Source organism: Anaerococcus sp. Marseille-P9784, from assembly GCF_902500265.1.
Classification (GTDB): domain Bacteria; phylum Bacillota; class Clostridia; order Tissierellales; family Peptoniphilaceae; genus Anaerococcus.
The window spans coordinates 519,044-576,714 of record NZ_CABVOZ010000001.1 but is presented as its reverse complement, the minus strand read 5'-3'; the positions used below and the strand labels follow the sequence as shown (position 1 = coordinate 576,714).

The window sequence follows — 57,671 nt, the reverse complement described above, 5'->3', positions numbered from 1 at the left end:
ATGCTAACATCTATGATGTGGTTGAGGTATCAAAAGATAAGCTCATCGGCGAAATTATTGAGATGAGAGGAGATGTTGCTAGTATTCAGGTTTATGAAGAAACAACTGGTATAGGCCCTGGAGATCCAGTAACAAGTACAGGCTACCCTCTATCAGTAGAACTTGGCCCTGGTATGCTAGAACATATGTACGATGGTATCCAAAGACCTCTAAAAAAACTAGAAGATCTTGCAGGAGATTTTCTAAAAAGAGGAGTTACAGCAAAACCTCTAGATCGTGATAAAAAATGGGAATTTACCCCAGCAAAAAATATAGGCGATGAGGTAGAAGCTGGAGATATACTTGGTAGCGTTGAAGAAACAAGTGTAATAACTCACAAAATCATGGTACCAATCGGTATAAAAGGCAAAATCAAAGATATAAAAGAAGGCGAATTTACAGTTGACTCTACAATTGCCACAATCCAAACAGAAGATGGCGACAAAGAAGTCAACATGATTCAAAAATGGCCAGTCCGTAAGGCTCGCCCAACAAAAAGAAAACTTGACCCAAATGAACCACTCATAACAGGTCAAAGAGTAATAGATACATTTTTCCCAGTTGCCAAAGGTGGAACATCTGCAATTCCAGGACCATTTGGTTCAGGAAAAACTGTCGTTCAACACCAAATAGCAAAATTTGCCGATGCCGACATAGTAATTTATGTAGGTTGTGGTGAACGTGGCAACGAAATGACCGATGTACTTAACGAATTTCCAGAGCTAATCGATCCAAAAACTGGTCAATCAATAATGAAACGTACAGTTCTTATTGCAAATACATCAAATATGCCAGTAGCAGCTCGTGAAGCAAGTATTTACACGGGAATTACCCTTGGAGAATATTTCCGCGATATGGGCTACAATGTGGCAATGATGGCAGATTCTACCAGCCGTTGGGCAGAGGCTCTTCGTGAAATGAGTTCTCGTCTTGAGGAAATGCCAGGAGATGAAGGATACCCAGCATATCTTGCAAGTAGAATTGCAGATTTTTATGAAAGAAGTGGAAAAGTTGAAGTTTTAGGAAATCGTGATGATAAGGGATCTCTTACAGTTATAGGAGCAGTAAGTCCTCCAGGTGGTGACTTATCAGAGCCAGTAACCCAAGCAACTTTGCGTATAGTAAAAGTTTTCTGGGGTCTTGATTACGATCTTTCTTATCAAAGACACTTCCCAGCAATTAACTGGTTGACATCTTATTCCTTATACCAAGATAAGATGGATAGATATATAGATGAAAATGTAAACGAGAATTTCTCAACTATGAGAAAACGTGCCATGAGCTTACTTGCTCAAGAATCATCCCTCTTAGAAGTAGTAAGACTTGTCGGTCGTGATGCACTTTCTGATGATGATAAGCTTAAACTTGATGTTACCAAGTCTTTAAGAGAAGATTATTTGCAACAAAATGCCTTCCATGATGTAGATACTTATTGTTCACTAAATAAGCAAAATATCATGCTAGATTTAATCTTATACAATTACGATAAATCTCTTGAAGCTTTGACAAATGGCATAGAACTTGAAAAACTAGAAAATCTTCCAGCTAAAGAAAAAATCACCCGTGCAAAATACGTTAGTGAAGAAGAAGTAGGAAGAATTTCTGACATCAAAAAAGATATAGACCAAGAAATTGGCGCACTTTCAAAGGAGGCATAATGTTAAAAGAATATAAAACAGTTACAGAAGTTGTTGGGCCTCTAATGCTTGTAGAAGGCGTTGAAGGTGTAAGCTTTGATGAACTAGTAGATATACAAATGCAAACAGGCGAACGCCGTAGAGGTCGTGTAATAGAAATCGAAGAAGGCCGTGCCATGGTTCAACTTTTTGAAGGTTCAACTGGTATCAACCTTGAAGCTACAAGCGTAAGATTTTTAGGCCGTCCTCTAGAACTTGGCGTAAGCGAAGACATGGTAGGTCGTGCTTTTAACGGACTTGGAGAGCCGATTGATGATGGCCCTGCTATAATTCCAGAAGAAAAAAGAGATGTAAATGGAACAGCCATAAATCCAGTAAGCCGCGATTATCCATCAGAATTTATCCAAACGGGAATTTCTACAATCGATGGACTAAATACCCTAGTTCGTGGACAAAAACTTCCAATATTTTCCGGAAACGGACTTCCACATAACCAAGTAGCAGCACAAATTGCCCGTCAAGCTCGTGTACTAAACGACGATCAAGGTTTCGCTGTAGTTTTTGCAGCTATTGGTATAACCTTTGAGGAAGCACAATTTTTCATGGATGACTTTAGAAAAACTGGAGCCTTGGACCGTTCAGTATTATTTATGAACCTTGCCGATGACCCGGCCATAGAACGTCTTTCAACACCAAAAATGGCCCTAACTGCCGCAGAATATCTAGCTTACGAAAAAGATATGCAAGTTTTGGTAATTATGACAGATATGACCAACTACGCAGAAGCTCTTCGTGAAGTTTCAGCTGCTCGTAAGGAAGTTCCAGGCCGTCGTGGATATCCAGGATATCTTTATACAGACCTTTCTACCATATACGAAAGAGCTGGCAAGCTTCGTGGCAAACCAGGAACAATTACACAAATTCCAATCTTGTCAATGCCAGAAGATGATATCACTCACCCAATACCAGATCTAACAGGCTATATCACAGAAGGACAAATAATCCTAAATCGTGATTTATATAACCAAGGCATAGAACCACCAGTTTCAATCTTGCCATCTCTTTCCCGTCTAAAAGATAAGGGAATAGGAAATGGCAAAACTCGTGAAGACCATGCTGACACAATGAACCAAATTTATTCAGCCTACGCATCAGGAGTAGACGCTAGAGAATTGCAAAAAATTCTAGGAGATTCTGCCCTTTCAGATGCAGATCTAGCTTTTGCAGAATTTGCCAAAGAATTTGAAGAAAAATACATTAATCAAGGATATTACACCAACAGATCTATCGAAGAAACCCTTAATCTTGGTTGGGAATTGCTAAAGATCATTCCAAAATCTGAGCTAAAGAGAATTGACGATAAATTAATAGAAAAATACATGGGTTAGGTGATAAAATGGCTAGACTAAAAGTAACGCCAACAAGGATGAACCTAAACAACTTAAAAAAAAGATTAAGCACCAGCAAGCGTGGCTATAAGCTTTTAAAAGATAAACAAGATGAGCTTATGCGCCAGTTTATGATTCTAATTCGTAAAAACAAAAGCCTAAGAGAAGAAGTGGAAAAAGAACTATCAGATTCTTTTTCTGACTTTCTCATAGCAAGTGCTTTTATGAGTCCAGAATCAATGCAAGCTGCTGTAAGCTTTCCAACCCAAAAAGTTGGCGTTGATATAAGTGTCAAAAATGTCATGAGTGTTAGAATTCCTCAAATGGAGTTTGAAGTGGAAAAAAATGAAAATGCAAGTATGTATCCATATGGTTATGCAGAAACATCCGCAGGCCTTGACCAAGCTATTAGTAAACTAAACTTTGTCATGGAAAAATTACTAAAACTTGCAGAACTTGAAAAAACTACCCAACTTATGGCAGATGAAATCGAATCAACCCGTCGTCGTGTAAACGCTCTTGAATATAGGACAATTCCAGATTTGGAAGAAACTATAAAATATATAAGAGCAAAATTAGAAGAAAACGAAAGAGCTACTATCGCAAGACTAATGAAAGTAAAAGATATCATCTCAGATACCGAAGTTTCAAGAAAGTCAAAAAAGAAAAGTGAAACAAGCGATAGGACCTATATGTGATAAGGAGAAAAAATGGACGTAGGGCCCTATTTTAGCATACAAAGTATTATAACAATAATCTTACTAATGTTTCTAAATTCTCTAATAATAGCAGTCCACACCGGACTTATCTCTCTAAATTCAGAAAAACTTAGAGAATTAGAAGAAGAAGGCAATAGTAAGGCAAAATATCTATTAAAAATAACAAGTGATCAAGATTCCTTAAACCAGGCCTTTGCCATGGTGGATATGGTTTTATCATTTCTTATCGTATCTTATCTAGTAAGAAGAGTAAGAGTTATTGTGGAAAATTCTGACATTTTAAATGGATCATTAAATGCCAGTGGCTATATAATTATAGCAATAATTATTTTTTCAATGATAAGGCTGATTTTTATAGATAAGATTCCCAAAAGATTGGCAGTTAGAAATCCCATGGGCATTGCCATGGCGACAAATTTTCTAATAAGAATAATAATGGCCATAACCTATCCTTTTGTAAAATTTACCAATGCTGTGACAAATTTATTTATGAATATCTTTGGCATCGAAGCAAAGGCTATAGAAAAGGAAGTTACCAGCGAGCAAATCAAATCTATAGTTCAAGTTGGAGAAAATCAAGGAATAATTCGCCCTATGGAATCGAGAATGATCCACTCCATCATGGGCTTTGACGATCTTATAGCAGAAGAGATAATGACTGCACGTACAGATGTCTTTATGATAGATGTAAATGATAGCGAAAAAACTTGGCTTGATGAATTTACTAAGATTAGACATTCAAGAATCCCAGTTTATGAAGATGAAGTCGACAACATTCTTGGAATAATCTACACCAAAGATTATTTACTAGAGGCAACTAGAGTTGGAATCAAAAATGTCCACCTAAGAAGCCTAATAAAACCAGCATATTTTGTGCCAGATAAGATTGAAACGGACAAATTATTTGCCGATATGCAGATAAAGCACATTCACATGGCCATACTAATCGATGAATATGGTGGTTTTGCAGGAGTTGTAACCATTGACGACCTATTAGAAGAAATAGTAGGAGATCTAAATGAGGGAGAAGATTGTGGAGTCGAATTTAGGGAAAATCGCAAGGGAGTTTATGTTGTAAAAGCTTCCATCTCAATTAAAGATCTAAACGAGAAAATACCAATAGAAATTGACGAAGATAACGAAAATTACGATTCTCTTGGTGGCTTTATCATAGATAAGCTAGGCTATATACCAGAAGCTGGCGAAAATGAAAGTCTTGATTACAATGGATATGAAATAAAAATTCTTTATATAGAAGATAATAGGATCAAAGCTTGTAGGATTAGGAAACTAAAAGAGGACAAGTAAGATCAACAAAAGCTCTGATTTAATCAGAGCTTTTTCTATTTTATAAAATCACAAAGATTAACAAAAACTGGCAAGCCGTTTTCATAAGCTATGCTTACTTCTCCTTGGATTAGTGGATAAGTATAGGCTATCATTTTTTCTTCAAGCAAATTTCTATCATCTAGCCATTCTTGAGGGATTTTTCTTTCCTTGTTGGCAATTTCTTCGCTTGCTACAAAAGAGTAATTTATCTTATAATCGTTAGATTCTTCTCTTTTTATTATAGGTAGAAGATTTGTTTTTTCTTTTGAAATACTAGCAGCCCTAAAACCTAATTGGTAGGCCTCAAGAGAATCAGTTTTGCTAATAATACTGTTAGTTCTTTGGCAAATATTTAGCTCGACATTACGAGATTTGATATTAAGTCTATCTCTAACTATATCAGCAAGTCTATTGGCAACTCCTGCTATAACCTTGTGGGAAAAACCATCTGCTGTATTTGAAATGCTTTCTTTTAGAAGAATTTTATCCCTATCCATAAAACCTTCCGCAACAGCAACGATCAAATTGCTTTCTTCTTTCAAGGAAATTTTAATATCATCGAGAACTTCATCTATGGACTTATCATCTTCTGGCAAATACAAGAGATTTACAACTTTTCTATCCCTATTATAATTGGACAATAAAGAAGATCCTGCAAGCCAACCGGCATTTCTTCCCATAATCTCAACAAAAGTTACAGATTTTAGCTGGTAAACATCGACATCAAGACGCATTTGGCTTATAGTTTGGTTGATAAACTTAGCAGCAGAAGCAAAACCAGGAGAATGATCCATTTGGCAAAGGTCGTTGTCTATAGTTTTTGGACAACCAACTATATTAATGCCAGAAATAGAATTTTCCCTCATATAGGAATTTAGCTTAGAAACCGTATCCATGGAATCGTTTCCACCTATGTAAACAAAAGAACTTATATCGTATTCTTCCAAACGGTCAAAAATCTTCTTATAAACTTCATCATTAAAATCATCAGATAATTTAAACCTACAAGAACCCAAAATAGAAGAAGGCCTTGCCATAAGCTTATCTTTGATGTTGTTTTTTATAAATTTATCCTTATCGACACTTACAATTTCGCCTTTGATAAGACCCTCAATACCAAAACGGCTTAAATAAATATTATCAAATTCCTCCAAAATACCAGCATCAATAACCCCGCAAAGGCTTGAATTGATAACGCTAGTAGGACCACCAGATTGAGCAACAATTAAATTCATCTTTCCTCCTAAGAATTTATTAAAAAATCTCACTAATAATATACAAAATTTAGAGATGATTGCAAATAAAATACAAAGATTTTGATTTATTATTGCAAGGGATTTTTTGGAAAAGCTAAAAATCAAATAATCAAAAATCTTTAAACTTATCTTTCCAAAAAATAATTAAAGTAGAGAGGGATAAAAGAATTTTATGCAAGATTTCAATCAATAAATATAAATAAAATAATTCTAATAAAATATTTTACCTTTGAAAAATATTCTGATATAATGTATATAAATAAAACTATATTTTATTAAAATAAAATGTTAAATTTTAATATTATTAACTATTGACATAAAGCTAAAAAAACTTTGGATTTATTAATCCAAAATCACCTTAATTTTTAGATAAATCATAAAGAAGGGAGGTAATAAGACTAGATGAAAAAATTGAATAGAATTCTATCCTTCTTTCTGGCTTTATTTTTTGGGCTAACAAATATTAGTTTAGCTTTTGCTGCAAAAACCGAAAGATCAAGTACGGAAAGTTCACTTTTAACAGCTTACCAAGAAGTTTTTAGCAAAGATAATCTTAGGGGAAATGCGAAAGCTAGAGCAAAACCTTCTGAAAAAATCTACGCAAGAAAAGATTCAACAGAAAATTCTTTAAAATCTCTTAAAGAAAGCAAGGAATTTCCAAAAACAGAAACTCTAAGCATAAGTGATAACGAGAAATTTCAAACCTTAGCTAGAGCAAATCCATCCGATTCAACAATCCCTAAATTTATGGAAACAAAGTTCGTGGTTAAAGTAACATTGCATCACCTAGAGGGCAAAACAACCTTTGATTTTGCTAAAATTTATCCAAGTGGAGCAAAGATTAATGTCGATGGTAAATATTCTGTTCACTATAAGGATCTTGAAAATGGTAGCGCAGTTGTTAAGCCAGGCCAGGGTCAATATAGCAATTCAAAAGATTTTTCAGCAGATAATCTTTCTTTAGATTTTGGTATAGTTTCTCAACTTTATTTTGCAGATGAGGATGATTTTCTACCTGGCCATGAAAATGACGATGCCTATATGGAAGCTTATGTTGATCCTTCATCGACTAAGGTTCTTGAAGATTACGGCAGTAAAGTTATAACTTGGGATGGAGGCTATCCGACAACTACTTTACCAGTTGACATTTACCAAGTGCAAAATACTGAAGTTATATTTAAAACTCAAGATAAAGATGGAAATATTTTACAGACAAACCCGAAAGGGAAATTTACTTATAGCCTAGGAAAAGAGAGTAAATCTGATATTCCAAGTGATTCTTCAAATAAGGACATGATAGAATATTTGGACCCTCATGTAGGAAATTGGGAAAATGATTATAATGGAACCAATACTCCAATTGTAAGTCTTGATGATCCTACTGGCTTTATAGTTGAAGGCGACTTTGCCTACAAAATCATAAATCAGGAGCAAAAAGATAATGACAAGTCAAATCCTTTGGAAGTTACTCTAATTAGAAAACAAAAAGTTATAGTTGGAGGAGACCGTCCAAAAACTACAGATCCTACCACAGGAAATGAAATTGACGATCCTGACTATGTAAAAGTAGATTTTGACAAGGGTGGTGATCATGGAAGTATGGATCCAAATAGAAAAGTTTATTGGGTTTTAAAGGGAATTGACCTAGGTAATAGACTTACTGCTCCAAAAATCACTCCAGAATTTGGATGGAAATTTATTGGTTGGACCAATAATTTCAAAACAGAAAAACAAATCTACAATACTGATACGACCCACACCGCCCAATATGAAATTAATTTATCTGATAAAGATATTATTCCATATATTCCAGAGGACAAAACAAAACCAACCGATCCAAATGATTCTGGCATACCAAAAAAAGATGAAGATGGTAAGGATATAGATAAAAGCAAATACGATATAGTAGCTTTTAAAACTGAGAATCCAGCAAAAGGAACTCTAAGTCATGGGAAAAAGGAAAATCAAGAATATATATCAGTTTTAGTCAAAAATGGCCTTGACCAAAGCAAAAGAACTTTCGCTTTAGTAAAACCACAAGTAAATGAATTAGCAGAAAATAAATTCTGGTATTGGGATAAAAATGGAGTCTTAAAAACAGCAATTGCTGATGATGCGGCTATTACAAATGGCGATATCTACACAGCTCACTTTGCTAAGCATGGCGATACCATAAGTCCAAACACTCCAAATTTCCCAGATAGTTCAAAATTAGTAAAAGTTACTTATGTAGCAGGCGAAGGTGTAAATTTTGCAGTAAATAATGATCAAAAGATTGTGGCAGTAAATAAGGGAACTAGGGAAGAAGATCTTCCAGGAAAACCAGATGCCAAAGCAAAATTCCTCTACAAAGATCCTATAACATGGAGCCCTGTTCCTCAAATCGATAAAGTTGCGGGAATACAGCAAAACACCACGGTTACAGCAAGTGCTGCCAAAAATGTTCCAACAGGACTTTTGATAGAAGATACTGGCAATGGACCACTAAAAATCCTACTTGCTATTGTATTAGCAGGACTTGCCCTCTACAGAATAAGAAAAAACACACAAGTAGATTATGAATAAAAAATCTAAAGAAAAAAAATCTCCCAAAGATCCAGTTGCCAGAGCTTTGCTAAAATTATTAATCAAGATTACAAGTCTTTTGATAATAATTGTAAGCGTATTTAGCTTTATCTTTGGAATTTATAGGGTTGATGACACTTCAATGATTCCAAATATAAGCCCTGGCGATATGATTCTTTATTACAGATTAGAAAATGATTTTATTGTAGGCGAAAGCGTAATCTACACCTACAATAGAGAAAACAAACTTGCAAGAATAGTAGCAAGTCCGGGAGATGAAGTTGATATTGACGAAAATGGTCTAAAAGTAAATGGTTCCTACCAATATGAACCCAAAATTTACAAAGACACACTAGCCTTTACGAATGGGATAAAATTTCCAGTAAAGCTTAAAGACGATGAGTTTTTCCTACTGGCAGATAACAGAGATCAGGCAGTTGATTCCAGACTCTTTGGCCCAGTAAACAAAAAACTTATCCAAGGTAAGATATTTACTCTTCTAAGAAGAAGGGGAATATAATATAAAAAAAAGAAAGGAAAATAATATGAAATCATTAAAAAGTAAAATCGTAGCAAGCGTATTAGCTTTTACCCTAGTTGGTGGAGCATTCGCAATTAATCCAAATGTAGCAGAAGCAGCAAGCAAACCATTAAACATCAAAAAAGTTTTAAACTTACCAGCTGAAGGTGTAACAACACCAGCAGAAACATTCACCTTTACATTTGCTGGTCAAAGTATAGATGGTGATACAGAAAAAGCAGCTGATCTTCCGAAAATTAATCCTGTAACAATAGCATACTCAGATGCAGATAAAGATGATAATAATACTACAAAAGATGGTAAACAACTTATCAAAGAATCAGCTGATGCTCTAACAGCTGTAACGTTTACAGCTGCTGGTCAATATACTTATACTGTAGTAGAAACTAAAGGTAATACAAAAGATATGACCTATTCACAAGCTGAATATTTAGTATCTTTATTTGTTAAAAAAGTTGAAGATAATTACGAAGTAACAGATATCCAAATCAAACAAACAAAAAATGATAAGGGTGAAACAGTTACTAAAGAAAAAACTGAATACCAACCAGGAGACGATACTGATTCTACAAAAGATAAAAACAAATTTGCCTTTGAAAATAATTATGACAAAAAAGATGGTAATGACAACCCTGGCGGTGGAGAAGTAATAACAGAAGACGATAAAAAAGGTTTTGCTCTAAGAAAAACTATCACAGACCAAACTCCAGATACAAATGCAGAATTTACATTTAACCTAACAGTAACAAAACCAGTAGGATCAAACTCTGATACAACAACATTTACATATGTTGTAGCAGATACCAATGGCATTGTTGGTACAGAACAAAGTGGAACTTATGGAGAAGCTTTTGATGTAATTTTAAAACACAATCAAAGAATAGTATTTAAAGAAGTTTTACTAGGATCAAAGGTTGCCTTTGACGAAACAGTTGCTGGTGCATATACAGGCTCTGTAAAATCTGCTACCTTTAATGGAACAGCAGTAACCGATAAAAAAGAAGGCACCATTGGAGATCAAGCAGGTGGAAACTTTGTAGAATACGAAAACAAAACCCAAACCGCAACAGGTTTACTAGTTGACAACCTACCATTTATCGCTCTAGTAGCAGTTGCAGTAGCTGGAATCTTCTTCTTTATGAAAAATAGACAAGACGAGGAAGCTTTAGCATAAGTTTTAAATAAAGTTTTGCTTTATGAACCATAATAAGGAAAATAGCAAAAGAATTTTCCCTAGGAAAAAATCAGAGCCTAAGCCCGGAAATTCCGGATTTAGCTCTGATAAGAAAATAATTCTAACAGATGAACAAAAGAGAAAATTAAAAAAAATTAGATTTGTATCTAGATTTGTGGATTATATAATTTTATTTATTTCCCTATTGTCACTTGTCATAGCAATTTACGCTTTTTGGGATACTCACGAGCTTTTGGAAATTGCCGATAGCCAAAGTTATTCTGCTTATAAGCCGGATAGCGAGGATGATTTAACTTTTTCCGATTTAAAAAAAATCAATTCTGATGTTTTAGGCTGGATAGATGTTTATGGGACAAAAATCGATTATCCCATAGTTCAAGGCAAGGATAATGACGAGTATTTAAACAAAACCGTTCTTGGCAAGTTTTCTACAACAGGTTCGATTTTCCTTGATGCAGCTAATAGCAAAGATTTTTCCGATTTCCAAAATGTTCTTTATGGACATTTTATGGCAGAGCGAAAGATGTTTGGAGATTTGGAACTTTTTAAGGACAAGGAATTTTTTGACAGTCATAAATACGGCAAGATCCACAGATATGGAAAAACTAGCAAGGGAATTGAGTTTTTTGCTTTCCTAAAGACGGTTGGGACGGATAAAATTATCTTATCAACGGCAAAAAGCAAAGATGTTAGGTCAGATTTAATTGATCATATTTATAAAGAAGCGACTTTTTCAAGAAAGCTTGATTTTTCAGACCATGAAAATCTAGTAGTCCTTGACACTTGTGATTTTTCTATTACTAATGGCAGGTCAATTCTTATAGGAAGACTTACCGACAATATAGAAGAAAATATCTACAAGGAAGAAATTCAAAAAGAAAATCAATTTGCAAAACTTCTTTCCAAAGCTTACAAAGTTAATTTTTTACTAATTCTAATTTTAATATGGCTTTTGTTGGTCGCGCTTTTCATAATTTACGATGCAATTAGCCAAAGAAAGAAAAGAGGGGAGGCTAAATAAAATGTACAATAAAATATTAAAAAAAACGAAGACATTTTTGGGCCTTTACTTATCTTTGACCTTTCTCTTTGTGTTATTTCTTTTTTCACCAAAGGCCTATGCCCAAACCGAATCTCTTAGCATTAATATTAGGCAAAATATAAGTATAAATTCGCCATATGCTAAACCAAAAGAAAGCTTTTTCTATGTAATGGAAGCAGCAAGCAAAGATGCTCCACTGCCGGAAAAAGCTACTAAGTCTTATAAGTTTAAGCTTAAAGGCGATAGTGAAAAAAACTTAGATATAAAATTCCATAATCCAGGTGAATACGAATACAAAATCTATCAAGAAGATCCAAAGATGGCAAATGTCAAATACGACAAAGAAGTCTACAAGCTTTATGTAAAAGTTATAAAATCTAACGGAGCTTTAAAAAAAGATGGAGTTTTGATAAGAAATTCTTCTGATAAAAAAATTGAAAATATAAGTTTTGAAAATATTTACAATATCAAGGAAGAAAAAGAAGAGAAAACAACTACAAAAAAACATTTAGTTCAAGTTATTCCAGGAAATGAAGTTGTGGAAAAAAATGGGCAAGTTAGAGTAAATAAAGTAAGCAAAAGAAATGTAAAAACGGGTGTAGAAGAATATATTCTTCCCCTAGCATTGATAGTCTTTATTTTAAGCTTGTTATTGATACTTACACGAAAGAGAAAAAAACTAATAAAATAATAATTAAGTGGTGCAGGAAAAATTCAGCATCACTTTTTTGTTGGGAATTTTTAGGTTGTTGAGATTTTTTATTTTAGGATAAGAAAATGAGATCCCTCGACTACGCTCGGGATGCCAGGAGTTGGGTGTAAGCCTGGGATGTGCTGGGGGTTATTCAAAAATACGGAACATGCGAAAAATGCTAAGCAAAGCTCTGGCATCTTGAGCGGAAAATATCGACAGATGTTTTAAGTCGAAAGATCTCAAAATTATAGCTTTAATATAAAAACCAAGAGATGATTCGACTTACTAGGTTCGCTCAAGGTGCCAGAAATCTTGTGGACTTTAAGTTTTCAATTTTTACCTACAAAACAAATCTGTCCAAATAATAGGCGATTCCATCTTCATCGTTTGACAAAGTTATATAATCTGCTATTTCTTTTAAATCGTCAACTGCATTTGCCATGGCAACACCCACTCCTGCGCTTTCTATCATGGTCAAATCGTTTAATTCATCGCCAAAAGCTATGATATCTTCCCTTTTGATTTGATAAAATTTGGCGATTTCTAAAAGACTTGCTCCTTTTGATAAGCCTTTGGGCATTACTTCGTAATTATAGGGATGGCTTCTAACTTGGCTTGTGATTTCTCCATAATTTTCTTCCAAAAATGGGTAATATTTATCAACTTTTTCTGGCTCTCCTGCAAAAAGAATTTTATTTATCTTAAAAGAAAGATTTTCTCTTACATCTGGAATTATTTTGCTTTGAAGTTTTAAAAGTCTAAGCTCGTGGTCTAAATATTTATGGTTTTTATCAGAAATGAGTATATCTCCATGGGGAAGGACGATTTCCAGGTCGATTTTTAAGCTTTCTTTTAGGATTTTTCTTGCAAGATCCATATCCAAGAAATGATCGGCTATAATTTCTCCGCTGGCAAAATCTGTTATGGTTGAGCCGTTGTTGCTTGATAATAGGCCGTGAAATTTGTCAAATTCTAATTCTTTTGCCAAAGCTTTTAGACCAGGAGCTGGTCTTCCTGATACTATTACGATTTTGTTGCCAATTTTTGCTGCCTTTATCAAGGTATCTTTGGTTTTTTTGCTTATTTGATTTTTGCTATTTATTAGTGTCCCGTCGACATCTACTGCTATTAATTTCATTATCTTCTCCAAACTTTCTTTTCCATATTTATTTTACCCTAAAGTAATTTTTGTAAAGAAATCCCAGCCTAGGCTCTATCCTAAGCTGGGAGAAATTTATTTTGCAATAACTTCCAAAACTGGGTCGGTGTTTGATACTTCTAAGTCACTTTCTAAAACTTTTACATCAAATTCGTCAGTATTTGTTATAATTATTGGTGATTGGAGAGATTTGCCAGCCTCTTTGATTTTTTCTATATCAAAATCCATTAATAAATCACCTTTTTTGACCTCATCATAGATTTCTACATGGCTTGTAAATCCCTCGCCTTTTAATTCTACGGTGTCTATGCCTATATGAATTAGAATTTCTGCTCCAGATTTTGAGCTTATTCCAATGGCATGTAAAGAATCCGCAAGTAGGGAAATTTTTCCATCACAAGGTGAGTAAACTTTGCCCAAACTTGGAACTATTAGGCAGCCTTTGCCCACAATTTCTGTAGAAAATACTTTATCTATACATTCTTTGATGTCTAATTTTTGGCCAAGCATGGGCGAGTAGATGATTTCTTTTGAATTTTTTGTTGGTTTTTCATTTTCTAAATCATCGTCATTTTCATCTTTTTTAAATATATCAAATATTCCCATAATTAATCTCCATTCTTTTCTTGAGTTTTTATATTTATACCCAATGAATATATGATAAATTCTCTTTGGCAAAATTTTACATGGCAATCGTTTACTTGATTTTTAAAATAAGTTATACTATAAATGTGGCTATTTTGGCTAATAATCTTATTGAGGTGATAGATTGAATAGTAAAGAAATTAAAGAAGAACTTATAAATATTGTAAAGGAAGATTCGACAAAGGCCATCGGATGTACAGAGCCTGTTGCAGTTGCTTATGCGGCTAATGTTTGTAGTCAATATTTAGAAAAATCCGATATTTGTAAGATCGATTTAGAAGTTAGTAGAAATATTTATAAAAATGGCAAGGCTGTAAAAATCCCGACAACCAAAGCGGCTGGTTTGGATTTGGCAGCAAGTCTTGGAGCTTTTTCCAAAAAATGCGACCAACCACTTTTGGTTTTTTCTAATTTGACAGAAGAAGAAATAAAAAAAGCAAAAGACTTTGTAGATTTGGTGAGCGTTAAGTATTTGGAAGATGTTTCAGATCTTTACATAGGAGTAAAAATTTTTACCAAAGAAGAAAGCGCTAGGGTAATTATTTCAGATTCTCACACGCATATTGACCAAATTTGGAAAAATGATGAGCTTATTTTTGACGATCCTATAAAAGATACTGGAAAATCCGCTTTTTCTATAAAAAATATGTCCTTTGAGGAGCTTTCTAAAATTGTAAAAGAAATGGACTTGGCAGATATTTATTTTGTCTTGGAAGGAGTCGATGTAAATCTTGCCGCAGCCAAAGAAGGACTTAAAGGCTATGGACTAAATCTTGGCAAAAAGCTAAGTACGCTTAAAGAGAATGGAATTTTGCCGGATAATTTTGTTACACAAACTAGAATCCTAACAGCAGCAGCTGCTGATATGAGAATGGGTGGTGGACCTCTTCCAATAATGACTTCAGGTGGCTCTGGCAATCAAGGAATTGGAATTATCATTCCAATTTATATGGTTTATCAATACGAAAATTTAAGCTTTGACACTTTGGCAAGAGGTTTATTTTTTGCCCATGTGATCAATCGCTATGTCAAAGAATATTCGGGCAAACTTAGTGGTATGTGCGGTTGTGCCATCGGAGCTGCTATTGGAGCAAGTGCTGCTATAGCTTTTATGCTGGGTGGAGATGAAAAGCAAATTGCTGGAGCTTGTACAAATGTTTTTGCAAATCTTACTGGCATGATTTGTGATGGAGCTAAGGAATCTTGCTCTATGAAATTATCCACAAGTGCTGAAGAATCGATTATAGCTGCCTATTTGTCTTTAAATGGTATAATTACTGACAAAAATGTTGGCATTGTTGGAGAAAGCATAGAAGATACAATTTCTAATATAGGCAAGCTTTCCCACGAAGGATTTTCTAAGGCTGATGATGTGATGCTAGAAATAATTAACAATGAAAAGAGGTAATTTATGAAAAAGAAAAGTATTTTTAATTCCCTGTTATTTAAACTTGTATTTGGTATTATTCTGGGAATTTTTATCGGCAGAGTTTCTAATGAAACTTTGATGATGATTTTTGATACTATAAAATCTGTCTTAGGTCAACTTATATTTTATGCAGTGCCAATCATAATTTTGGGCTTTATTACACCAGCTATAGTTTCTTTAAGCGAAGATGCTGGCAAAGTTTTGACTACAACCTTAGTTATTTGCTATTTATCATCAATAGGTGCGGCATTTTTCTCACTTATAGTTGGAAATGCAGTTATTCCAAGCTTAAATATTGCAAGTGAAGTGGCAGGACAAAGAGAAATTCCTGAATCAATTTTCAAATTAGGTATAGATCCACTAATGCCAGTAATGACAGCTTTGGTTACATCAATTATTTTTGGTCTTGCAGTAGTTTGGACCAAATCAGAAACATTTACTAAACTTTTAAAAGAATTTAACAACATAACCTTAGAAATAGTAAATAGAGTAATTATAAAAATTCTTCCATTTTTTATCTTTACAACCTTTGCAGAACTTTCCTACACAGGCGTTATCAACGAGCAATTGCCAGTATTTATCAAGATTATTTTAATTGTCATTGTCATGCATTATATATGGCTTGCCCTTCTTTATGGCATCGGAGGAGCGATCTCAAAAACAAATCCAATGGAAGTTTTAAAACATTATGGACCAGCTTATGTAACAGCCCTTGGAACTATGTCATCTGCAGCAACCTTATCAGTTGCCCTTAAACAAGCAAGAAAAGCAAAAACTTTAGATGCTAAAATCAGAGACTTTGTAATTCCACTTTGTTCAAATACTCACCTTTGTGGATCAGTTTTGACAGAAACATTTTTTGTAATGGTAGTTTCACAAATTCTCTACGGCAAAATTCCTACTATGGGAGATATGATTTTATTTATCCTACTTCTTGGAATTTTTGCAATCGGCGCACCGGGAGTTCCAGGCGGAACTGTAATGGCTTCTCTTGGATTAATCATTTCTGTTTTAGGTTTTGGCGATAATGGAACAGCTTTGATGCTTTCAATATTTGCCCTACAAGATTCCTTCGGTACAGCTTGCAATATTACAGGCGATGGAGCAATAGCTTTGATGGTAACAGGATTATTTAAAAAAGTTCCAAAAGAAGAAGTAAAACTCGAAGAAAATATTTAATAAATCTGGTAAGCTTTTTCATTTGTGGGTAAAATATTAAATGTAATTTTAATAAGGAGTGAACTAAAATGAAAGTAATAGTGTCAAAAGACTACGATGAAATGAGTAAAAAAGCTGCTGATTTTATCATTAACATGATGATAGAAAAACCACAAGCAAAATTTGGCTTTGCAACAGGTTCAACCCCAATTGGTATGTATGAATATTTGGCTAAGGCTAACAAAGAAGGAGAAATTTCTTTTAAATATGCCAAAAGCGTAAACTTAGATGAATATATAGGAATTGACAAAGAAAACGACCAATCTTACCAATATTTTATGAATGAAAATTTATTTAACAAGGTAGATTTCAAAGAAGGCATGACACATTTGCCATTTGCACCAGAAGCAGATGAAAAATACGCCAAAGAATACGATGAACTTTTAGATGAATTTGGTCAAAGAGATATACAAGTTTTAGGACTTGGACCAAATGGCCACCTTGCTTTTAACGAGCCAGCAGAAAAATTAAATCAAAGAACATCTATAATAAAACTAACAGAAGAAACAATAAAGGCAAATTCAAGATTTTTCAAATCAGAAGATGACGTGCCAAAATACGCAATTTCCATGGGAATGGCAGATGTTTTCGATGCAAAAACCCTAGTAGTTCTTGCTAATGGCAAAAACAAACACGAAGTTGTTAGAAGAATTCTCGAAGAAGATACAATTTATCCAGAATTCCCAGCAAGTTTCTTACATCTACATCCAAATTGCTATTTGTTTGTAGACCAAGAAGCCTACGAAGGCTAAAATTTCTAAGAAATTTATAAGAAAAACAAAAAAAGATCCCCTAAAGTAATTTACTTTATGGGATCTTTTGCATTTAGAAATTTTATTAAAATGCCCAATTGCCATTTTCAAATATTGGGAATTCTTTTTCGCCTTTGTAGGCTGTAATTTTTAGATCGGAATTTCCAACCATAAAATCTTCGTGGATTAGGGAATCGTTGATTCCTCTTTCTTTTAACTTATCATCATCCAAATCTGCTCCACCTACAACGCAAGTTGGATAAGCCTTGCCTAGGGCAAAGTGGCAGGATGCATTTTCGTCAAATAAGGTGTTGTAAAATAAAATATTTGAATTAGAAATTGGACTATCGTATGGAACTAGGGCAATTTCTCCTAAGTTTTTGCTACCCTCATCGCTTTCTAGCATTTTGGCAAGAGTTTCTTTGCCTTCTTTGGCATCAAAATCGACAACTTTGCCATTTTCAAAGATAAATTCAAAATCATTTATAACAACACCATTGTAGACAAGTGGTTTTGTTGCTACAAGTTTTCCGTCTACTCCGTCATATTGTGGGGCTGTGAAAACTTCTTCTGTTGGCATATTTGGGATAAACAAATCTCCCTTAGCATTTTTTGAGCCAGCTGACATCCAAATATGATCTTTTGGAAGTTTTACCCAAAGGTCTGTCCCGTTTTTAGACTCGTAGTGAACTTTGTCAAATTGATGATCGTTTAGATATTTTGCTTTTTCTTCTAGGGTTTTGATGTGATTTTCCCAATTTGCTTTGGTTTCTTCCCAAGAATCGGATACTCTTGATACATCAAGTATTACTTCCCATAATTTATTGTAAGCTTCTTCTTCGCTTAGGTCTGGGAAGACTTTTTTTGCCCATTTTATTGTTGGAACAGAAATTACCAGCCAACTTACAATATCGTTCATGGTGTATTTGACAAATTCTTTTGCAGCCTTAGAATTTTCACGAACTGCTTCGGAAATTTTCTTTTGGTCAAGGCCCTTTAATAAATCTGGATCTTCGCTAGCGATGGAAATTCTGTTTGATTTTTTCTCAGCTATTTGATATTTTAATTTTTCTATCTTCCAAGAAGCAACTTCATTTAAAGTTTCTTGGTCTTGATTTTCAAAGGCAAGTCTTGTAAGGGTATCATCACGCCAATCCACAGAAACAAGGCGAGCACCTTTTTCGTAAGCAGCCTTGGTAATTAGCCTACAAAGCTCTGGACTTTCGACAGGTGAATTTATTAAAACGTCCTCACCTTTTTGAACATTAACGCCAAACTCAACAGCAAGTTTAGCAAAATTTTCTATTCTATTATTCATTATTTCCTCCTTGTTATTAGCTATTAATTATTATACTCATTATCTAATAATTTATTAAAGGAGCAAATAAACAATTTTATAAAAGTCCATCTATGTTTCTTTTTGAATAAATAAGCCTTCTAATTTCCATTGTATGGTCTATAACAACGTAAAAAATGAAAAAATTTCTTACTTTTATTCTGTAATAAGTATCTTTTCTTATTTTGCTTGATTGATAGGGTGCAAAAATCAAAGGATTTTCTAATCTTTTATCTATTGCTATTTCAATATCGTCAACTAATTTTTTCGCTGCAGTCGGATTTCCTAAAGTATCTGTTATATAATCCGTTATTTCCAAAAGATCATCTTTAAAAATCGGTAAAAATCTTAGTTTATAAGTTGGTTTTGTCATCGATATTCTTTCTAGCCAAATCAAAAACTTCGTTTTTTGTTAAGCGCTTAGTTGATGATAGGGCTTCTTTGTCGGCTTCATCTAATTTTTTCTCTATATCGTCTGTTAGAAGTGAGTATTGTTCAAGGCTCATTAAAACCATTGTTCCATAACCGTTTTTGGTTAAAAATACCGGCGAATTTGAATTTATTACTGTTTCTTCAATTTCAGGAAATTTATTTCTTAAATCTGATACTGGTCTTATATTTATCATTATAAACACCTCCTTGTTATCATAATTATATCATCATTTTATCCTTATACCAATAAATTTACTGAAATTTTTTTGATATCCTTGTATTTTTAACTTCAATAATTTTAAATTTAATTTGCTTATACCTTAGCCACATTTGAGGTAAAATATAGGAAGAATAATCTATACTACGAGGAGGGAATATGAAAAAAAGAAGTGAAGTAGATGTTAAAGAAACTTGGAAAATTGAAGATCTTTTCAAAGATGATGAAGATTTTCTCAAAAATTTAGAAGAACTTAAAAATCTTTCAGATAATTTTTCTAAAAATTACAAAACTTTAAATTCATCAGAAGAAGTTTATAAGGCTTTGGAAGATTTTGATAAGATAAATGGCCTAACAGATAGGTTAGGTACTTTTGCAGGCATTAGCATGGAAACTGATACGACTGATGCTAATATGGCAAAAAGATATGCGCATTTTACCAAAGAAATGAGCAAAATTGACGGCGAATTGAGCTTTTTCCATTCATTACTTGCCAAATTAGATAAGAATCTCTTGGAAGAAGTAAAAAAAGCTCATCCGGAATATACTTATTATCTTGATAGAATTATCAAAGAATCCAAATATCTTTTGACCGATGAGGGCGAGAAGATTTTGGCAAATCTTGCTCCAACTTTTGATGCTCCATACAAAAATTACAACGATATGCGCTATGGAGATATGGAATTTGAAGATTTTGAATATGAGGGTGAAAAAATAAACCTTAACCACAATACTTTTGAAGAATTTCTTGAAGCAGATCCAAGATGTGGGCTAAGACGTGAAGCTTTCAAAAGATACCACGATGTTTTAAGAAAATACGAAAATGCAGATGCTTCTGTCTATATGACCCAAGTTGAAAATGAAAAGAGAATTTCAGATTTGCGTGGATATAAAACAGTTTTTGATTATTTGCTAAGCCTACAAGATGTCGATAGGGAAATTTACGATAAGCAAATTGACACAATAATGGCAGAGCTTTCAGCTCATATGAGAAAATATGCAGAAATTATCAAAAAAACTTACGGTTTGGACAAAATGACCTATGCAGATTTGAAATTGTCCATAGATCCAGATTATGAACCAGAAGTAAGCATTGAAGAAGCTCACAAATATATAGTTGAAGGTCTTTCAAATCTTGGCGAAGAATACGTAAGCGTTTTAAATTCTGCCTTTGAAGATAGGTGGATAGACTATGCTCAAAATGAAGGAAAAAGAACTGGAGCTTTTGCAGCTGGCCCTTATGGATCTCATCCATTTATAATGACAACTTATAACAACAAAATGAGCCAAGTTATGACTCTTGCCCACGAGCTAGGCCATGCTGGTCAATCTTATTACACAAACAAAAATCAAAAATCTCTAAATATCGACATGAGTATGTATTTTGTTGAATCACCATCAACTGCCAACGAAATTACCATGGAAAGATTTTTGCTAAATAAGGCCAAAGACGATCGTGAAAAACTTTGGGTTTTATCAACAATGATTTCAAAAACTTACTACCATAACTTTGTAACTCATTTCCTTGAAGCAGCTTTCCAAAGAGAAGTTTATAGAAAAGTAGAAAATGGTGAAAGTCTAACAGCCGATGATTTAAACAAAATTTTTACAGAAAAATTAGAAGAATTTTGGTCTGATTCTGTGGAATTAGTAGATGGTGCTGAGCTAACATGGATGCGTCAACCACATTATTATATGGGCTTATATCCTTACACATATTCAGCAGGTTTAACAATTGGAACAATGATTTCTGATAAAATCGTAAATGGAAGTCCAGAAGATAGAGATAGATGGATAGAAGTTCTAAAACTTGGTGGATCAGTTGGCCCAATAGAGCTTGCAAAAAGAGCTGGAGTTGATATGACAAGCACAAAACCAATTTCAGAAACAATAGCCTTTATAGGATCTATAATAGATCAAATAGATGAACTTTGCGAAAAATTGGGAATGTACAAATAAAATAATCACTAAGCTAAGTGAACTGACCCCCAAAAGTTAGACCTAAAAACTAACTAACGGAGGTCAGTTTTTTAATGGCAAAATATAGCACAGAATTCAAAATGAAAGTAGTAAAAGAATATTTAGAATCAAACATCTCATATAAATCTTTATCAGACAAATATTGCATACCATCAGAAAGCGTAGTGAAAAGCTGGGTAAATGCATACAAATCACAAGGCTATGAAGGACTAAAAGTAAAAAGAAAAAATACACAATATACTTTGGAATTCAAGTTAAATGTAGTAAACTTGTACTTAACAGGAGAAATGTCCTATCAAAGCCTAGCAAACAATCTTAAAATCAATAATCCATCAATAATCACCCGATGGGTCAATGAATATAGAGAAAAAGGAATTGAAGGACTTAGATCTAAAAAGAGAGGAAGACCTTCAAAAATGCCAAAATCCCCAAAGAGATCAAAAGACACTAAAATAGAATCATCAGCAAACATAACTAATTTAGAAAATGAATCATTAACACAAGCACAACTAAAAGAAAAGATAAAGAAATTAGAAGAAGAAAACTATTGGCTTCAATTAGAAAATGATGCAATAAAAAAAAAGATAGAATTGTCTCAAATGACAGATACAGAAATAAGACAATTGCTGAAACAATCAAAGTCTTAAGAGATAAATACAAACTAAAAGACTTGTTAAAATACTTTAACATTGCCAAATCAACATACATGTATTGGCAAAAACGCTTAAATAAACCAAATAAAGATCTAGAATTAGAAAAGAAAATACTTAAAATAAGAAAAGACAATCCAAACTACGGCTACAGAAGAATAACAGCAATGTTAAAAAGATCAGGACTGATAATAAACAAAAAGAAAGTACAACGATTAGTTCAAAAGTTAAAACTTCAAGTAAAAAGCTATTCAAGAAAAACAAGAAAATACTCATCCTACAAAGGACAGGTAGGAAAAATATCAGACAACAAAATAAAAAGAAACTTTAAAGTGGAAACACCATACACACAAATAACAACAGACACAACAGAATTTAAGTATTTAGAAAAAGATAAAACAGGAACATATCAAATAAAGAAACTCTATCTAAACCCATACCTAGATATGTACAACAGTGAAATACTTAGCTATGAAATATCAAAACACCCAACAATAGAACCAATCTTAAAAGCCTTAGACAAAGCAATAGAGGTAACTAATAAAAATAAAGAAAAAAGAATATTCCACTCTGATCAAGGCTGGGCATACCAAGTAAAGCAATACACATCAAAACTAGAAGAAAATGACATCACTCAATCCATGTCAAGAAAAGGAAATTGCTTAGACAACTCACCAATGGAAAATTTCTTTGGGATATTAAAACAAGAAATATATTACGGAAATAAATTCTATTCATACGAGCACTTAAAACAAACAATTGAAGATTTCATAAAATATTACAACGAAGAAAGAATAAAAGAAAAATTAGGATACTTATCACCAATAGAATACAGAAAGAAGAATGCAGCATAAAAATTTCCTACCCCTAGGGGTAGGATAGGACAAAGAAATACCAGGGCTAGTTTAGTTCTAACTCTGGTATTAGGTCCAACTTTGTGGGGTCACCTTAAAGTCCTACAAATTTTTTGTAGGGCTTTTTTATTGTTGTTGTTTCACTTAAGTGAGTTGAGCGAACGAAAGAGAGCGAAACAAAAAACCACCTGCTATGCAGGTGGAGGGATTTAGCTTTAGCTTCAAGCACCAAGAAAACCTCCTTAAAGTATAATTGTGATATTCACATGCACAATTAAATAAGGAGGCACTCATGGATAAAAATACTTTATCACATACAAGCTGGAGATGCAAATATCATATAGTTTTTGCGCCAAAATACAGAAGACAAGTAATATATAGACAACTAAGAAAAGATATAGGAAGCATACTTCGAGAATTATGTTCAAGAAAAGGAATAAACATAATAGAAGCAGAGCTATGTCCAGATCATGTCCATATGTTGTTAGAAATACCACCAAAATATTCAATATCACAAATAATGGGATATTTAAAAGGAAAAAGTTCGCTGATAATATTCGATAGACATGCAAACTTAAAATATAAATATGGAAACAGACACTTTTGGTGTAGAGGATACTATGTGGACACAGTCGGTAGAAATGAAAAGAAAATAAAAGAATATATACAAAATCAATTAAAGGAAGATTATTATACTGACCAAATAAGTATAAAGGAATACTATGACCCGTTTACGGGAGAGTCAGTAAATAAAAACAAATAAAAAACTGCTTAAGCAGTAGTTGGGATAGTGGTGCATGCGATGGAATACTCGACAGCCCCAATAGGGGCGTGCCGGTATTCGCGCCTTATAGGCGCTTTGCAAACTACCAGCTAAGCTGGTAGTTTTGATTTTCCTATTTACTTTATCAAAAAATCAAAGTAAAGTAGTAAAAAGTTTTATAATTAATTATTAGAAATTATGAATAAATATTATTAGGAGGAAATTATGGAAACTTTTAAGAAGATCACTGACCTTATCAGTGGCAAAATTTATACGAATATGCTTATCCCCTTATTGTTGGGCTTGGGTTTGTATTTTACTTACAAAATTAAGGCTGGACAAATTACTAATATTTCCCATGCCTTTAAATTAATCAGAAAAAAACCTGAAGATGAAAATGCAATCTCACCTTTTAAGGCTTTTACAATTTCTGCGGCAAGCCATATAGGAACTGGAAATATCGTTGGAGTTGCAGCAGCCATTTCAGTAGGAGGCCCTGGAGCAGTTTTTTGGATGTGGGTTACAGCTCTTATTGGCGGTGCAACATCTTTTGTAGAAAATACCTTGGGACAAATTTTTAAGGAAAAAAATCCTGACGGAACTTTTAAGGGCGGACCTTCTTATTACATGAGCAAATCTTTAAAAAATCCTCATATAGCAAGCATTTTTGCTGTGGTTATTTGTATCGTTTATGGTTTTATGTTTAATGCCATGCAGGCAAATACTATTGCTTCTGGTTTTGCTTCTTCACTAAATATCAAGCCTTGGATAGTTGGACTTATTATTTGTATTTTTGCAGGCTTTATTATTTTTGGTGGTCTAAAAAGAATTGCAGATATAACCGCATTATTGGTTCCAATTATGGCAATTATTTATATTATTTTGGTTTTAGTAATTTTACTTACAAATATAACAAAAGTACCTCATATGTTTGGACTTATTTTCAAAGAAGCCTTTAACCTAAAGGCAGGCTTTGGCGGACTTTTTGGGAGCGCTATTTTAAATGGAGTAAGAAGAGGATTATTTTCTAACGAGGCCGGCATGGGAGCTGTTCCAAATGCTTCAGCCGTTGCAGATGTTAGTCATCCAGCCAAACAAGGCTTAATCCAAGCCTTGGGGGTTTATCTTGATACAATTGTAGTTTGCTCAGCAACTGCTTTTGTAATTATTATTGGAGGAGAAGGAATTTATAATAATCCGGATCTTCAAGGCCTTGCCATAACCCAAGCTGCTTTATCAAGTGAGCTAGGAGCTTGGTCATTACATCTTTTGACAATTTGTGTTTTGATGTTTGCATTTTCTTCAATAATTGGAAATTATTATTATGGAGAAAATAATATCTCCTACCTTGGTCTTGGCAAAACTGGCCTTAGCATTTATAGAGTTTTGGTAATGTGCTTTGTATTTTTAGGATCAGTTGGAGATTTTTCTATAGTTTGGAATACTGGAGATATTTTTATGGGCATTATGGCGATAATAAACTTAGTTTGCCTAATGCTTATAGGAAAACTTGCCGTAGCTTCTTACAAAGATTATATGATTCAGCTAAAAGCTGGCAAAGATCCAAAATTTATCCCTGAAAATATTAAAGAATTAAAGCCTTATCTAAAAGATATTAATGCATGGGATTAGGTGAAAATCAAAAAAGATCAAAACTTTTAAAAAAATCCTTGACAAAGTTGATTTTAAGAGTAAGCAATGTTATAATTAAATAAGTTAAAAGGAGGGGGAGTGTAATGCACTCCCTTTCATATTCTAAATAATATCAAATTTAATTATCAAATTATTTAAAAATATATTATAATTAAACAAAGTGTATTTATATTTTTAGCAAAGAGGAGAAGAAAATGACTGATGTAAGAGTAAGATTTGCCCCATCCCCAACAGGATATTTGCATATAGGTGGATTAAGGACTGCCTTATTTAACTATTTATATGCAAGACACACAGGCGGGACAATGATTTTAAGAATTGAAGATACCGACAGAACCAGATTTGTTGAGGGAGCTTTGGAAAATTTACTAAAGGCTCTTTCTTGGGCAAAAGTTGAAATAGACGAAGGTGTAATGCTCGATGAGTCTGGCAAAGTTACTGAAAGAGGAGAATATGGTCCATATATTCAATCTGATAGAGTAAAGGCTGGAATTTATAATAAATATATCGAAAAACTTATAGAAGAAGACAAGGCATATTATTGCTTCTGCTCACAAGAGAGAATTGATAAGGTTCGTGACCAACAAAAAGCTGATGGTCTTACACCAAAATACGATGGTCTATGTAGGTCAATTCCCCTAGAAGAAGCCAAAAAAAGAATTGCCAATGGCGAAGAATATACAGTTAGACTAAAACTTCCAAAAAATCGCGAAATTTCTTTTGTCGATAGAATAAAAGGAAAAATCACCTTTAATACTGACGATATGGACGATCAAGTCTTGATCAAACGCGATGGATTTCCAACATATCACTTTGCAGTTGTAGTTGACGATCATCTTATGAAAATAACTCACGTTGTTCGTGGAGATGAATGGATAAGCTCAACTCCAAAGCACGTTTATTTATACGAAGCCTTTGGCTGGGATGCTCCAGAATATATCCACCTACCAACCGTTCTTAACGAAAATCACAAGAAATATTCTAAACGTAATGGCGATGGAATGGTAGAAGATTTCATCGAAGAGGGATATTTACCAGAAGGTTTGATAAACTTTTTGGCACTTTTGGGCTGGTCGCCAGATAGCGAAGAAGAAATTTTCTCAATAGAAGAATTAGCTAAGCAATTTGACTTTGATAGAGTAAATAAAACTGGAGCTGTTTTTGACAAAAGAAAGCTTGATTGGGTAAATGGCCACTATGTAAGAGAAATGTCCGTTGAAGATTTGGCAAAAGCCATCAAGCCTTTTATGGAAAAATCTGGCCTTGTAGATGAAAATTATTCAGATGAAAATTACAAATTATTGGCAGAAACTTGGCAATCAGCAATCGATAAATTCTCTGATGCTCCAAAACTTTCAAAGAATTATTATCTAGAAGATAGCGAAGTTTGCTATGACGATGAGGCAAAGGAGATTTTAAAAGAAGAAGATTCCAAAAAATTAATCGATGCTTATTTAGCAAAACTTGACGAAGTTTCAGAAATTGATGCAGATTTTGCCAAAACAATTATGAAAAAAATCCAAAAAGAAACAGGCATCAAGGGCAAGAACTTGTGGTTCCCAATAAGAGCTGCTATAACAGGATCAGTTCATGGACCAGATTTGTCAAATGTTATGCTATTAATGGGCAAAGATAAGATTAATAATAGATTAAAATTTGTAAAGGAAAATTTTTAAATGAAAATTCATAACACGCTCACAAGAAAGATTGAAGAGTTTCAACCAATTGAAGAAAACAAAATAAAAATGTACGTCTGTGGGCCTACTGTTTATGATTATATGCATATTGGAAATGCTAGGCCACTTGTTGTTTTTGACACCTTTAGACGCTATATGAGATATCGCGGATACGATGTAAGCTATGTGGTAAATTTCACAGATGTAGATGATAAAATAATTAATAAATCAATAAAAGAAAACATTTCAACCAAAGAAGTAACAGATAGATATATAAAAGCCTACTTAGAAGATGCCAAAGATTTAAATCTTGACGAAGAAAACACCATCCACCCAAGAGCAACCGAGGTAATGGATGATATTATCGAATTTGTAAAAGATTTAATAGAAAAAGGCGCAGCTTATGAAGTGGATGGTGATGTTTATTTTAGAGTTTCAACTGTCAAAGATTATGGCAAATTATCTGGAAAAAACATTGAAGATTTAGTTCATGGAGCCAGCAATAGACTAGAAAGCGAAGAAGCTAAGAAAAAAGAAAGTCCACTAGATTTTGCTCTTTGGAAAAAAACCAAGATAGATGGCGAAGTTTCATGGTCTTCTCCATGGGGCATGGGTCGCCCAGGTTGGCATATAGAATGTTCAACTATGAATAAGAAAATTTTGGGAGAAACCATAGACATTCACGCTGGTGGTGAAGATTTGGAATTTCCACATCACGAAAATGAAATCGCCCAATCAGAAAGTCACAACGGCACAACTTTTGCTAATTATTGGATGCACAATGGCATGATCCAAGTTGATGGAACAAAGATGAGTAAGTCTTTGGGAAATTTCTTTACCCTCCACGATATCAAAAAAGAATACGATCTTATGGTTATAAGATTTTGGCTTTTAACTACAAATTATCGCCAACCAATTAACTTTACCAGAGAGATCATAGAAGGGGCAAAAAATTCCCTAGATAGGATCAACAATGCTTATTTTAGGCTAAAAGATCTATCAGAAAATAACACCAAAATAGAACTAATCCCTGGCGAAGAAGAGAATCTCAAAATCCTAGCTAATTTTAAAAATAAATTTATAGAGGTTATGGATAATGACCTAAATACAGCCGATGCTATCACAGTTTTGTTTGATTTGGTAAAATTTGCCAACAGCAAAATTGATGCTAACAATTCCAAATATCTCATAGAAAAAACTTTGGATTATTTCAATGAATTTGAAGAAGTTTTAGGTCTTGAAAATAGGAAAAAATCAAAGGCCAACGTAGATGAAAAGCAAATTTTGGAGCTTATAGAGCTTAGAAATCAAGCAAAAATCAACAAAAATTACAAAGAAGCTGACGAAATTAGAGATCAACTAAAAGACTTAGGAGTTAGCATCAAAGACACCAGAGATGGCGTTAAGTGGGAGCTAATCTAATGGATAAAATCTACGGCAGAAAGCCTATTTTAGAGACAATTGATGCAGGAATAAAAATCCACAAGGCCTACATCATCAAACAAAATACTCCAATTGTAGAAAAAATCATAGAAAAACTTAGGGCAAAAAACGTAGAAATAAAATTTGTCAACAAAGATTTTTTTGATAAGATAGATATGAACCACCAGGGCGTGATGGTTGAAGTTGATTCCTATAATTATAAGTCCATAAACGATATAAAAGATGCCACAAGGCTTATACTTTTGGATAAGATAGAAGATCCTCACAATCTTGGTGCAATAATCAGAAGTGCTGAAAGTTTTGGCTTTGATGCAGTAATAATTCCAGAACGTAGGTCGGCAAAAGTAACTCCTACAGTCTATAAAACAAGTGCTGGCGCCATCAACAATATCGACCTTGTTATGGTGACAAATCTTAATAAGACTATAGAAAAATTAAAAGAAAATGGATTTTGGGTTTATGGCCTTGCAGGCGAAGCTACTAGTAAGCTTAGCGAAACTGATCTTAGCGGCAAAGTGGCGTTAGTTGTTGGCAATGAAGCAGATGGAATTAGTAGACTTACCAGAGAAAAATGCGATAGCCTAGTAAAAATTCCTATGATAGGCAAGGTTAATAGTTTGAATGCTTCCGTAGCATCTGCCATAGCTATGTATGAGGTTATAAGGGATAATGGCGAGAAATCGTAGAAATATAACCATTATAGATGGCTATAATGTAATAAATTCCCGGTCTGATTTAAAAGAAATATCCAAAGAATCTTTAGAAGCTGCAAGAGAGAAGCTAATTGATTATTTGGCTGAGTATGCATCAATGACTGATGAAGAAGTTGTGATAGTCTTTGATGCCTACAATCTTGACAGAAACAAAGAAACAATTAGCGAAAAATATGGAATGAAGATTGTTTACACCAAGAAATTCCAAACGGCAGATACCTACATAGAAAAGCAAATCCTAAAAATTGCCAGAAGTGAAAATTTAAAAGTAGTTACAGATGATAGTCAAATCCAAATACTAGCAGCAAGCAAAGCTGCCCAAAGAATGACATCCAAGGAGCTAAAAGCCGCAATTTACAACAATAATTCAAAAATAAAAAGAAAAAAGCGTGCTGATTTTAATAGAAATTTCAAATCTTTTCCCCTATCAGAAGAATTGATTGAAAAAATCGAAGATATGAAAAAAGATTTGGAAAATTAGATAATTTTAATAGTAAAATAAATTCAAAGGTAAAATATGGATAAAATAAATTTAAAAGAAGAGGCTACACTTGAAAAAATCCGCTCCTTTTTCAACTCCGAAGATATGAATGAAGAGGAGATAGCAAGTGTCCTTGAAGAATTATCGGATGATGAAAAAGAAGAATTAACCGACTATCTTTTAGAAGAAGAAGGGATAAGTGACCCTGAAGAAATCGAAGAGATCGATGATATAGATGACGATATCATTGAAGAAAGTGAAGATGAAGAAGATGATAGACCTATAAAAAGGTCTGAACCTGTATCCCTATCTCCAATAACAAGAAAAGATATGATGAAATTATCAGATCTAACCAACGAAGAAATAGTAGAAAGATTCCAACAAGGCAATCAAAATGCCCTTTCAGCTCTTGTAGAAAAAAACCAAGGACTTGTAAGAAGCCGCGCTTCATATTTTTATAGGTCCCATGGCAATGATTTGGATCTTGAAGATCTTGTTCAATCTGGAATGCTTGGAATGATTAGAGCTGCAGAAAAATTTGACCTATCCTTAGGCTACAAATTTACAACCTACGCCTACAAGTGGATAGATAAGGCTATTAGAAAGGCCATCAACAAAGAAGGCCATACAATTAGAATTCCTGCTGGCAAATATTTGAAATTAAACAAATTAAAACAAATACTAAAGGCAAATCCAGAAGCAAGCGATGAAGAAATCTATAAAATCCTTGAAAAAGAAGGAATCGACAAAAAACAAGCTGACGATTTGTTTTTAATCAACAGAAATCAAGTAAACTCCACATCTCTAAATATCAACCTAGATAGTGAAGATTCAACAGGCGATGAGCTAATGGATATGGTAGGAGATGAATCAACCCCAGTTGATATATTAATACTTGAAAAAGATATGGAAAATTTTTTGATGAAAGCTCTAGACCAACTAACAGATCGTGAAAAACAAATAATAATTTACCGCTACGGTCTAGATAACGAAAAGCCAAAAACTCTAGAAGAAATAGGAACAATCTATGACCTATCAAGAGAAAGAATTAGACAAATTGAAAATCAGGCTTTAGGCAAATTAAAAGAATATTCCGATGCTGAAAACTAAAAAGAACTGTTGCAAAATAAACTTAGGATTTATTTGCAGCAGTTTTTTTGTAAAAACTTCTAAGAAAGTCAAGCGTTTTAAACTTGACACAAGACACTAAAAGTCCTATAATTAAATCAAGACACTAGTTGTCCTGGTTTAACATTAAAAGTCACAATAGGAGTTTTTATGCAAAGAGTTATTTTACATTCAGATATGAACGCTTGCTATGCATCGATAGAAGCTAAATTAAATCCCAAATTAAGAGGAATTGCCCTAGCTGTTGCTGGAAATCCCAAAAATCGCCACGGGATTATTCTTGCCAAAAGTGAAAAAGCAAAGAAAATGGGAGTTAAGACAGGCGAGCCGATTTGGAAGGCTCTTGCTAAATGCCCAAATTTAACTCTCGTCCCACCTCAATACGAAAAATATCTTGAAGTTTCAAAATTGGCAAGAAATCTTTATTACCAGTACACCAATCAGGTGGAACCCTTTGGCCTTGACGAATGTTATCTTGATGTGACCGGTTCGACTCATCTTTTTGGATCTGGTGAAGAAATTGCAAATGAAATTAGAAAGAGAATGAAAGAAGAGCTTGGAATTACTGTAAGTGTCGGGGTAAGCTTTTGCAAAATTTTTGCAAAACTTGGATCAGATATGAAAAAACCTGATGCTACAACCATAATAACTAAAGATAATTTTAAGAAAAAAGTTTGGCCTTTGGATGTCAGTGAAATGGTTGGAATTGGAAGAGCTACGGAGAAAAAATTAAAAAAAATCGGCATTTTTACCTTGGGAGATTTGGCAAAAGCTCCTAAAGATACTTTAAAAAGATTGCTTGGAGTAAACGGCATCTATCTTTGGCAATATTGTAATGGTCTAGATCTTAGACCTGTTGTAGATAGAGATCACAAAGATCCCATCAAATCTATCGGCAACAGCGTAACTACCATTAGAGATTTGAAAAAAAATGAGGAAGTTTATAATATTTTTCAAGAGCTTTCATTTTCTGTTTCAAAAAGATTGAGAAAAGCAAATCTTTCTGCCATGGGAGTTGAAATTTTTATTAGAAATAGCAAGCTTCAAAGCTTTAGCTTTGCAAGTAGACTTCCTATGGCAAGTCAAAGTTCGATTATTTTGGCAGAAAATGCCATGGAAATTTTTAAAAACAACTACAAGTGGACTTTCCCAATAAGAGCTGTCGGAATAAGAGCCATCCACCTTAGTAGCTACGGTCTTGATAAGCAAATAGATATGTTTTTAAATTATGAAAAATTTCAAAAAAAAGAAGATCTTGACAAGGCCATTTATCTGGTTAGAAAAAAATATGGCAAGGATTCTCTAACTTTTGCCGCCCTAAAAGGCGATATGGCCTTGCCAAAAAATATGACGGATGTCATAACTTTGCCATTGAGGCATTATAATATGTGAAAATAATAATAATCTGATTGCAAAAATATATAAAAAGCAATATAATGATATATTATAAAATAAAGAATTTATAAAAAGTATTAGGAGGGTTTATGATAGAAAAAAAATTCCTAAATGTAGGAGCAGGTCTTATTATAGGCGCTGTAGGAGGCAAAATTTTAAATTCGAGACTTGCAAAAAAAGCAGGCGTAAACATAGTTAAACAAGGACTAAGAGTAAAAGAATCAATCGATAATGCAGTTGAGTCTGCGAAGCTTTCAGCAGAAGACATAGTTGCAGAAGCCAAAGAAATAAAGAAAGCTGAGGATAAAGCTGAAGCTGAAAAAGAAGCAAATATTGATATAGAAAATGTTGCTTGTGATATAGAAAAATCACAAGATGAAGTTAAAGAGGAAGTAGAAGAGTAATGAGAGCTTCTATAGTTCATAGAATCTATGGAAGAAGTCGCTTTACCTATGAAGATTATATAGAAAAGGAAGATCTTAATAAACTTAAATATCTAATGGAAAAAATCGCAGGAGTTAACTCTTGCGAACTTTCTTATGCTACAAAGTCATTTACGCTTTTTTATAGTGAAGAAAATTTACCGAGTATCGCTAGATATATACTTGATTTAGATAATAAAGTTATAGCAAGTACAAAAATTGAAGATCCAACATTTAAGGGTCAATCAGAAATTGATATATTTCATATTCTAAGAGATGCCATGTATCAAAGAATATTTTTCAAATACTTGCTTCCAGCTCCTATAGGAACTTTTGCACTTTTTGTAAGAGCATATCCATTTATTAAAAATGGGATTAAGGCTTTGTGCAAAGCAAAGATTAACGTAGAGCTTCTGGATGCAACAGCTATAGGAATATCTTTGGCAAATAAGAAGTTTTCAGATGCTGCAAATATAATGTTTCTACTTGGACTAGGAGAGAAACTTGAAGATTACACAATGAAAAAATCTCAAGAAGACTTAGCTCAATCACTATCACTAAATATTGACAATGTTTTTGTAATTGAAAAAGAGAAAAAAATCATCAAAAACATAAAAGAAGTAGATGTTGGAGATATAGTAGAAGTAGAAATGGGGAATGTTCTACCTGTAGATGGGACAGTTGTAAATGGTATAGCTATGATAAATGAATCATCATTTACAGGCGAAAGCAATCCAGTGAAAAAAACCGTAGGAAGCACAGTGTTTGCAGGAACGGCTATTGAAGAAGGATCAATACTTGTTCAAACAAAGAAAAAATATGATCAGTCAAGACTAAGCCATATAATAAAACTTATATCAGATAGCGAAAGAACTAAATCTCTAGCACAAAAAAATGCTGAAAATATGGCAGATAAGCTTGTGAAATATTCTTTCATAGGTGCAGGGATAACATATGCAATTACAAAAAATTTAGAAAAATCTAGATCATTTTTGATGGTAGATTATTCATGTGCCTTGAAGCTAACTATACCTATAGCGGTTATGAAAGCTATAAGTCAGGCATCGAAAAAGAAAGTTTTAGTAAAAGGTGGCAAATATCTAGAGAATCTATCAAAAGCAAACACAGTTGTATTTGACAAAACAGGAACACTAACCAAATCAAAGCCTCAGGTAGCAAAGGTTATCGCTTGTAATCGCTTAAATGAAGATGAATGCCTAAGAATAGCAGCTTGTTTGGAAGAACATTTTCCTCACTCAATAGCTAGAGCTGTAGTAGAACATGCCAAAGAAAAAGGGCTAACGCATGAAGAAATGCATTCTAAACCAGAATATATAGTAGCGCATGGTATAAGATCGACCATAGATGGAAAAACAAGTTTAATAGGTTCTGAGCATTTTATATTCGACGATGAAGGCATAAAAATTGACGATAATAAAAAAGAAATCATCGATAACCTAAAAGAGAACTATTCGCTCTTATATTTGGCTCTTGATGATCAGCTGGAAGCAGTAATATGTATAGATGATCCTTTAAGAGAAGAAGCAAAAGAAATAATAAAATCACTTAGAGAATTATCAATTGATAACATTGTGATGCTTACAGGAGATGCAGAGAACTCGGCTAAAAGTATAGCCAGCAAACTTGACCTAGACTATTACAAGTCTCAAGTTCTACCAGAAGATAAACAAAAATACATTTTAGAAGAGAAGAAAAAAGGCAAAATTGTCGTAATGCTTGGGGATGGAGTGAATGACTCTATAGCGCTATCTAGTGCAGATGTTGGAATATCTATGCACCAAGGAGCAGATATAGCCAAAGAAATCTCAGATATATCCATAGGAAGCGACGACCTACATGGTTTGATTGATGTAACAAAAATTGCTAAGCAAATGAATGCGAGAATAAGAAGAGATTACGTAAATATTGTTGCAATAAATTCAAGTCTAATAATATTAGGAGTATTGGGATTAATGACCAATACCAGATGTGCTCTACTACATAATCTATCAACAGTAGCAATAGCATCAAACAATATGAGAACTTATAAAGATTAAAATTCAAATAAAAATATTGCTCTCAAAGTCTAAAGAAGCTTATGACTTTGAGAGTTTTTTTCTTATAAAAAACTTTTTGGATAATTAATTTTAAATATTCAAAATAATAAATAAATTTCAAGAAAAATTAAGTTGAAATGCATAAAATTTTCAGCAAAAGATATATAAGAAAAATATTTGTATAATGCTTTAATTGGCTAAGATATCAACTGCATTTAATACGATATTTAAATAAAGATTTTGTTATAAATATCAAACCTTGTATAAGAAATGCAATAATATCAATACATATATTGTATAAGTATGCATAAATATTTATAAAAAAAATAATGCCTATTGACAAAAACGGTTTTTTGTAATAGAATTACTTATATCATAACATTATGGAGGAGATATTCATGAAAATGAAAAAAGTTTTTTCTTCCCTTATGGCACTAGGATTGGCAACAACACTAGTAGCTTGTGGAGGAAATACTGACAAAGATGCTGAAAAACCAGCTGACAATGCAAATGAAGCAACTGATACTGAAAATAAAGATGATGCTTCAACAGACGAAAACGCAGATACAGAAGATAACGCAGATGATAAAACTGATGACAAAGAAAGCGACGAAAACGCTGACGATGAAGATGCTGAAGCTAAAGAAGAACTAGAAAACTTTGAAAAACAAACAGCAGATGATACTCTTGTAATTGGTACAAGCGAATTGAACGGCGACTGGCTACAAGGTTGGACAAACTCTGCATACGATGTTAAAGTTAGAAGACTTCTTGGTATCGAAGGTAACAACGGTTACGGTACAGTAGTTCAAGATGAAGGTGGTCAATGGGTAACAAACTCAACTGTTGTTGATGGAGAAATCGAAAAAATCGACAACGAAGACGGATCAAGAACTTATAGAACAAAAATTAAACAAGGTCTAAAATATTCTGATGGCGTAGAAATTAAAGCTGACGATTTCTTATTTGGAAATCTACTATTCTCACATCCATCATATATACCAGTAACAGCTGCTACAACAATAGGCGCAGACTCAGCTAAGGGTTATGAAGCTTACCACAATGGAGATACAGATATATTTGAAGGTCAAAAGAAAATTGACGATTATACATTCGAATATACAGTAGACGCTTCATTCTTACCATATTTCGAAGAAGCTTCTTTGATGGGTTTAAGTCCATTCCCAATGCATGAAGTTACTGAAAACTTAGTAGTAAGCAAAGATGGTCAAAAACTTGAAACAAAAGAAGGCTATGAAGTTACTGAAGAAGATAAGAAAAACTACAAAGATTCTTTACAACAACAAATAGATAAACAAAACGAAGACTTTGAAGCTGACTATCCAGCTCCAAAAGATGATGCTAGCGAAGATGAAAAAGCTGAATACAATGCAGCAAAAGAAGAACATGATGCAGCAATCAAAAAACTTGAAGACAAACGTGATGGCGAAGTAGATCCAACCATCTTATTGATTGAACAAGCTATGCTTAACGTTGCTAACAACTACAGAACAAATCCAAAGGCTGTAACAGGACCTTATGTATATGATGGATTTGAAAACAACATGGTTAAACTATCACTAAACCCAGAATATGCTGGAAACTTCAAAGGTGATAAGGCTACAATCCCACACATCATAGTACAAACAGTTAACGCAAATATTGCTGTAGACTTACTAGAAAATGGCGATATCGATATTTGGGAAGAAGAAGCTGACGGTGGTAAGATCGACCAAATGAGAGCTGCTACTGATGCCGGAAAGATCAAATACAACACATTTGAAAGAAATGGTTATGGAGATCTTTCATTTATCACAGATAGAGGAGCTACTCAATATAAAGAAGTTCGTCAAGCTATAGCAAGCTTAATGGATAGAAATACTTTCGTACAACAATTTGCTGGTGGTTACGGTGTTGTAACTAACGGTATGTATGGTACAAGCCAATGGATGTACAAAGAAAGAGGAGCAGATCTAGAAACAGGTGACAAGCTTGTAAACTGGCAACTAAACTTAGATAAAGCTAATGAATTACTTGATAAAACACCATACAAATTCGAAGCTGATGGAAAAACTCCTTGGGATAAGAAAAAATCTGACGAAGCATTTGAAAAAGATGCTGAAGGATACAATTATTGGAGATATGACGAAACAGGTAAACAACTTGTAGTTAACCAATACGGTTCTGATGAATCACCTATTACAACATTAATTTCTAACCAACTTCCAGTAAACGCTAAACAAGTTGGTATGGAATATAACGTAACAGCAGGTTCATTTGCAACACTTCTAGAATACTACACAACACCAAAAGAAGATGCAGAATATACAGCATTTAACATGGGCTTAAGCTTTGGTACACCATATGATCCTTACTATCAATACAACTCAAAAGGATTTGATAATAAAACAAAGACAAATGATCCAAAAGCAGACGAAATTACAGAAAAACTTCGTAAGACAGATCCAGAAGATAAAGAAGGCTACCTAGATACTTGGGAAGAATTCCAAATTTGGTATAACGATTATCTACCAGAAATTCCACTATACTCTAACCAATATCACACAGGATATACAAACAGAGTACAAGGATTTGATTTATGTACACCAGTTTGGGGCGTAGTAGAACAAATCAACGCTATGTCACTTGGCAAATAATATAAAAATAATACTAAATTAGCTCACGAGGAGTGAGCTTTTTTAGTTTTTGCCAATAAATTATTAAAATATATAATTGTGTACTTTTATAAATTAATTTGAATTTTTATATATAGATAATGTAAAAAAATTAACAAAAGAAGAAGATGTTTTCTTTTTAAAAAATAAGACTTTTTATTTGACAAAATTTGTCAAATACATTAATATAGTAATAATAAAATTGTTGTTTTTTGGAATACTTTATCTATTTAAAGACAAGCTTTTACATAAAATAAAGTTACAATTATTAAATACAAGTAAATTAATAATTTTGCAATTCCAATAACAAAGAAAGGGAAGATATGTTTCGTTATATAGTAAAGAGGATAATAAATCTTATACCTGTAGCTATCATCATTTCTATTATGCTTTTTGCTTTCTCTAAAGCTATGCCAGGAGATCCTATTAGAGCTATGATTCCAACTGGAACTCGTATGACTAAGGCTCAACAAGAAAGTTTATACAAGCAATTACAACATCGCTACGGATATGATAAGTCACTACCTGAACAATACATAATGTGGTTGGGTAGATCATTAAAGGGAGATTTTGGTGAATCTACCAGAGTTAAAAAGCCAGTAAAAGAATATTTGAAAGAACCTTTGAGAAATACAATTTATCTTAACTTAGGTTCAACAGTAATATCCTTTGTACTTTCGGTATTAATAGGTATTAGGTCGGCAACGCACAGAGGAGGGGTCTTTGATAAAACCTTCCAGACTCTAACGCTGATAGGTATAAGTGTTCCTGTATTTTTCATAGGACTTATTTTAATTTACCTATTAGCTTTTAAAGCAGGGGCTTTCCCTGCAAATGGTATGCCACGTAATAATACATTCTCAGAATGGGTAAAATACTTGACTTTACCGACTATAACCTTGACCATAGGCTCTCTTGCAGGACTTTCAAGATATGTTAGAAACTCAATGCTTGATGCCCTTAACCAAGATTATATTAGAACTGCAAGATCTAAGGGTCTAAAAGAAAAGACTGTTGTTTATTCTCATGCCTTTAGAAATGCACTTATTCCAGTAGTTACAGCTTTAACTTGGGCAGTTCTTGGAATGTTTTCAGGCTCTGCTATCACTGAGAGGATTTTTGCCTACAGAGGAATAGGAAATGAGCTTATAACTGCCGTAATAGCACAAGACTACAATGTAATTTTAACCTTATCAATGTTTTATGCACTTTTAACCTTGATTGGAAACTTGATAATGGATATAGCTTATGCTCTAGTAGATCCTAGAGTAAAATTAGAAGCGTAAGAGGTGGGCAATGAATAGTTTAATTCGTAAATCATTTTCTTCATATAAGAGATTTTTAAAAACATTACTCATCCGTGGTTTTACTTTTGCATCAGATAGTGATATCTATGAAAGTGAGAGAAAAGACGCTGAGAAAAGAAAAGCTGAAGAAGAAAAAACAAACAATAATTCAAATAAAGCTCCTAATTCTTCTAATGAAAATGATGCATTAAAAGAAGAAGCAATTAGATCTCCAGGTCAAGTTGCCCTAAGAAACTTTTTTAGAAACCCTTTGGGAGTATTTGGTCTAGTATTATTTATAGCTTTAATACTAGTAGTATTTGTTGGAAGCGCTATACTTCCTTTTAACCAATATTATTCTCAAGGTAACCTTACAAATGTTGCACCAGGTGGTGCTTACATGAATTTTCCAAAGGAAATGGAAAGTGAAGGAACAAAGAAAATATCTATCGGCAATACTTTTGCCATAGGTTTAACCAACGAGGGAAATATTTATGTTTGGGGATCTGATAATGAAGATAAAATTCTAACCATCCCTAAAAAAGCCAAAGAAGCCCTTAAAAACCAAAAAGTTATCGATGTGGCTGCTGGTGATAGACATATTATTTTTGCAACAGAAGATAATCAAATTTATGGTTGGGGTAATAATTCATTTGACCAAACCAAAATGCCACCAATGTCAGAAAGTCAAATCAAAGAAGAAGGCATCAAGAAACTTGGAGCAGGCGTTCAATACTCAGCAGTTCTAACAAATAAGAAAAACTTGGTAGTTTGGGGTTCAACGCTAGCAAGCCGTCTAAATATGATCCCATCAACAATACAAGGACAAGTTGAAGACTTTGATACCTCATCTATTAATATGCTAGTTGCAAAAACTGATGGAACAATCCAATTAATTGGTGTAATGGGTGCTGAAAACCAAACAAATATGCCAAAAGAATTAACTGATGGAAGCGTAAAAGTTAAAAAAGTTGCTCTAACAGCTAACTCAGCTGCAGCAGTTGATGAAGATGGTAAAGTTTATGTTTGGGGTCCAAGTAGAGCTGGAGTAGCAGGCGATAATATTCCAAAATTTGACGGAAAAATCGTCGATATTCAAGGTGGAGAAACAACTTTCACAGCCCTAGATGAAAATGGCAAAATTTATAACTGGGGTCTAGATAACTACGGTGAACTAAACACTCCAGATGGAGAATACCAACAAATATTTACATCATTTTTCAACAATTATGCAGTAACTAAAGATGGAAAGATTGAAACTTGGGGACTAAATGGTTTTAGATTTGGTTCAGACGATCAAGGTCGTGATATATTTACAAGACTTATCCACGGCGGACGTATGACCATGCTAATTTCTTTAGTATCTACAGTAATCCAACTTGTACTAGGTGTACTTATTGGTATGATCTCAGGTTTTGCTGGAGGTCGTGTTGATAATGTATTGATGAGAATTTCTGAAATTATTTCATCATTCCCATTTTATCCAATGCTAATTTCACTTTCAGCATTGTTGCCACCAGGAGCAAGCCAAACACAAAGAATTACCATGGTAATGATCCTTTTAGGTTTGCTTGGTTGGACAGGACTTGCACGTTTAGTTCGTGGTCAAATCTTAGCTGAAAGAGAAAGAGATTATATAACAGCAGCCCGTGCTTTGGGTGTAAAAAACTGGTCAATAATTATGAAGCACATTTTCCCAAATGTCTTATCTATAGTTATAGTAAATGCGACACTAGATTATGCTGGTAACTTATTATCAGAATCAGGCTTATCATTCCTTGGTTTTGGTGTACAAGAGCCAACACCATCATGGGGCAATATGCTAACAGCAGCTCAAAAATCAGATGTACTAAACTTCTACTGGTGGAGATGGGTATTCCCAGCACTTGCAGTATTCTTAGTATCATTTTCAGTTAACCTTATTGGTGATGCCATAAGAGATGCAATTGACCCAAGAGCAAATGAGAGGTAGATGAATATGAGTTTATTAGAAATAAAAAAACTCCACACCTATTTTTCCACAAGACGTGGACTAATAAAGGCTGTAAATGGAGTGTCATATACTATTGATGAAGGAAAAACTCTAGGACTTGTTGGAGAATCTGGTTCAGGTAAGAGTCAAACTGCTATGAGTATTCTTCAACTTTTTGAACCTAACCAAAAAATTTACCAAGGCGAAATTATTTTTGATGGACGTGATCTAACAAAACTTAAAAAAGGCGAAATGGAACATATAAGAGGTAATGATATCTCTATGATTTTCCAAGAGCCTATGAGTTCGCTAAACCCTGTATTTACAGTAGAAAAACAAATATCAGAAGTTTTGATCCTCCATAAGCACATGAATAAAAAAGAAGCGGCTCAAAGATGTGAAGAACTTCTAGCTTCTGTAAAAATACCAAACCCACACATAGTTGCCAAGCAATATCCATTTGAATTATCAGGTGGTATGAACCAAAGAGTTATGATTGCCATGGCGCTTGCTTGTGAGCCAAAATTACTAATAGCAGATGAGCCAACAACAGCTCTTGATGTAACAATTCAAGCGCAAATTCTAAGACTTATGAATGACTTAAAGCATAGATTAAACACATCTATACTTTTCATCACCCATGACCTTGGTGTTATAAATCAAATGGCAGATGAAGTTGCGGTAATGTATTCTGGTCAAATTGTAGAACAATCTCCAGTAGAATATATATTTAAAACCGATATTACAGATTTCAACCATCCATATACAGTAGCTTTGCTAAATTCCATCCCATCAATAACAAGTGATAGAAACCAAAGGCTTGATATAATACCAGGATCTGTACCACATCCACTAAACCTACCACCAGGATGTAAATTTGCAGATAGATGTAAATTTACAACAGAAAAATGTATCAATCAAATGCCAGAATTAGTACAAGTTACTGATCAACAAAGGATTAGATGTCACTATCCAAATAGAAAGGAAAGAGAAGATGGAACATACCGAAGATAAGAAAGTCTTATTTAAGATAAGAAGTCTTAAAAAATATTTCCCTCTAAAGAAAAAGGGCATTTTTGATAGAAGTCCACAACAATATGTTCACGCTAACGAGTCTATCAATTTAGACATTTATAAGGGTGAAACTTTAGGACTTGTAGGAGAATCAGGATGTGGTAAATCAACTTTTGGTAGAACTCTTCTTCAAATTTATGATCAAACCGAGGGAACAACTCTTTACTATGGAAAGACCCTAGAAGAATTTGCTCCAGAATATATGGAAAAAATGATCAAAAATATTCCAAGTCAGTTTCAAAATTACGATAAAGCAAGCACAGAGCTAAACGAAATCTATGATAGCCTTGATAAAGCAGAAACTGATGAAGAACGTGCAAAAGCCAACGAAGCTGCTATGCACAAACGTCGTGAAATCGAAGATAAATACCTAAATATGATTAGAATTGCAGGAGGTCTTCTTGCAAGTGATGATTTATCAAAAGTATCAAACCTATTATTAGATTATTACCAAGCTCTAAAAGAACGTGCTGTTGTCTTAGAAAATATAGAAACTTTTGAAGACAAACTAAAAATGAGATGTAGAGATTGGGATACTTACTACAATCTTCGTGATAATGATAGCAAATACAAAGAACTTATAAGCAAAAAAGATGAACTTTCAATCAAAGTTGATGAAAAATTCGAAAAAATTGAAGAATTTAGAAATACTCTAAAAGATAAGGAAAACTTTGAAGAACTTGAAAGTCATAAAGATAGTGGTATCGACCTATCAGAATTAACCAATGAAGAGATGAGAGGCCTTAGAAAAGACCTACAAATGATCTTCCAAGACCCATATGGTTCACTAGATACCAAAATGACAGTAGGAAATATCATAGGCGAGGGAGTTTTAGGTCACGAATTATTCAAATCACGTAAGGACAAAGGTTACAATGAATACATTCAAGAAACTATGGACAAATGTGGACTTGCGCCATATTTCCTTCATAGATATCCTCACCAATTCTCAGGTGGACAAAGACAAAGAATTGGAATAGCAAGAGCTCTTGCACTAAAACCAAAATTTATAGTTTGCGATGAGGCTGTATCTGCCCTTGACGTATCAATTCAATCACAAATTATAAACTTACTACAAGATCTAAAAGAAGAAAATAACCTAACATATTTATTTATCACTCACGACCTATCAGTAGTAAAATATATCTCTGATAGAATTGGAGTAATGTATTTGGGAGTATTGGTAGAATTAACAGAAAGTGATAAGATCTTTGAAAAACCACTTCACCCATATACCCAAGCCCTATTACAAGCAATTCCAAGAACTGACGTAGATCAAGGACAAGAATTACAAGTAATAGAAGGCGATATACCATCAGCAGTACATCCTCCAAAAGGATGCCGTTTCCATACCAGATGTAAATATGCAATGGATATCTGCAAAACTTATGAACCAGAGCTTAAAGACTATGATAACGGACACTTTGTAGCTTGCCACCTAATGGAAGTAAGCGAAGAAGAAAAACAAAAAGCCTATGAGAAAAATAAAGAATTAAGAGAAAAAGAAGAACACGAACTAGAAGAGATGAGTGTTCTATGAGAGGACCTATAAATAGATTTTCTAACAAAAGCAGAGAAGAAATCTATGAAAAAGAAAATCTCTTAGATGAAAGCAATCTAGAAAAAGGCGATAGATTAGCAATGTTTTTGGCAGCAATGAAAGTATTCTTGCCAGGACTACTAATAGTAATCGGCCCTTTGCTATTACTTGCGCTATTTCTATAAAAAAACTGCTACAAAATATTTTGTAGCAGTTTTTTTGCTTTTAAAATCAAAAATCTATGATTTTTTTAAAAAAAAGTGAAAATTTATTAAAAAAAATTAAAAAATATGTTTAAAATGAAAAATAGGGGGTATCATATAAATAAGAAAAATATTTTTCAAAATAAATAGAAATGGAGGGACAGTCCAATGAAAAGTGAAAACGACTTCGAGCTTTACTTTAAGCCAGATTGTCCATATTGCTTGAAGGTTTTAAATTTCTTTAGTGAAAATAAAATCATCAAATTTCCATCCTATAACACAGAAGATAAAACCTGCGGTGCGGAAAATAGACGCAAATTAGAAGAAATCGGAGGAAAGGTACAAGTACCATGTATGGTTATAGATGGCAAAGCAATGTATGAATCTGACGATATAATTGAATACGCAAAAGCAAATCTTCTTTAGAGAAAGTATAAAAAGAAACTTAAAAAATATGTATCGCATTGAAACTTAGAAAGGAAAAGAGCATGATATACCACATGCCAGTTTCAATATAGTTTTAAATATTAGTAAGTAAAGAAATTTACTTTGAAGAAATCACTAAACCCAAGTAATTAAGATCATTAAATTACAAAAGCCCTTAACAATACCAGTTAAGAGAAAAATTAGTCAATTGAAATAAGTTGTTTAACTTAAATTTTGTAAGGAGGATGGTTTTAATGTGAGCTTGGGTTTTTTATTTGTAAATTTCTTAGTTGGTAGAATTTATTTTTTAATTATATTAGATAATAATTTTATAAGGGGTTATCATGAAAAGATTTTTTACTTTGCTTATTTGTCTTGTATTTCTTGGAGCTTGCTTTTCTAAAAATTCAAAAGAAGATGATTCATTGAATATAAACCCAGAGCTAATAGAAAAGATTACAATTTCAACTCAAATGACAGATCCAAAAGAAGATCTTGTTATTAAAAATGAAAATTTTGAGAACTTGATAAATAAATTAAATTCCTATTCCATAAAAGAAATAAAAGATGAAAATGAAAAAGGCTGGCAATATTTATTCAAACTAGAAGAAAAGGGAGGAGGGATTATCCTCATATCTTTCATGGACGATAAAGTTTATGTAAATGAAAAAGCCTATCAAGTAGAAGGCTATGATAAGGAAGATTTTCTATATTTATTTGATAAGTATATAAATAAGTAGTTTTAGTATATAAAAATATAAAGGAGAGTACATGATAAACTTAAAAAGAGTAGAAGAAAATTTAAAAGATTTTGAAAAATTTTCGGCGACACCTGGCAATGGTTGTTCTAGGCTTGCTTTTTCTAAAGAGATCAAAGATGCAGGTTATAAGCTGGTAGAGCTTATGGAAGATGCAAACTTAGAAGTTACAAAAGATCTTTGCGGAAATATTTTTGGAATTAGAAAAGGAAAAGATTCCAGCAAAGCTGCCATGATGGATGAAAAATTAATGGATATGATGGAAAATATCGCCGAAAAGAAAAACTATTCCTACTATATATTGCCATCAGGAGCAGGCCATGACACAATGATAATTTCAAAATATCATCCAACAGCAATGATATTTGTACCAAGCATCAATGGCAGAAGCCATAGCCCAGAAGAATTTACACCTTACAATTGCTTTGAAAAAGCAATAGATGTATTGTATGAATTGGTAATTAGTTTAGAGTAAACAATCGATTTTTCATACAAATAACCGCATTTTAAAAGATCTAGAAAAATCTAGACCTTTTAAAAATTTAATCATTTAACTGCTCTACTTTATTTTCTTCCTTGACATATTCTGGGATCATTTTATTTGCCATTGTAAATAAAACTGCCATTACTATTGCATCGTCAAACCGGCCTAGAAATGGAAGTAAATCATTAATCACATCTGCTGGCAATATTGCATATAAAATTGCAAGAATTACTGCGATTTTTGCTCCCTTTGGAGTATCTTTACTTTTTAAGGCTCGAAAAAAAGTTGGAATTGCTGTTCTGATTCTATTTAGTTTATTCATAAAAACTCCTTTCTTAAAATGAGTTTAAATTTTCTTTATTTACAATATCATTATACTTTAATTTTATGAAAATCAAGTTTAATTATAATAAACTTATAAAATCCATTCTACTATGCTATAATATCTATAAGGAGATTATTATGGGATTTAGATTTAGAAAAAGTATCAATCTTGGCAAGGGTTTTAGGATAAATTTGAGCAAATCAGGCCCTGGTTTTTCTTGGGGAGGCACTGGATTTAGACTAACGAGAACTGCTAAGGGAAATATTCGTGGAACAGCTTATATACCGGGAACAGGAATTGGTTATCAAAAAGAATTTTCAAACCCTTTTGATGGCAAAAAGTCAAAAAAAGCCACAAGTTCAAAGACAAATAAAGAAATTTCAGAAAATAAAAAAGTAAACAGCTTTCAAAATGATTTAAAAAATATAAAAACTTCCGATATGAGTGATATTTTGCAAGCTAGTAAAAAAAATCAAACAAATAATATTATAAGCATCATTTTGATTTTGGCAGGTCTTGGTCTTGGCTTTATCAATCCGATTTTATTTTTGATAGCTCTTTGTGGAGTGGTTTTTTTCCTTTATAATAGAGGCAATCAAACAATTAGAATAGACTACGAAATGAGCGAAGATGCCAAAGAGGAGCTTGATAGCACAAATAAGTTTCTTGAAGGAATTATGGAATCTGACGAAGTTTTTTTGGTAAATGAAAGCGTAGATTTGGATGAAGATAATCCGGCTGATATGAAAATTATCGATAGAACGCCTTTAACTTTTAGAGAAGGCAACGATGAAATCCAAACAAATGTCAAAACTTATACCCTAGAAGGAGCAAATAAGAAGATAATATTTTTGCCGGATTCAATTTTCATTAAAGATCCAAGTGGCAAAACCGCCCTAAGTCTAAAAGAAGTTGAGCTAAATCTGGGTAAAATGACTTTTTTAGAAGAAGGAGAAGTTGCTTACGATGCAACAGTTATTGGCAAAACCTATGAACATCTTAACAAAGATGGTAGCAAGGATAAAAGATATAAGGATAATCCTGAATTAACTTTGGTCGATTATGGGGTTCTTTCAATCTTTAACAAAGAAGGCCTAAATTTATTCATAGTATTTTCTGATACAGTTTTAGATGGCAAGTAAAATTTTATATCCAAAGACGATGAGATCTCAAGATTTTTTCTTACAGAAAAGAAAATAAAAATCTTGGGATTTTTTTATTTTATCAGAGGGAAATTTGTATATTTATAAAAAATAAAGGCCGCAATTTTCATAATTATTGAAATTATGATATAATTGCTACTGTATCAAAATTTATCGACTAAATTTTTATGGAAAACAAGATTTTTGTCAGATCAAATATAATTATTTTACATAAGGAAAGGAATAATAATGGAAAAGGAATTAAGAAAATCAAAAGTCTTAACCTATGCAGGTGCCTTTATAGCAATCCTAATAGGTTCTGGCTTTGCGACAGGACAGGAGCTTTTGCAATTTTTTGCCGCCTATGGCTTAAAAGGACTAATAGGTGTGTTAGTAAGTTTTGTTTTGTTCGCTTTTGTTGGAGTAGAATTTGTAACTTATGGTCATAAGTACCATTTGGAAAATCCCAATGACATCTACAAAAAGATAGCAGGAGATAAGGTTGGGAAATTTTATGATTATTTCTCTGTATTTTTTCTATTTTTATCATATACAGTCATGATTGCAGGAGCTCAAGCAACTCTTGTTCAACAATACAATGCTCCTAAATTTGTCGGAGGAATAATTCTTGGAATTGTTGTAATTGCAACAGTTGTTTTTGGCCTAAGCACAATAGTAGATATTATTGGCAAAATTGGTCCGGTAATAGTTGTGCTTGCTCTTTTAGTTGGCGGAATTTCAATTAGCAAAAATTTTGGAAATTTAAGCCAGTCTTTGGAATTGATAAAAACTTTAAATGCCAACAAAGAAATAATAAAAGCATCAGAAATAGGTTTTTTGCCAGCAGCTCTTACCTATGTTGGTTTTAACATGATTTGGCTTGCAGCTTTTTGTGCAAAAGTTGGAGATGAAGCAGAAAATTTTAACGAAGCAAGAAAAGGTCAAATACTTGGAGCTGTAGGATTTTCTGCGGCAATATTTGTAATGGCAATAGCAATAATTCTATCAATTGGTAAATTATATAATTCACAAATCCCGTCTTTGGTTTTGGCAGATGAAATAAACAGAGTTTTTGGAACTATTTTTTCACTAACAATAATTCTAGGAATTTACACATCAGCAGTGCCGTTGTTATGGACACCAGTTGCAAGATTTCGCAAAGAAGGAACAAAAGAGTTTAAGAGCCTAACAATAATACTAGGAATTGCTGGTATGATAATTGGCCTATCAATAGAATTTGATCTACTAGTAAAATATGTTTATGTAATAAATGGCTATTTGGGATTAATTCTCTTGGCGATAATGATTTATAAAAGTTTTAAGAGAAAAGAGATAGAAAAATATTAAATTACTTTGATAAAAATTAAATTTATGATATACTACTTTAGTAAATTTATTTAAGGAGGAAACATGAATAAACTTAAATCAATAGCTTTGTTAGCTGCATTAACTCTAGTTTTTGCTGGATGTGGCAAAAACGAAGATGCAAAAAGTAATGATCAAGCTACAGAAACTAAGCAAACAGAAGCAGTAGAAAATAAAGAAGATAATAAAGAAGCTGCTGATAACGAAGAAAACAAAGACGAATCTTCAAAAGAAGATGATCAAAGTCAAGCAAAAGAGGGCGGACTTTTTGTACTTGGAATCGGATCTGATCCATCGATAGTAAATCCTTTGTACGCAAATGACAGAGTTTCACTAACCTTAACTCATATTTTATATGATAATGTTTATAATGTAAAAAAAGGCGAAATTATTTATGATGGTCTAGCAGAATCAATGACACCATCAGATGATAATTTAACTTACACACTTAAATTAAAAGAAAATCTAAAATGGCATGATGGAGAAGCTATAACAGCTGATGATTTAATCTATACTTATGATGTAGTATTAGATGAAAAACAACAAACTAAAGGTCATTCTGATCTTATGAATAATGATAAACCAATTGCTTATAAGAAGTTAGATGACTTGACAGTTGAGTTTAAGTTAGAAAAACCAGATGCAACATTTATCCAAGGTTTAGCAGGAATTGTGCCAGTTCCAAAACACATATTTGAAGGCGAAGCTGACCTTGCAAAAAGCGAAAAGAACAAAAATCCAATAGGAAGTGGTTCTTTCAAATTCAAAGAACACAAAACTGGTGAATTATACCAAGTTGAAAGATTTGATGATTATCATGGAGATGTAGCAAAACTAGATGGCATAGCTTTTAAGGTTATTCCAGATGCTAATGCACAAAATTTAGCATTAGAAAATGGTGAAATATCTGCATCTTATGTAAAATCACAGAATGTTGATAAATTTAAAGATAACGATAAGTTCGATTTGTACACATTCTCAGAAGGAATGGTAGATACAATATTCTTCAAAGTTTCAAATCCAAAAATGCAAGATAAAAACCTTAGACAAGCAATTTCTTATGCAATTGATAAGAACAAACTAATCCAAGGAGCTTATAACGGAGAAGAATATGCAACACCAGCTTATTCACCATTCTCACTTGAAACACAATTTGTAACAGATGATGTAGAAAAATATGATTATAATGTAGAAAAGGCTAAAGAATTAGTAAAAGATGTTAAAAAAGAAGATCTCAATCTAAGATTAATGTATACATCAGGAAGCCCAGCTACTGAAAAAGAAGCTTTACTAATCCAAGAAATGCTAAAAGAAATAGGAGTAAATCTAGAACTTCTACCAATGGAAAGAGCAACATTTATAGAAAAATTACTAGATCCTAAAAACCAAGATTTTGAAATGGCTATAAATGGATACGTTATGGGAGATAATCCAGATAGCTATGGATATCTATTTAAAACTGGAAGTGCAGAAAACTTCAGTGGTTATTCAAATGAAGAAATAGATAAACTATTTGCAGAAGGAAAAACAGAGATGGATGAAGCTAAGAGAAGTGAAATCTATAAGAAAATCCAACAAATCTTAGTTGATGATGCTGTTCAATATTCATTAGTAAACACTAAATCAATAATTGCTGCAAATAGCGAATTTGGAAATATAGAAGAAGCAACTCCAGCTCCAATCTATATGCTACAATACTATAACAAAATTACAAAAAAGTAGACAGTGACAATTAAAGAAGATTTAAAGTAAGTAGGTGACAAATGTTACCTACTACTTTTTATAGGAGAAAAAAATGGTAAAAATGATATTAAAAAGATTAGCACAAAGCATACCGATGATAATAACAATATCAATTGTATCTTTTTTGCTAATTAGAGTTGCTCCTGGAGATCCTGTAAGGGCCTTGGTTACTCCAGAATCTTCCTTTGAAGACATAGAAAGAATAAGAGAAGCCATGGGTTTAAATGATAATTATCTTGTTCAATATGCTAGATGGGCCAAGGCGGTTTTACAAGGTGATTTCGGATATTCATTTTCAAATCATAGACCAGTATTAGAACAAATAGTTGAAAGATTGCCACAAACTTTAGGACTTATGGTTTCGGCTTTAATAATTTCTCTAGTAATCGGAACAATAATAGGAATTATATCTGCTATGAATAACGGAGGAATTTTTGACAAAATCTTTACTTTCTTATCATACGTTGGAATTTCGATTCCTAGTTTTTGGTTTGCTATGATTTTGATTCATATTTTATCACTAAAATTAGGATGGCTACCTTCAATTGGTATGAGAACTTTGGGAGTTGAAACAACGGCTGATTTGATAAAGCATTCAATAATGCCGGTTTTAACCCTATCTATTTCTGATACTGCAACTATATCAAGATATGTTAGAGCTAGAGTTGTAAGCGAGCTAAAAGAAGATTATGTCATGACAGAAAAGGCTCAAGGATTTTCAAAAACAGATTTATTTTTCAAAAGTATCTTAAAAAACTCCCTTTTGCCAATAATTACAATCTTAGGTATGGGACTACCTAGGCTTATATCAGGTGCTTTTATAACAGAGAGTATTTTTGGTTGGCCAGGACTTGGACAACTTGGAATGAATGCGATATTTAAGTATGACTATCCGCTAATAATGGCTACAACAATGTTTGCATCCTTATTATTAATATTTGGAAATCTTTTAAGCGATATTTTATATATGATAGTGGATCCTAGAATAAAAGAGGCACAATGATGAAGAACTTAAAAAATAAATTCAAATATAGCCCGCTTTCCTTTAAATTTTCAGTTATTGCAATAATAATTTTAATATTAGCGGCGGCTCTTGCTGATTTTTATCCACAAAATGGAATTGATACTGATATTCTTAATTCCCTACAAAAGCCATCAAGTGCTCATTTATTTGGAACAGATGATTTGGGACGTGATTATTTTGCCAGAGCTTTACATGGAGCTCGTGCATCTTTATCAGTTGGAATAATTTCTGTATTAGTTTCAACAATAATAGGAAGTATTGTTGGAATTACAAGTGGATATTTTGGAGGCAAAGTTGATGCTATAATAATGAGAATAGTAGATATTTTGATGAGCGTTCCTTCATTTTTCCTAATTTTAATCCTAAATGCAGTTTTAAAACCAGGAATACAAAATATTATTATAATAATCGGTTTGTTTAACTGGATGGGTATAGCAAGGCTTATGAGGGCAGAAACTTTATCTATTAGACAAAGAGAATATGTTTCTTATGCAAAAATGATTGGAATAAGCGATAAAAAAATTATGTTAAAGCATATTTTTAGAAATGTTTTGCCAACCTTATCCGTTGCAGTTTCAATAAATGTTGCTGGAGCAATACTCACTGAATCTTCACTAAGCTTTTTGGGTCTTGGAGTAAGACAACCTGCATCTTCTTGGGGTTCAATGCTAAAAGATGCTCAACAATATTTAGGAGATTATTCTTACCTTGCATTCTTTCCGGGCCTATTAATATTAATAACAGTCCTTAGCTTTAACGTTATAGGTGATTATCTAAGGGAGGAATACTAATGGAAAAATTATTAGAAGTAAAAAACTTAAATGTAAGATTTGAAAATAAAGGTATAAAGACCTATGCTGTAAATGGTGTTTCATTTGACGTTTTTGAAGATGAGAGCTTAGGGATAGTTGGAGAATCAGGTTCAGGCAAATCCGTTAGTGCGAAATCCATCTTAAGATTATTAGACAAAAGCTCCAAAACAAGTGGAGAAATTTTGTTTAAAGGGGAAGATATTTTTTCTATGGCAGAAAAGAATTTAAGAGATATACGAGGTAATGAGATATCTATGATATTTCAAGATCCAATGACTTCCTTAAATCCTTTATTCAAGATAGGAACACAAATGAAGAGATTAATCAAAAAGCACAGAAAAGATTTATCTGATAAAGAAATCTATGATAAAGCAATTAAATATCTAGATTTGGTTGGAATTCCAGATGCAGAAAATAGAATGAATTCTTATCCTCACGAATTTTCTGGAGGTATGCGCCAAAGAGTTATGATTGCAATGAGCCTTTGTCTTAACCCGAAATTAATAATAGCAGATGAGCCGACAACAGCTCTTGATGTTACTATTCAAGCTCAAGTTCTAAATCTTTTAAACGAAATTCGCCACGATAACCAAAATTCAATTATGATGATTACTCATGATTTAGGTGTTGTGGCAAATACTTGCGATAGAATGCTTGTAATGTATGGGGGTAGAATAATGGAAATGGGTAAAGTCGATGAAGTTTTTGAAGATCCTAAGCATCCTTATACTAGAGGTCTTTTAAAATCTTTGCCAATGATAGGTAATAATCAAAGGCTTGTTCCTATTAAAGGAAATCCTCCTGTAATTCACGAAAAATTGGAAGCTTGTCCATTCTTTGACAGATGTCCAGATAGAAAAAAAGAATGTGATAAAATAAATCCAAAAGAAAAACTTTTCGATAATGGTCATAAAGTTTATTGTCACTTGTACTAGGAGTAGATATGGAAAAATTATATCAAGTTAAAAACTTAAAAAAATATTATCCAATCAAAAAATCCTTGTTTGGAGCAAATAAATACCTAAAAGCAGTGGATGACGTAAGTTTTGACATATACAAAGGTGAAACATTTGGTTTGGTTGGAGAATCAGGATCAGGTAAATCAACGATAGGCAAATGTCTAACAAAAATAGAAGAAATTAGTGATGGAGAAATCTTATATAAGGATAAGTCCATAATAAAATCTGACGATAAAACAATAAAATATTTTAGAAACAACATTCAAGCAATATTTCAAGATCCTTATTCATCACTAAATCCTACACTAAATATTTTTGAAATAATAGCAGAACCAATCAGAAATCAAGAAAAATTAACAGAAAGTCAAATAAAAGAAAAAGTAGCAAGTCTTATGGAAAAAGTTGGTATTTCTGCTGATTATATGGAGAAAAAACCTAGAGAGTTTTCTGGAGGTCAGCGCCAAAGAATAAGTATAGCAAGAGCAATTTCCACAAATCCAGAATTTATATTATGTGATGAACCCATATCTGCTCTTGACGTTTCAATTCAAGCGCAAATTGTGAATTTGCTAGAAGACATACAAAAAGACTTGGGTATAACTTATTTATTTATAGCCCATGATTTAGCAATGGTGGAGCACATTTCTGATAGAATTGGAGTTTTATATATGGGACACTTAGTGGAAATTGGAGATTCTCGACAAATTTATGAAAATCCCAAACATCCATATACAATTGGTTTGCTAAATTCAATCTTGGATCCTCGCCCTAGGAGAGATAAAACAAAACCACTAAAAACTATATCAAGTGATATACCAAGTCCTATCGATTTACCAAAAGGTTGCGTTTTTCAAACAAGATGTCCTTATAAAACCGATGGGTGCCTAACAGAAAGTCCTCAATTGGAAGAATTTGAAAATGGTCATAAAATAGCTTGCTTTAATGCCGAAAAAATTTCTAGCTATTAAATAAACTGACTTAATATGAGGAAAATTACCAAAGCCAAAAGCACGCCAGTAACTAGATCTATAAGGACGTGTTGTTTGGTAAAAAGTGTCGAGAGAATTATTCCCAAAGCGGTTGTTGAGTAAATAATTCTAAGATTTATAGGCATAGTAGAAGCGGCAAGTGCAAATATGAATACGAGGGTAGAAATTGAGCAGTGCATACTTGGCGAACAATTTAGACCCTTGTAGGAAAATTTGTAGAGGATTTTTAGCATCCAGCCTCCCTTAATATTTTCCAAATCCTTTGGCCTTGTGCAAGTTGTTGGATATGCCAAATAAATAATTACGCTTATAACAATATCAATAATCCAGCAAATTACATAAAGCTCATAGAGATTTTTAGCCTCCTTAAATAAACTTATAGGAAAAATTGCAATCAAAGGAAACCACAATACATAAATTAGGGCAAAATAAGGAAGAGCTGGGATTTTTTTATCTATTGGCAAGTCCATATTTTTGGGATTTTTTTGAAAAAATTCACAGCCAAAATACAAAACAACTTGAAATATTAAAATTATAATTTGTCTAATAATTACATTCTTTAAATTCATATCTTTCTCTTTTCATCAACAATGATAGCTCAAAAAGAGTAAAACATCAACAGTTTTTAGAAATATTTAGTCAAAAAATATAAATTGACTAATATAAAAAATTTAACTTTATTTAACATAAATGAGATAATATAAGTATAGAGATTTTTAATAGATTATATGAAAAAATTTAAGATCTTAAAACTTAGGAGCTTTAATGACAAAACTTGATATAAAACAGGCAAAAGAATTTGTATTGGCTTTACCAGCTGCAAAGGGAGTTCACACCCTAAAAAAAATCGCTCTTTTGCTAGAAAAATTTGACAACCCACAAGATAAAATCAAAGTTATCCACCTAGCAGGCACCAACGGCAAGGGTTCAACTAGCAATATGCTTGCCAGTGTATTTTCTGTTAAGTATAAAACTGGACTTTTCACCTCGCCTTATATGCTAGAAATAAATGAAAATATTTCTATAAATGGCAAAAATATTAGCGATGAAGATTTTGCCGATTTGGTTAATAGATTGAAAGATTATGTAAAAGAATTGGCAGAAAAAGAATATTATTTATCATATTTTGAAGTACTTACAGCCATGATGTATATATATTTTTACGAACAAAAAGTCGATATAGCAATCGTTGAAACAGGTCTTGGAGGGCTACTTGATTGTACAAATATAATAAAAAAGCCACTTGCTTCTGTAATTACGACAATTTCCATGGATCATATGAACATATTGGGTGATACCATAGAAAAAATCGCTTATCAAAAAGCTGGAATAATAAAGGAAAATACACCAGTGTTTTTGTATCCTCAAAGTAAGGAAGTTTTTCAAATTTTTAGCCAAAAGGCAAAAGAAAAAAATTCCAAACTTTATACTTTTACAAAAGATGAGATCAATATCAAAAAATCTGATGACAATTCCAACATCTTTGATTTTAGAGATTATAAGGATGTGAAAATAGAATTAGTCGGCAACCATCAAATATTTAATGCCTCCTTGGCCTTGATGGTGATAGATTATTTTAAAGACGAATTTAATTTAGAAACTAAAGCAATAAAAAAATCCTTGGCCAAGGCCAAAAATATCGGAAGATTAACGACTATTTGCAAAAATCCGAGAATAATAATAGACGGAGCTCACAATAGAGAGGCAATTGATGCTTTGATTAAATTTATAGATAAACTAACTTATGATAAACTAATAATAGGATTTTCCGTCCTAAAAGATAAGGACTATGATTATATAATAAAAAGCCTAAGCCAAAAGGCAGATAAGCTCATAGTAACAAGCCTTGATAATCCAAGAGCCTTTGAATTGGAAGAGCTTTTAGACATAAGCAAAAAATATTTTCCTAATACTCTAGCCATAGAAGATAGGAAGAAGGCTTATCAATATGCAAAAAATATAGCTGGGCCAAAAGATCTGGTAATTTGGTGTGGGTCCTTGTATCTAATTTCCGAATTTATAAATTATGAGAAATAAAAGGCTTATTTTGCCGATAATAATTTATTAATTTTAACAATTGAATAAACAAAAAACCATTACTAAAATGTAATGGTCTTTGATGGTTGAAATCTTCAAAAGATTTCTGAGTTAAACAGCGAAAGTTTTTGACTTTCAAGACTATTATATATAAAAACGTTGAATTTGTAAAGCTTGTATATTTATAAATAAATTTTGTATTTTTGGGTAAAATAAAAATGGAGGTTTTCAAACTAATATATGAATATTTTACTAGCAATAGATTCTATAAAAAATTTTGAAAATTCAGTAGAAATAGGACAAATATTTAAAGAAGAATTTAAGTCAAATACATATATAATGCCGTTTTTTGATGGCGGCATTGGCACTGTCGAGTCCATGAAAGAATTTCTTAATGGAACTTATCATTATGTAAATGTCCACAATCCTTTAAATGAAGTAATCACAGCTCGTTATGTAATGAAAGATGATTATGCGGTTATGGAAATGGCAGAAAGCTCTGGCCTACGCTTACTTTATAAGGAAGATTTGGATGTTATGAATTCTTCTTCCCTAGGCTTTGGTGAAATGCTTGTCGATGGCCTAGAAAATGACGCCAAATCTCTTTTTGTAGGGATTGGCGATACGGCAACCAACGACTTGGGCATGGGTATGCTCTATGCTTTGGGAGTAAGGTTTTACGATAAAGATGACAATCAACTAAATCCAATAGCTTCAAATATGGCAAAAGTTTCAAGAGTTGATATAGATAATATAGATCACAGGATTTATAATAGAAAAATTCAGATAGCAACAAGCTCTGATACAACCCTTTTTGGAGATAATTCATTTTTGGAAAATAGAATTTATAGAAAAGGCGCAAGCATAGAAGATATAGCTTATCTTTATAAGGGAAGTAAAAATTTCAAAAAAGTAATCGAGGACACTTTGGGAGTTGATTCTATAGATTTGCCTTCCTTAGGATCTGGAGGTGGAGTTGCTTGGGCCTTGTATGTATTTTTTAAGGCAAAAATATCAAGATCAATGGATATAATTTTGGAGAAATTAAATTTTGAGAAACTTGTAAAAGAAAATGACGTTTTGATTTTGGGAGAAAATGTGGATCAATTCGATGGGGCAAGCTCAATAAATGTTTCTACCTTTGCCAAAGCCTACAATGAAAATATAAAGATAGTTTTCCTAGAAGATGGAAATGGCAAAGAAATAGGCAAAAGAGAAAATTTTGATTTGATTTACAAATATTATATTTCCGATGATTTTGAAAGAAAAGATATGCTAAGTGCCATTAGAGCTTTGGCAAGAGATGTTAGTGAGCAGTTGCTGGGAAAAATTTAGAAAGTAGTATAATGACTTCATGAATAAAATTAAAAATTTCGGAGAAAATAAGGTGACTTTTGTACTAATAGCTATAAATGTAATAGTTTTTGCCCTGATGACGCTAACAGGAGGAAGCGAAAATACGGAAAATTTAGTCCGTTACGGGGCTGTGGTAAAAGGCTTAATTGCCCAAGGCCAGTGGTGGAGGCTTCTTACAGCATCCTTTATCCACATAGGACTTATGCATATTCTCTTTAATATGTATTTTTTGTACCAACTAGGCCCTACTTTTGAAAGGCTCTATGGAAGTGTCAATTTCTTGCTTATATATCTTCTAGCAGGAATATTGGGAAATCTTGCAAGCTTTGCTTTTGGTTCAGAATTTTCCATAAGTGCTGGAGCTTCTACATCCTTATACGGAATGTTTGGTCTTGCCCTTGGTCTTATGCTAAATTACAAAAACGATGCCATACTTCATAGCTTTGGCGCAAGTTTTCTTTCAATTATAGCTATAAATATAGTTTATTCACTCCTAAATCCGAGAGTTGGAATGCTTGGACACTTGGGTGGACTTGTTGGAGGTATTATACTTTCAGGAATTTTCCCTGTGGTAAACAGACAGCTAAACTCACAAGTTAGGATAATTTCTATTGCAGCTATTTTACTATTGATTTACTTACTAATTACAATCGGTCTAAGGTCAATTAATTAAGAGTTAAAAATGAAAAAAAT

General features: G+C 32.9%; 53 protein-coding genes (2 of these 53 running past the window's edge). 45 read left to right on the top strand and 8 right to left on the bottom strand.

Translation table 11 applies throughout. The features are described from left to right. The 4 genes in view from GAN53_RS02690 to GAN53_RS02675 are tightly spaced (at most 12 nt apart) and all read left to right on the top strand, a layout consistent with a single transcriptional unit that may run on beyond the window. Positions 1-1,697, top strand: partial view of a V-type ATP synthase subunit A gene (locus tag GAN53_RS02690; RefSeq protein ID WP_151409457.1) — the 3' portion only. It extends 61 nt beyond the left edge of the window; 1,697 of the gene's 1,758 nt are visible here — the last part of the coding sequence; its start codon lies beyond the left edge, outside the window; the stop codon is at positions 1,695-1,697. Further along, a complete protein-coding gene (locus tag GAN53_RS02685; RefSeq protein ID WP_151409456.1) occupies positions 1,697-3,064 on the top strand; it encodes a V-type ATP synthase subunit B in 1,368 nt (455 codons plus the stop codon). Before GAN53_RS02690 ends, GAN53_RS02685 begins: the two co-directional genes overlap by 1 nt. A gap of 8 nt (positions 3,065-3,072) precedes the next feature. Beyond that, a complete protein-coding gene (locus GAN53_RS02680; protein WP_099321536.1) occupies positions 3,073-3,762 on the top strand; it encodes a V-type ATP synthase subunit D in 690 nt (229 codons plus the stop codon). A gap of 12 nt (positions 3,763-3,774) precedes the next feature. Next, positions 3,775-5,091: a hemolysin family protein gene (locus GAN53_RS02675; RefSeq protein WP_151409455.1), complete on the top strand. Its 1,317-nt coding sequence runs from the start codon at positions 3,775-3,777 to the stop codon at positions 5,089-5,091. Positions 5,092-5,126: 35 nt separating this feature from the next. On the opposite strand, the gene GAN53_RS02670 is transcribed toward GAN53_RS02675, so the two are convergent. Further along, positions 5,127-6,347 (bottom strand): diphosphate--fructose-6-phosphate 1-phosphotransferase, encoded by a 1,221-nt coding sequence (locus tag GAN53_RS02670; protein ID WP_151409454.1) that lies wholly within the window; start codon positions 6,345-6,347, stop codon positions 5,127-5,129. A gap of 423 nt (positions 6,348-6,770) precedes the next feature. Between GAN53_RS02670 and GAN53_RS02665 the strand changes: the two genes are divergently transcribed. The 5 genes from GAN53_RS02665 to GAN53_RS02645 are packed head-to-tail and all read left to right on the top strand — an operon-like array spanning position 6,771 to position 12,402. Beyond that, positions 6,771-8,933 carry a hypothetical protein gene (locus GAN53_RS02665; RefSeq protein ID WP_151409453.1) on the top strand — a complete coding sequence of 721 codons (2,163 nt, stop codon included), beginning with the start codon at positions 6,771-6,773 and terminating at the stop codon, positions 8,931-8,933. Further along, complete coding sequence (gene lepB, locus GAN53_RS02660; protein WP_151409452.1) at positions 8,926-9,453, top strand: signal peptidase I; 528 nt, start codon at positions 8,926-8,928, stop codon at positions 9,451-9,453. The genes GAN53_RS02665 and lepB overlap by 8 nt, the downstream gene beginning before the upstream one ends. A 25-nt stretch (positions 9,454-9,478) precedes the next feature. Beyond that, the gene (locus GAN53_RS02655; protein ID WP_151409451.1) at positions 9,479-10,648 is read left to right on the top strand and encodes a Spy0128 family protein; all 1,170 of its coding nucleotides are present in this window, start codon (positions 9,479-9,481) and stop codon (positions 10,646-10,648) included. A gap of 22 nt (positions 10,649-10,670) precedes the next feature. After that, the gene (gene srtB, locus GAN53_RS02650; RefSeq protein WP_151409450.1) at positions 10,671-11,690 is read left to right on the top strand and encodes a class B sortase; all 1,020 of its coding nucleotides are present in this window, start codon (positions 10,671-10,673) and stop codon (positions 11,688-11,690) included. Position 11,691: 1 nt separating this feature from the next. Continuing rightward, the gene (locus GAN53_RS02645) at positions 11,692-12,402 is read left to right on the top strand and encodes a Spy0128 family protein (RefSeq protein ID WP_192574075.1); all 711 of its coding nucleotides are present in this window, start codon (positions 11,692-11,694) and stop codon (positions 12,400-12,402) included. A gap of 343 nt (positions 12,403-12,745) precedes the next feature. Here the strand turns inward: GAN53_RS02645 and GAN53_RS02640 are convergent, their stop codons facing one another. Next, a complete protein-coding gene (locus GAN53_RS02640; RefSeq protein WP_151409448.1) occupies positions 12,746-13,543 on the bottom strand; it encodes a Cof-type HAD-IIB family hydrolase in 798 nt (265 codons plus the stop codon). A gap of 96 nt (positions 13,544-13,639) precedes the next feature. Beyond that, a complete protein-coding gene (locus tag GAN53_RS02635) occupies positions 13,640-14,170 on the bottom strand; it encodes a PTS glucose transporter subunit IIA (RefSeq protein WP_151409447.1) in 531 nt (176 codons plus the stop codon). Between the two features lie 163 nt (positions 14,171-14,333). Between GAN53_RS02635 and GAN53_RS02630 the strand changes: the two genes are divergently transcribed. The 3 genes from GAN53_RS02630 (at position 14,334) to nagB (ending at position 17,608) form a co-directional block, all read left to right on the top strand. Further along, entirely contained in the window at positions 14,334-15,617 is a 1,284-nt protein-coding gene (locus GAN53_RS02630; RefSeq protein ID WP_151409446.1) for a serine dehydratase subunit alpha family protein, read from the top strand. A 3-nt stretch (positions 15,618-15,620) separates the two neighbouring features. Next, entirely contained in the window at positions 15,621-16,817 is a 1,197-nt protein-coding gene (locus GAN53_RS02625) for a dicarboxylate/amino acid:cation symporter (protein ID WP_151409445.1), read from the top strand. 68 nt (positions 16,818-16,885) lie between these two features. Continuing rightward, complete coding sequence (nagB, locus tag GAN53_RS02620; protein ID WP_151409444.1) at positions 16,886-17,608, top strand: glucosamine-6-phosphate deaminase; 723 nt, start codon at positions 16,886-16,888, stop codon at positions 17,606-17,608. Between the two features lie 85 nt (positions 17,609-17,693). Here the strand turns inward: nagB and GAN53_RS02615 are convergent, their stop codons facing one another. The 3 genes from GAN53_RS02615 to GAN53_RS02605 form a co-directional block, all read right to left on the bottom strand. Then, positions 17,694-18,926: an aminopeptidase gene (locus GAN53_RS02615; protein ID WP_151409443.1), complete on the bottom strand. Its 1,233-nt coding sequence runs from the start codon at positions 18,924-18,926 to the stop codon at positions 17,694-17,696. A 76-nt stretch (positions 18,927-19,002) separates the two neighbouring features. Continuing rightward, positions 19,003-19,317: a type II toxin-antitoxin system RelE/ParE family toxin gene (locus tag GAN53_RS02610; protein ID WP_151409442.1), complete on the bottom strand. Its 315-nt coding sequence runs from the start codon at positions 19,315-19,317 to the stop codon at positions 19,003-19,005. Further along, on the bottom strand, positions 19,298-19,570 hold the full coding sequence (locus GAN53_RS02605) for a type II toxin-antitoxin system Phd/YefM family antitoxin (protein WP_151409441.1): 273 nt from the start codon (positions 19,568-19,570) through the stop codon (positions 19,298-19,300). Before GAN53_RS02605 ends, GAN53_RS02610 begins: the two co-directional genes overlap by 20 nt. A 182-nt stretch (positions 19,571-19,752) precedes the next feature. Here GAN53_RS02605 and pepF point away from each other — a divergent pair, with 182 nt between their 5' ends. The 22 genes from pepF (at position 19,753) to GAN53_RS02495 (ending at position 45,217) form a co-directional block, all read left to right on the top strand. Then, on the top strand, positions 19,753-21,552 hold the full coding sequence (gene pepF, locus GAN53_RS02600) for an oligoendopeptidase F (RefSeq protein WP_151409440.1): 1,800 nt from the start codon (positions 19,753-19,755) through the stop codon (positions 21,550-21,552). A gap of 74 nt (positions 21,553-21,626) precedes the next feature. After that, complete coding sequence (locus GAN53_RS02595; RefSeq protein ID WP_151409095.1) at positions 21,627-22,220, top strand: helix-turn-helix domain-containing protein; 594 nt, start codon at positions 21,627-21,629, stop codon at positions 22,218-22,220. Further along, complete coding sequence (locus GAN53_RS02590; RefSeq protein ID WP_151409096.1) at positions 22,163-23,077, top strand: IS3 family transposase; 915 nt, start codon at positions 22,163-22,165, stop codon at positions 23,075-23,077. Before GAN53_RS02595 ends, GAN53_RS02590 begins: the two co-directional genes overlap by 58 nt. Before the next feature lie 292 nt (positions 23,078-23,369). Then, positions 23,370-23,840 carry an IS200/IS605 family transposase gene (gene tnpA, locus GAN53_RS02585; protein ID WP_151409439.1) on the top strand — a complete coding sequence of 157 codons (471 nt, stop codon included), beginning with the start codon at positions 23,370-23,372 and terminating at the stop codon, positions 23,838-23,840. A gap of 225 nt (positions 23,841-24,065) precedes the next feature. Continuing rightward, positions 24,066-25,472: an alanine/glycine:cation symporter family protein gene (locus tag GAN53_RS02580; RefSeq protein WP_151409438.1), complete on the top strand. Its 1,407-nt coding sequence runs from the start codon at positions 24,066-24,068 to the stop codon at positions 25,470-25,472. 215 nt (positions 25,473-25,687) lie between these two features. After that, the gene (gene gltX / locus GAN53_RS02575; protein WP_151409437.1) at positions 25,688-27,169 is read left to right on the top strand and encodes a glutamate--tRNA ligase; all 1,482 of its coding nucleotides are present in this window, start codon (positions 25,688-25,690) and stop codon (positions 27,167-27,169) included. Next, positions 27,170-28,591, top strand: a complete 1,422-nt coding sequence (gene cysS, locus GAN53_RS02570) for a cysteine--tRNA ligase (protein ID WP_151409436.1) — start codon at positions 27,170-27,172, stop codon at positions 28,589-28,591. It abuts the gene before it with no gap. Next, positions 28,591-29,298, top strand: coding sequence for a 23S rRNA (guanosine(2251)-2'-O)-methyltransferase RlmB (gene rlmB, locus GAN53_RS02565; protein WP_151409435.1), 708 nt, complete (start codon positions 28,591-28,593; stop codon positions 29,296-29,298). The genes cysS and rlmB overlap by 1 nt, the downstream gene beginning before the upstream one ends. Next, positions 29,282-29,806 (top strand): NYN domain-containing protein, encoded by a 525-nt coding sequence (locus GAN53_RS02560; protein ID WP_151409434.1) that lies wholly within the window; start codon positions 29,282-29,284, stop codon positions 29,804-29,806. The genes rlmB and GAN53_RS02560 overlap by 17 nt, the downstream gene beginning before the upstream one ends. Positions 29,807-29,842: 36 nt before the next feature. After that, positions 29,843-30,916 carry an RNA polymerase sigma factor RpoD/SigA gene (locus tag GAN53_RS02555; RefSeq protein ID WP_099321559.1) on the top strand — a complete coding sequence of 358 codons (1,074 nt, stop codon included), beginning with the start codon at positions 29,843-29,845 and terminating at the stop codon, positions 30,914-30,916. Positions 30,917-31,084: 168 nt separating this feature from the next. Next, complete coding sequence (gene dinB / locus GAN53_RS02550) at positions 31,085-32,326, top strand: DNA polymerase IV (RefSeq protein WP_151409433.1); 1,242 nt, start codon at positions 31,085-31,087, stop codon at positions 32,324-32,326. 92 nt (positions 32,327-32,418) lie between these two features. Next, positions 32,419-32,733 (top strand): DUF6110 family protein, encoded by a 315-nt coding sequence (locus GAN53_RS02545; RefSeq protein ID WP_151409432.1) that lies wholly within the window; start codon positions 32,419-32,421, stop codon positions 32,731-32,733. Beyond that, positions 32,733-34,808, top strand: coding sequence for a heavy metal translocating P-type ATPase (locus GAN53_RS02540; RefSeq protein WP_151409431.1), 2,076 nt, complete (start codon positions 32,733-32,735; stop codon positions 34,806-34,808). The genes GAN53_RS02545 and GAN53_RS02540 overlap by 1 nt, the downstream gene beginning before the upstream one ends. Positions 34,809-35,206: 398 nt before the next feature. Further along, a complete protein-coding gene (locus GAN53_RS02535) occupies positions 35,207-37,465 on the top strand; it encodes an ABC transporter substrate-binding protein (RefSeq protein WP_151409430.1) in 2,259 nt (752 codons plus the stop codon). Between the two features lie 341 nt (positions 37,466-37,806). Further along, positions 37,807-38,769, top strand: a complete 963-nt coding sequence (locus GAN53_RS02530; protein WP_151409429.1) for an ABC transporter permease — start codon at positions 37,807-37,809, stop codon at positions 38,767-38,769. A 10-nt stretch (positions 38,770-38,779) separates the two neighbouring features. Beyond that, positions 38,780-40,741 carry an ABC transporter permease subunit gene (locus tag GAN53_RS02525; protein WP_151409428.1) on the top strand — a complete coding sequence of 654 codons (1,962 nt, stop codon included), beginning with the start codon at positions 38,780-38,782 and terminating at the stop codon, positions 40,739-40,741. A gap of 6 nt (positions 40,742-40,747) precedes the next feature. Then, a complete protein-coding gene (locus GAN53_RS02520; protein ID WP_151409645.1) occupies positions 40,748-41,755 on the top strand; it encodes an ABC transporter ATP-binding protein in 1,008 nt (335 codons plus the stop codon). After that, positions 41,736-43,355 (top strand): oligopeptide/dipeptide ABC transporter ATP-binding protein, encoded by a 1,620-nt coding sequence (locus tag GAN53_RS09950; protein ID WP_151409427.1) that lies wholly within the window; start codon positions 41,736-41,738, stop codon positions 43,353-43,355. Before GAN53_RS02520 ends, GAN53_RS09950 begins: the two co-directional genes overlap by 20 nt. Continuing rightward, positions 43,352-43,540 carry a hypothetical protein gene (locus GAN53_RS02510; RefSeq protein ID WP_099321567.1) on the top strand — a complete coding sequence of 63 codons (189 nt, stop codon included), beginning with the start codon at positions 43,352-43,354 and terminating at the stop codon, positions 43,538-43,540. The genes GAN53_RS09950 and GAN53_RS02510 overlap by 4 nt, the downstream gene beginning before the upstream one ends. Before the next feature lie 186 nt (positions 43,541-43,726). Continuing rightward, entirely contained in the window at positions 43,727-43,984 is a 258-nt protein-coding gene (locus tag GAN53_RS02505; RefSeq protein WP_151409426.1) for a glutaredoxin family protein, read from the top strand. A 344-nt stretch (positions 43,985-44,328) separates the two neighbouring features. Then, entirely contained in the window at positions 44,329-44,724 is a 396-nt protein-coding gene (locus GAN53_RS02500) for a hypothetical protein (protein WP_225791802.1), read from the top strand. A gap of 31 nt (positions 44,725-44,755) precedes the next feature. Then, positions 44,756-45,217, top strand: coding sequence for a M20/M25/M40 family metallo-hydrolase (locus GAN53_RS02495; protein ID WP_151409425.1), 462 nt, complete (start codon positions 44,756-44,758; stop codon positions 45,215-45,217). A gap of 67 nt (positions 45,218-45,284) precedes the next feature. Here GAN53_RS02495 and GAN53_RS02490 read toward each other — a convergent pair whose 3' ends face one another. Next, on the bottom strand, positions 45,285-45,548 hold the full coding sequence (locus GAN53_RS02490) for a YkvA family protein (protein ID WP_151409424.1): 264 nt from the start codon (positions 45,546-45,548) through the stop codon (positions 45,285-45,287). Between the two features lie 140 nt (positions 45,549-45,688). Between GAN53_RS02490 and GAN53_RS02485 the strand changes: the two genes are divergently transcribed. The 7 genes from GAN53_RS02485 to GAN53_RS02455 all read left to right on the top strand — a co-directional run bounded on the left by GAN53_RS02485 (position 45,689) and on the right by GAN53_RS02455 (position 53,564). Continuing rightward, the gene (locus GAN53_RS02485) at positions 45,689-46,693 is read left to right on the top strand and encodes a DUF4236 domain-containing protein (protein ID WP_151409423.1); all 1,005 of its coding nucleotides are present in this window, start codon (positions 45,689-45,691) and stop codon (positions 46,691-46,693) included. A 249-nt stretch (positions 46,694-46,942) separates the two neighbouring features. Continuing rightward, a complete protein-coding gene (locus tag GAN53_RS02480) occupies positions 46,943-48,040 on the top strand; it encodes a hypothetical protein (protein ID WP_151409422.1) in 1,098 nt (365 codons plus the stop codon). Positions 48,041-48,103: 63 nt separating this feature from the next. Continuing rightward, entirely contained in the window at positions 48,104-49,780 is a 1,677-nt protein-coding gene (locus GAN53_RS02475; RefSeq protein ID WP_151409421.1) for an ABC transporter substrate-binding protein, read from the top strand. 73 nt (positions 49,781-49,853) lie between these two features. After that, the gene (locus GAN53_RS02470) at positions 49,854-50,804 is read left to right on the top strand and encodes an ABC transporter permease (protein WP_151409420.1); all 951 of its coding nucleotides are present in this window, start codon (positions 49,854-49,856) and stop codon (positions 50,802-50,804) included. Further along, entirely contained in the window at positions 50,801-51,616 is an 816-nt protein-coding gene (locus tag GAN53_RS02465; RefSeq protein ID WP_225791801.1) for an ABC transporter permease, read from the top strand. Before GAN53_RS02470 ends, GAN53_RS02465 begins: the two co-directional genes overlap by 4 nt. After that, complete coding sequence (locus GAN53_RS02460) at positions 51,616-52,572, top strand: ABC transporter ATP-binding protein (RefSeq protein WP_151409419.1); 957 nt, start codon at positions 51,616-51,618, stop codon at positions 52,570-52,572. Before GAN53_RS02465 ends, GAN53_RS02460 begins: the two co-directional genes overlap by 1 nt. Before the next feature lie 8 nt (positions 52,573-52,580). Continuing rightward, positions 52,581-53,564 (top strand): ABC transporter ATP-binding protein, encoded by a 984-nt coding sequence (locus GAN53_RS02455; RefSeq protein ID WP_151409418.1) that lies wholly within the window; start codon positions 52,581-52,583, stop codon positions 53,562-53,564. On the opposite strand, the gene GAN53_RS02450 is transcribed toward GAN53_RS02455, so the two are convergent. Then, the gene (locus GAN53_RS02450) at positions 53,561-54,154 is read right to left on the bottom strand and encodes a phosphatase PAP2 family protein (protein WP_151409417.1); all 594 of its coding nucleotides are present in this window, start codon (positions 54,152-54,154) and stop codon (positions 53,561-53,563) included. The genes GAN53_RS02455 and GAN53_RS02450 overlap by 4 nt on opposite strands. A 196-nt stretch (positions 54,155-54,350) precedes the next feature. On the opposite strand from GAN53_RS02450, the gene GAN53_RS02445 reads away from it, so the two are divergent. The 4 genes from GAN53_RS02445 to GAN53_RS02430 all read left to right on the top strand — a co-directional run. After that, positions 54,351-55,622, top strand: a complete 1,272-nt coding sequence (locus GAN53_RS02445) for a bifunctional folylpolyglutamate synthase/dihydrofolate synthase (protein ID WP_151409416.1) — start codon at positions 54,351-54,353, stop codon at positions 55,620-55,622. 240 nt (positions 55,623-55,862) lie between these two features. Then, positions 55,863-56,957, top strand: a complete 1,095-nt coding sequence (locus GAN53_RS02440; RefSeq protein WP_151409415.1) for a glycerate kinase — start codon at positions 55,863-55,865, stop codon at positions 56,955-56,957. Positions 56,958-56,976: 19 nt separating this feature from the next. After that, positions 56,977-57,651: a rhomboid family intramembrane serine protease gene (locus GAN53_RS02435; protein ID WP_151409414.1), complete on the top strand. Its 675-nt coding sequence runs from the start codon at positions 56,977-56,979 to the stop codon at positions 57,649-57,651. 9 nt (positions 57,652-57,660) lie between these two features. Further along, positions 57,661-57,671, top strand: the 5' portion of a protein-coding gene (locus GAN53_RS02430) for a hypothetical protein (protein ID WP_151409413.1). 844 nt of this gene lie beyond the right edge of the window; the window shows 11 of its 855 coding nt (coding positions 1-11); its start codon is at positions 57,661-57,663; its stop codon lies beyond the right edge, outside the window.

Excerpts from the sequence above, each read along its gene's own strand:
- GAN53_RS02580 (WP_151409438.1), top strand. The coding sequence starts at position 24,066 with ATGGAAACTTTTAAGAAGATCACTGACCTTATCAGTGGCAAAATTTAT.
- GAN53_RS02490 (WP_151409424.1), bottom strand. The coding sequence starts at position 45,548 with ATGAATAAACTAAATAGAATCAGAACAGCAATTCCAACTTTTTTTCGA.
- GAN53_RS02460 (WP_151409419.1), top strand. The coding sequence starts at position 51,616 with ATGGAAAAATTATTAGAAGTAAAAAACTTAAATGTAAGATTTGAAAAT.
- GAN53_RS02480 (WP_151409422.1), top strand. The coding sequence starts at position 46,943 with ATGGAAAAGGAATTAAGAAAATCAAAAGTCTTAACCTATGCAGGTGCC.
- GAN53_RS02455 (WP_151409418.1), top strand. The coding sequence starts at position 52,581 with ATGGAAAAATTATATCAAGTTAAAAACTTAAAAAAATATTATCCAATC.
- cysS (WP_151409436.1), top strand. The coding sequence starts at position 27,170 with ATGAAAATTCATAACACGCTCACAAGAAAGATTGAAGAGTTTCAACCA.
- rlmB (WP_151409435.1), top strand. The coding sequence starts at position 28,591 with ATGGATAAAATCTACGGCAGAAAGCCTATTTTAGAGACAATTGATGCA.
- GAN53_RS02595 (WP_151409095.1), top strand. The coding sequence starts at position 21,627 with ATGGCAAAATATAGCACAGAATTCAAAATGAAAGTAGTAAAAGAATAT.
- GAN53_RS02605 (WP_151409441.1), bottom strand. The coding sequence starts at position 19,570 with ATGATAAATATAAGACCAGTATCAGATTTAAGAAATAAATTTCCTGAA.
- GAN53_RS02555 (WP_099321559.1), top strand. The coding sequence starts at position 29,843 with ATGGATAAAATAAATTTAAAAGAAGAGGCTACACTTGAAAAAATCCGC.
- GAN53_RS02625 (WP_151409445.1), top strand. The coding sequence starts at position 15,621 with ATGAAAAAGAAAAGTATTTTTAATTCCCTGTTATTTAAACTTGTATTT.
- lepB (WP_151409452.1), top strand. The coding sequence starts at position 8,926 with ATGAATAAAAAATCTAAAGAAAAAAAATCTCCCAAAGATCCAGTTGCC.
- GAN53_RS02465 (WP_225791801.1), top strand. The coding sequence starts at position 50,801 with ATGATGAAGAACTTAAAAAATAAATTCAAATATAGCCCGCTTTCCTTT.
- GAN53_RS02665 (WP_151409453.1), top strand. The coding sequence starts at position 6,771 with ATGAAAAAATTGAATAGAATTCTATCCTTCTTTCTGGCTTTATTTTTT.
- GAN53_RS02675 (WP_151409455.1), top strand. The coding sequence starts at position 3,775 with ATGGACGTAGGGCCCTATTTTAGCATACAAAGTATTATAACAATAATC.
- GAN53_RS02655 (WP_151409451.1), top strand. The coding sequence starts at position 9,479 with ATGAAATCATTAAAAAGTAAAATCGTAGCAAGCGTATTAGCTTTTACC.
- GAN53_RS02475 (WP_151409421.1), top strand. The coding sequence starts at position 48,104 with ATGAATAAACTTAAATCAATAGCTTTGTTAGCTGCATTAACTCTAGTT.
- GAN53_RS09950 (WP_151409427.1), top strand. The coding sequence starts at position 41,736 with ATGGAACATACCGAAGATAAGAAAGTCTTATTTAAGATAAGAAGTCTT.
- GAN53_RS02535 (WP_151409430.1), top strand. The coding sequence starts at position 35,207 with ATGAAAATGAAAAAAGTTTTTTCTTCCCTTATGGCACTAGGATTGGCA.
- GAN53_RS02520 (WP_151409645.1), top strand. The coding sequence starts at position 40,748 with ATGAGTTTATTAGAAATAAAAAAACTCCACACCTATTTTTCCACAAGA.
- GAN53_RS02500 (WP_225791802.1), top strand. The coding sequence starts at position 44,329 with ATGAAAAGATTTTTTACTTTGCTTATTTGTCTTGTATTTCTTGGAGCT.
- GAN53_RS02525 (WP_151409428.1), top strand. The coding sequence starts at position 38,780 with ATGAATAGTTTAATTCGTAAATCATTTTCTTCATATAAGAGATTTTTA.
- GAN53_RS02635 (WP_151409447.1), bottom strand. The coding sequence starts at position 14,170 with ATGGGAATATTTGATATATTTAAAAAAGATGAAAATGACGATGATTTA.
- GAN53_RS02495 (WP_151409425.1), top strand. The coding sequence starts at position 44,756 with ATGATAAACTTAAAAAGAGTAGAAGAAAATTTAAAAGATTTTGAAAAA.
- GAN53_RS02670 (WP_151409454.1), bottom strand. The coding sequence starts at position 6,347 with ATGAATTTAATTGTTGCTCAATCTGGTGGTCCTACTAGCGTTATCAAT.
- GAN53_RS02435 (WP_151409414.1), top strand. The coding sequence starts at position 56,977 with ATGAATAAAATTAAAAATTTCGGAGAAAATAAGGTGACTTTTGTACTA.
- GAN53_RS02485 (WP_151409423.1), top strand. The coding sequence starts at position 45,689 with ATGGGATTTAGATTTAGAAAAAGTATCAATCTTGGCAAGGGTTTTAGG.
- GAN53_RS02645 (WP_192574075.1), top strand. The coding sequence starts at position 11,692 with ATGTACAATAAAATATTAAAAAAAACGAAGACATTTTTGGGCCTTTAC.
- GAN53_RS02450 (WP_151409417.1), bottom strand. The coding sequence starts at position 54,154 with ATGAATTTAAAGAATGTAATTATTAGACAAATTATAATTTTAATATTT.
- nagB (WP_151409444.1), top strand. The coding sequence starts at position 16,886 with ATGAAAGTAATAGTGTCAAAAGACTACGATGAAATGAGTAAAAAAGCT.
- GAN53_RS02560 (WP_151409434.1), top strand. The coding sequence starts at position 29,282 with ATGGCGAGAAATCGTAGAAATATAACCATTATAGATGGCTATAATGTA.
- pepF (WP_151409440.1), top strand. The coding sequence starts at position 19,753 with ATGAAAAAAAGAAGTGAAGTAGATGTTAAAGAAACTTGGAAAATTGAA.
- GAN53_RS02545 (WP_151409432.1), top strand. The coding sequence starts at position 32,419 with ATGATAGAAAAAAAATTCCTAAATGTAGGAGCAGGTCTTATTATAGGC.
- GAN53_RS02470 (WP_151409420.1), top strand. The coding sequence starts at position 49,854 with ATGGTAAAAATGATATTAAAAAGATTAGCACAAAGCATACCGATGATA.
- GAN53_RS02505 (WP_151409426.1), top strand. The coding sequence starts at position 43,727 with ATGAAAAGTGAAAACGACTTCGAGCTTTACTTTAAGCCAGATTGTCCA.
- GAN53_RS02440 (WP_151409415.1), top strand. The coding sequence starts at position 55,863 with ATGAATATTTTACTAGCAATAGATTCTATAAAAAATTTTGAAAATTCA.
- GAN53_RS02680 (WP_099321536.1), top strand. The coding sequence starts at position 3,073 with ATGGCTAGACTAAAAGTAACGCCAACAAGGATGAACCTAAACAACTTA.
- GAN53_RS02610 (WP_151409442.1), bottom strand. The coding sequence starts at position 19,317 with ATGACAAAACCAACTTATAAACTAAGATTTTTACCGATTTTTAAAGAT.
- GAN53_RS02540 (WP_151409431.1), top strand. The coding sequence starts at position 32,733 with ATGAGAGCTTCTATAGTTCATAGAATCTATGGAAGAAGTCGCTTTACC.
- GAN53_RS02615 (WP_151409443.1), bottom strand. The coding sequence starts at position 18,926 with ATGAATAATAGAATAGAAAATTTTGCTAAACTTGCTGTTGAGTTTGGC.
- dinB (WP_151409433.1), top strand. The coding sequence starts at position 31,085 with ATGCAAAGAGTTATTTTACATTCAGATATGAACGCTTGCTATGCATCG.
- tnpA (WP_151409439.1), top strand. The coding sequence starts at position 23,370 with ATGGATAAAAATACTTTATCACATACAAGCTGGAGATGCAAATATCAT.
- GAN53_RS02640 (WP_151409448.1), bottom strand. The coding sequence starts at position 13,543 with ATGAAATTAATAGCAGTAGATGTCGACGGGACACTAATAAATAGCAAA.
- srtB (WP_151409450.1), top strand. The coding sequence starts at position 10,671 with ATGAACCATAATAAGGAAAATAGCAAAAGAATTTTCCCTAGGAAAAAA.
- GAN53_RS02445 (WP_151409416.1), top strand. The coding sequence starts at position 54,351 with ATGACAAAACTTGATATAAAACAGGCAAAAGAATTTGTATTGGCTTTA.
- gltX (WP_151409437.1), top strand. The coding sequence starts at position 25,688 with ATGACTGATGTAAGAGTAAGATTTGCCCCATCCCCAACAGGATATTTG.
- GAN53_RS02685 (WP_151409456.1), top strand. The coding sequence starts at position 1,697 with ATGTTAAAAGAATATAAAACAGTTACAGAAGTTGTTGGGCCTCTAATG.
- GAN53_RS02530 (WP_151409429.1), top strand. The coding sequence starts at position 37,807 with ATGTTTCGTTATATAGTAAAGAGGATAATAAATCTTATACCTGTAGCT.
- GAN53_RS02510 (WP_099321567.1), top strand. The coding sequence starts at position 43,352 with ATGAGAGGACCTATAAATAGATTTTCTAACAAAAGCAGAGAAGAAATC.